This is a genomic window from Gardnerella vaginalis, assembly GCF_001563665.1.
Taxonomy (GTDB): Bacteria; Actinomycetota; Actinomycetes; order Actinomycetales; family Bifidobacteriaceae; genus Bifidobacterium; species Bifidobacterium vaginale_A.
Genome location: NZ_KQ961858.1, coordinates 36,406 through 81,967, shown reverse-complemented (window position 1 = coordinate 81,967; position 45,562 = coordinate 36,406). Strand labels below are relative to the sequence as shown.

The window sequence follows — 45,562 nt, the reverse complement described above, 5'->3', positions numbered from 1 at the left end:
CCTGTGAGGTAAGTAATTCCCACACCTCACAAACCCAAGAACACTGAAAACAAGCCAAAAACGTTGATATTTCAAGGGTTTTCAGCATGAAAAAAGGGCTTCTAACGATTTGCTAGAAACCCTATTCGCGGATGAGGCGAGATTCGAACTCGCGGTAGGTTTCCCTACAACGGTTTTCAAGACCGTCTCCTTAGACCGCTCGGACACCCATCCATTGGCGCATAGAGCACAAATAAATCTGCTCACAACGCACAAGTGGAAAGCATATCATCATGCATGGAACGAAACACTCGCAACGTTAGAATGAAACACTCCAAACACTCACAACGCGCGAAACGTTACACTCACGCTTCCCACTTAGTTGGCTCAATCACCTCTTTGCCACCCATATAAGGCTGCATAGCTTTAGGAATATCAATCGAGCCATCTTCGTGTTGATGATTCTCAAGAATAGCCACAAGCCAGCGCGTAGTAGCTAAAGTACCATTCAAAGTGCTCACTGGTCGAGTACCACCATCTTCCATGCGCTCACGCACATTCAAACGGCGAGCTTGATACTCAGTGCAATTAGACGTAGAAGTCAACTCACGGTAGCGTCCCTGAGTTGGAACCCATGCTTCGCAATCAAACTTACGAGCAGCAGAAGAACCAAGATCTCCTGCAGCTGTATCAATAATCCTGTAAGGAACTTCCACTTTAGCAAGCATTTCTTGTTCCATTCCAAGTAGCTTTTGATGCTCAGCGCGAGAATCTTCCTGCTTGCAATATACGAACATTTCAACTTTATCGAATTGATGCACGCGAATAATTCCAGATGTATCTTTACCAGCAGCGCCAGCTTCACGGCGATAGCAGCTAGACCATCCACAGTAACGCAAAGCACCGTTACTTAAGTCTAGGATTTCATCTTCATGCATGCCAGCCAAAGCAACCTCAGAAGTACCTACCAAATACTGATCGTCTGGTTCACGAAGGCGATAAATTTCATCTGCATGAGAATTTAAGAAACCAGTTCCGCGCATAACTTCTGGACGAACAAGAGTTGGCGTAATCGCAAGAGTAAAACCATGCTCTTCAGCTTGATCTACAGCCATTGTAAGCATTGCGATTTGCAAACGAGCAACAGAACCACGCAAGAAGTAGAAACGAGAGCCTGCAACTTTTACACCTCTGCGCATATCAATTCCTGCAACGCCTGTACCAAGAGTTAAATGATCTTTAGGCTCAAAACCTTCAGCTGCAAAATCGCGAGGTGTACCAACCTTCTTAACTACAACGTAGTCGTCTTCTCCGCCTTCTGGAGCTTCATCTTCAACAATGTTTGAAAGCTTCCACATAGCTGTTGTGTAGTCTGCAGTAGCTTTTTCGGATTCGGCTTTAAATTCAGCTACTTTCTGAGCTAATTCTTTAGTTTCTGCAATAAGAGCAGCTTTTTCAGATTCATTTGCAGATGCAACCTTTTTACCAATCGCCTTCTGCTGCGAGCGAGCTTCTTCAAACGCTTTTAATGACGTGCGGCGCAAATCATCGGCGCGCAATACTTCATCGACTAATTCAACAGACTCGCCACGTTTACGCTGCGATTCCTTTACAATGTCGGCATGTTCACGAATAAATTGGATATCAAGCATGTTTCCTAGAGTAATGCCGTAAGAAGACAGATGATTGAATAAGAGATAGTGTATACTTGCTTTTATTGATTGAATAAGAGATAGTGTATACTTGCTTTTATTGATTGAATTAAAATGTGTTAAGTTAGATTCAATGTTGAAAAACTAAAACTTAATACGATTTTGAAGATTAAACAAAATTGCAAACAAAATTGCAAACAAAATTTCATACAAACTAATATTAAGGAGTAAAAATGGCAGTTATACACGCAAAACAAGAAGATTTTAATTCGATTATCAACTCTAACGAAATTGTTTTCGTGGATTTTTGGGCGAAGTGGTGCGCTCCATGCCGAGCTTTTGGACCGATTTACGAGAAGGTTAGTGATAATCATCCAGAAATAACTTTTATTAAAATAGATATTGACGAAAATCAACAAATAGCTCAAGAAGCTGGGATCCGTTCAATTCCGACTATTAAAGTCATAAAAAATCGCTTAGAAATATGGGATCACAAAGGATCTATAAGCGAAAATGATTTAGAAATGGTTGTAAACGAAGCTAAGAAAGTCGTTGTGAAAGAAGAAGCCGAAAATAACGCAGAAGATGAAGATAACGCAGCTAATGCAGGTAACACTAACGAAAACTAACAGCAAAAGCAACAACAAAGAAGAGAAAACGAAAGCAAAAAGCGAAAAGCAGAAACGTTAAACAGGTAAACGAAAACGTTAAACAAAAAGTAAAAAACAAATAACGGAAAGTAAAAACATTAAAGCAAAAACAAATCTAACAGCAAACTAACAATATTAAACAGTGATTAAAATAAAAATCAATCAATCCTTGAAATACTGCCCTTCTCTTTACGTGATATTAGAATATAAACAGTTTGTATTTTCAGCTATTGATTGAAAACTAATCACAAAACTAGCTAAAGTTCATTCAAGAGTGGGAGGGATATGGCAAGTCACCGCAAGCATACAGTCACGCTTACATCGCTTAGTATTCGCCAATGGATTATGGTGATTTCAGCAATCACAAGCGTAGTAGCTCTAGTGGTACTTTGCGTTGTTTCTCGAAATTTTTACGAGTCAACAACCTCCCATACAACTGCCGTAACTTCTTATTCAGCAACAGAAGACTTTAATACTGTTTCCCGTGGAGCTACTCGTGATGTGCTTAACAGCAACACTTCATACGTTACTGTTGTTATAAACGGGCATAACCGCACTGTTTTAGGAACTAAATTCACTGACGTGCGTTCCGTGTTAAAAGCCGGAGATATCACTCTTGAACCTCATGATGTAGTAACTCCTTCGCTAGATACAAAAGTTAGTGAATCCACTGTTATTAACATTCAACGAACTGGCGCTAAACTCGAAACATCAGATGAGCCTATTGCATTTAACACTGTTAAGAAGGAAACCACTTCCCTTCCAAAAGGTACTGAGAAAGTACAACAAGAGGGTGCTAACGGTGTTATGGAAACAACGAAAATAGTTAGACATGCTGGAAATAAAGTTGTTTCGTCTAATATCTTTGCATCTTACGTTAAAAAAGCTCCAACAGATAAAGTAGTACTTGTGGGAACTGGTGGCTCTAGAGCGGATTCTGCAGAAGAATTTAGCATTGGCACAACTGTTCCGGCAGGAGAAATGCAAGAATGGGCGCATAATTGGCTTATTTCAAATGGATACAGTGAAGCAGATTTTACAGCTACAGTATTTATTATTACACATGAATCCGGCTGGCGCGTTAATGCTATGAATCCTTCTGGAGCATACGGTTTACCACAAGCTCTTCCCGGTAGGAAAATGTCTTCAGCAGGCGCTGATTGGGCAACCAACTATCAAACTCAGCTTAGATGGTTCTGGAATTATTGCAATGGAAGATACGGCTCAATTCAAGGCGCTTATAGCTATTGGATGAAACACCACAACTACTGATTAGCGCGTTAGAATTTACTTGAGCAAGATTTAGCTTGAGTAAGATTTAGATTCAAGCAAAATCTACTTGAGTTGGATTCACTTAAATCGGATTCACTTAAGTCTTTACTTGTCTTTGATATAAAAAGTTTTCGCTTAAGTTTTCGCTTTGCTTTTATACTTCGTTATAAGTCTTCTCTTAGAAGTAAAACAGAAGGCTTTTAAAAGACTGTCTATCTTATGAAAGGATTAAAACGTGACGTTATCATCATGGCTAAATAAAAAATCTTTGCACAATGCTGAATCGAGCCATGCTGAATCGAGCCATGCTGAATCTTCTAGTAATAAATCTAGCAATATTTCTATTGCAAACATTTCGCCTAACAGTAAAAAATCAACTAGAAATAAGCATAATAAAAATAAACTAAGCCACGCTTTAACAGGTGAAGAAGCATACAACAACAATCACTTAACTCGTCCTGCTTTAATCTCTTTAGCAATACTCACTTTCATAACGTTTATAGGCAACTTCGCTCAATTACAGCTAACAGCAGCACTACCGACTATTGTTCGAGAATTCAACATAAACGTCACAACCGGACAATGGCTTACATCAATCTTCCAGCTGATTATGGCAATTATGGTACCACTAACAGCATTCTTAACAAGAAGATTTTCAACTAGACAAATAGTAATAACATCTATGTGTTTATTCACAATAGGATCTATATTCGCTTGGCTCAGCAACGACTTCATTATGGCGCTAATCGGACGCACTCTAGAAGCAGTTGGAACAGGCGTTATGTGGCCAGTGTTACAAATCACAGTATTCTCCGTTTTCCCACTAACTAGAAGAGGAATGGCAATGGGAAGCGTTGGAATGGCAATGAGTATTGCGCCTGCAATTGGACCAACTATCGGAGGTTTACAAACAGATTTTAACGGTTGGCGTTCAATATTCTTCTCCTTAACAATCATAGGTATTATTTCTATAATTCTTTCTACATTCCTATTACATAATTTCGGCGAACAAGATAAAACAGCTAAAGCAGACTTCTTCTCCGTAAGCCTTTCAATTATCGGGTTTGGCGGAGTTATGTTTGGATTCACAAATATTGAAGCATACGGAATCACTCACCCAATGGCGTTTGCTCCTATGATAATCGGATCAATCGGAATCATATGGTTCGTAACAAGGCAATTACTCGAACAAAAACGTGGAAAACTCCCCCTCCTTGGCTTAAGTGTATTGAAAAATAAATACTTCACAATCGGAACTATTTGTGCTTGCTTAACATTCTTCGCTTTCAGCTCGATTATGGTACTTATACCGCTTTATATCCAAGACGATCGCGGATTTAGCGCAACTATGAGTGGTCTTATATTACTTCCGGGCGCATTTGGAATGGCAATTTCACAATTCGCAGGAGGTCGTATGCTTGACAGACTCGGCGTTAGACCTGTTGCAATGGCAGGATCTCTTATATTACTTTTCGGCACGGTTATGATGAGTCTTATAGATATGCACACATGGATTTGGTGGATTTCTATTTGGCAATTCACTAGGCAGATTGGCATGGGATTCTTGCTCATGCCTATAACAACATGGTCGCTAAATTGCTTACAGCACGAAGAACTTGGAGATGGATCTGCTGTAACTAATACAATGCGCCAACTTTGGGGCGCAATTGGCGCTCCTGTGCTAGTTGTAACAATGACTGCACTAACTACCTGGAAACATGCTTATGCAGGCTCAGGGCATGCTGCAGACGTAGCTGCAAGCATTTTTGGAGTACAGTGGACTCTTAGAATTAGCGCTATTATTACAGCGATTATGGCAGCAATCGTGATTTTTGGAATTAAAGGCGAAGGTGCAGGATCTGCTCACGCTCTGGCGCGAAGAGCGATTGCAAGAATGAAAGTATTGCATATTCCGCATGCTTCTGAAAATAAAGACGTGATGCACGATCACACTCACGCTCAATACTAGAGTTTTATTACTAAAGCTCTAACGTGCTAGTACTATGGTTCTATGGTTCTATAGTTCTATATTTCTAGAGTTCTAGAGTTCTATGGTTCTGTTGCTAAAGTGCTAAGTGCAAAGTTATATTACTAAAGCTCTAAAATATCAACGTTCTAAATCAAACTAAAATCAAACTAAAATCAAACTAAAATTTAAGGTTATTCCCCAAAATTTAACTAAAATCAAAACAAAATCAAAACAAAAAGCTCAGTTAAGTGAATCGCATTAACAATCCACTTAGCTGAGCTTAAATTTCAATCTTCAACTAATGTTTACAACTCATCGTTGTAATCACTCTGACCACCTTGATCGTCAAGGAAATCATCAGGGTTGAAATCATCGTTAAGACTCATGTCTCCGAAATCAATATTCGCGAAATCAACATCCGCCATATCTGTTTCACCAAAGTTAGACGGAGTGCTGTCTTGATTATTCAAACCGAAGTTTGGATACATCTTCTCACGAGCTTCACGAGTTGCGTCAACATTAGAATTACGGTAACGCGACAAACCTGTACCAGCAGGAATGAGCTTACCTATAATCACGTTCTCCTTCAAGCCCTTAAGATCATCTTCCTTCTGGCTCAAAGCAGCTTCAGTAAGAACTCGAGTAGTTTCCTGGAACGATGCAGCAGAAAGCCAAGAATCAGTAGCCAAAGAAGCCTTAGTGATACCCATAAGCTCTGGACGACCAGCAGCAGGCTTGCCACCATTCTTCACGGTTTCAAGGTTAATCTCACGGAACTTCGTCTGATCAATAAGCTCGCCTGGGAGCAAATTAGTATCTCCTGAATCAATCACAGTAATACGGCGAAGCATTTGATGAACAATAACCTCAATATGCTTATCGTGAATATCTACACCCTGAGAACGATACACATTGTGAACTTCCTCAACAATGTTGACTTGTGCAGCACGAGTACCAAGGATTCGCAAAATCTTCTTAGGATCAACAGAACCTTCAATAAATTGCGTACCAACCTCAACATGCTCATGATCTCTTACCAACATTGGAGCGCGGCGAGTTACAGGATACTCAATTGGCTCAACAGTAGAATCATCAGGAATCAACCTGACTACTCGGCCTTGACCTGGAGTATCTTGAATCTCAACAGTTCCAGAGAACTCTGCAATTGGAGCTTCACCCTTAGGAGTACGAGCTTCAAAAAGCTCCGTAACACGAGGAAGACCCTGAGTAATATCGGAAGCAGAAGCAACACCACCAGAGTGGAAGGAACGAAGAGTAAGCTGAGTACCAGGCTCGCCAATTGACTGTGCTGCAACAATACCAACAGCTTCACCAACATCTACTAGTCGGCTAGTAGCCAAAGACCATCCATAGCATTTTGCACAAACTCCACGCTTAGATTCGCAAGTAAGCACAGAACGAGCTTTAACTTCTTCTACGCCATGAGCAACCAAATCGCGCAGAACCTGCATAGAAAGCGCATCTCCACGCTTAGCTAAAACAGTTTCGCCATCTACAGGATCTATCACATCTGCAGCAAGCAAACGAGAATATGGTCCACCATCAGCAGCTTTAACAAGCGTCAAATTGCCATCAGCATCACGATCTGCAATCTTCATGTTAAGACCACGCTTAGTTCCGCAATCTTCTTCACGAACAATAACTTCCTGTGAAACATCAACAAGCTTACGAGTTAAGTAACCAGATTCTGCAGTACGCAAAGCGGTATCTGCCAAGCCCTTACGAGCACCGTGCTGAGAGATGAAGTACTCCAAGACTGAAAGGCCATCGCGGTAGTTAGACTTCACAGGACGAGGAATAATCTCACCCTTAGGATTAGCCACCAAACCACGCATACCCGCAATCTGACGAATCTGCATCCAGTTACCACGCGCTCCAGACTGAACCATGATGTTAACGTTGTTATCGTCATGGAAGTTTTCACGCATTGCTTCAGCAACTTTATCTGTGCACTCAGTCCACAAGTTAATCAATTCTTGACGGCGTTCCTCATCAGTTAAATCACCGATTGTTTCGTAACGCATGTTGATCTTAGCTGCCTGATTCTCATAATATTGAGCAATTTCCTCGCGATTTGGTGGGAGCACAATATCCGAGAACGCCATAGTTACTCCAGACCATGGAGCGCGAGTGAAGCCAAGATCCTTCAAAGCGTCCAAAGTAGCAGCAACTTGTGCAGTTGGATAGCGAGTAGCAATATCGTCAACAATCTTAGAAAGAACACCCTTAGGAACTTGCTCATTGACGAATGGATAATCAACTGGCAAAGTTTCGTTGAAAAGCACACGTCCATAAGACGTTGCAAACAAAACAGTTCCATCCTTGAAACGCTCTTCATGAACAACATCTGGGCTACCAGCTTCAGGCTCAATAACCTTCAAATCGCTCGGCTCCCAATTTTCAGGAAGAACGAAATCTTCAGGCATGCGAATCAAGACTTTAGCTTGCATATCAATCTCATGCTTATCAAGAGCCATTTGAGCTTCAGCAAGAGAAGAGAATACGCGGCCTTGACCCTTAGCGCCTTCAATTACTGTAGACAAGTAGTAAAGACCCAAAATCATATCCTGAGAAGGCATAGTCACAGTGTGACCATCTGCCGGCTTCAAGATATTATCTGATGCCATCATCAAAGTACGAGCTTCAGCTTGAGCTTCAGCAGAAAGAGGTAGATGCACTGCCATCTGATCACCATCGAAGTCAGCGTTAAATGCTGCACAAGCAAGTGGTGGCAGGTGGATTGCTTTACCTTCAACCAAAATTGGCTCAAATGCTTGAATACCCAAGCGGTGAAGAGTAGGAGCACGGTTAAGAAGTACTGGATGCTCGGAAATAACTTCTTCCAAAACGCTCCAAACTTCAGAATCACCGCGATCTACTAATCGCTTAGCGCTCTTCATATTCTGAGCAAATCCCTGATCTACCAAACGCTTAATAACGAATGGCTTAAAGAGTTCCAAAGCCATTGGCTTAGGCAAACCGCATTGATGCATGCGAAGGCTTGGACCAACAACAATTACAGAACGACCAGAGTAATCTACGCGCTTACCAAGCAAGTTTTGGCGGAATCGGCCTTGCTTACCTTTAAGCATATCTGAAAGTGACTTTAATGGACGATTAGATGCGCCAGTTACTGGGCGTCCACGGCGACCATTGTCGAACAGAGAATCAACTGCTTCCTGAAGCATGCGTTTTTCGTTATTAAGCATGATTTCAGGGGCACCAAGTTCAATCAGCCTCTTCAAACGATTGTTACGGTTGATTACACGGCGATACAAATCGTTCAAATCAGAAGTTGCGAAACGACCACCATCAAGCTGAACCATTGGTCGCAAGTCTGGTGGAATTACTGGAATAACATCCAATACCATAGCTTCTGGCTTATTACCAGTAGTTAAGAATGCGTTCACAACTTTCAAACGCTTCAAAGCGCGAGCTTTACGCTGTCCAGAACCACTATCAATTTCTTCACGAAGTTCGTCTGCAGCAGCCTGTAAATCAAAGTCTTGCAAACGCTTCTTAATAGCTTCAGCGCCCATGCAGCCTTGGAAATAATCGCCGTAACGATCTTCCATTTCACGCCACAAGTCCACATCGCCTTCCATATCTCCTGGACGAATTTCCTTAAAGCGGCTGAATACTGCATCCAAACGCTTAATTTGTTCGTCATAACGCTGGCGAATTGTGGACATTTCGCGCTCTGCACTTGCACGCAATTTAGCTTTGGTACCGCTCTTGGTATCGCCTGATTCCTCAAGCTCACGCAAGTCCTCTTCAACCTTTTTAGCGCGCAATTCAATCTCATTATCGCGGCGCTTTTCAAGATTTGAAATCTCGGTGTCAAATTCGTCTTGCAAGTCAGGCATATCCTGATGACGCTGCTCAACATCTACGCTTGTAACCATATAAGCTGCAAAGTAGATAACTTTCTCCAAATTCTTCGGAGCAATACCAAGTAAGTAACCTAAACGGCTTGGCACGCCTTTGAAGAACCAAATATGTGTCACAGGAGCTGCAAGCTCGATGTGACCCATGCGCTCACGGCGAACGCGGCTACGAGTAACCTCTACACCGCATCGTTCGCAAACAATTCCCTTAAAACGCACGCGCTTATATTTGCCGCATGCGCATTCCCAATCTCGAGTCGGTCCGAAAATCTGCTCACCGAACAGACCATCTTTCTCCGGCTTCAAGGTACGGTAGTTAATGGTTTCTGGCTTCTTTACTTCACCGTGGCTCCATCCGCGAATGTCGTCAGCGGTAGCCAGTCCAATCCTTAATTTGTCAAATGTGTTGACGTCCAGCACTCTTATTGTCCTGTCTGTGAAATTTTTAACGTTTTACTATCACATAAGTGCGGCTATAGCCGATCACTGATATTCCGGCTCAGAAATGATTTGATCTTCCTTGGCAGAAGAATCTGGTCTTGCGCCAATATTAAAGCCCAAATCATCCGAGGACGAAACAGGATCGTCTTCTTCATCCTTCATGTCAATTGCAACGCCATCAGCGTTTAACACTTCAACATTCAAGGAGAGCGACTGCATTTCCTTAAGAAGCACCTTGAAGGATTCAGGAATACCTGCAGGAGGCAAATTCTGACCCTTCACGATTGCACCATACACGCGCACACGACCCGAAACATCATCAGACTTAGTAGTCATCATTTCGTGCAATGTGTACGAAGCACCATAAGCCTCAAGCGCCCAAACTTCCATTTCTCCGAAGCGCTGGCCACCGAACTGAGCTTTACCGCCCAACGGCTGCTGAGTAATCATAGAGTAAGGACCAGTAGAACGAGCGTGAATCTTATCATCAACCAAATGATGCAACTTTAAGATATACATGTAACCAACAGAAATTGGCTTAGTGAAAGGCTCACCAGTACGTCCATCGTAAAGCACTGCTTTACCATCTGAACCAACAAGCTTATTTCCATCAGCATCCTTCAAAGTTGTGCTAAGCAATCCCTTCAAAGTATCTGGACGAACGCCATCAAACACTGGTGTTGCAACTGGAGTTCCAGGATCGCCATGCTCTGCTCCTTGCGGAACATACTTCTTCCAAGCTGCTTCTAGATCTGGATCCAAATTGATATCCCAACCAGCGTGAGCAATCCAACCTAAGTGAAGCTCAAGTACCTGACCCAAGTTCATTCGAGAAGGAACGCCCAACGGATTTAACATGATGTCAATTGGAGTACCATCAGCCAAGAATGGCATATCTTCTTCTGGCAAGATTCGAGAAATAACACCCTTGTTGCCGTGACGACCTGAAAGCTTATCTCCCTGCGTAATCTTACGATGCTGCGCAATATAAACGCGAATCATTTGATTTACGCCATTTGGAAGCTCATCGCCATCATCTTCAGCATCTTCACGAGTGATTTCTTTAACTGCAATAACAGTACCAGTTTCACCGTGTGGCACACGCAAAGAAGTATCACGAACTTCACGGCTCTTTTCGCCGAAGATTGCACGAAGCAAACGCTCTTCTGGAGTAAGCTCAGTTTCACCCTTAGGAGTTACCTTACCAACCAAAATATCGCCGGCTTCAACTTCAGCACCGATGCGAATAATGCCGCGCTCATCAAGATTTGCAATAGCATCTTCGCCAACATTTGGCAAATCGCGTGTAATCTCTTCAGAGCCAAGCTTTGTTTCGCGAGCATCAATCTCATATTCTTCAATATGAATTGATGAAAGCGTATCGTCTTGCACTAAACGCTGCGAAATAATAACAGCATCCTCGTAGTTGTAACCGTTCCAAGGCATGAATGCAACAAGCAAATTCTTACCCAGAGCAAGCTCACCCTTATCTGTTGCAGGACCATCAGCCAAAACTGTTCCTGCTTCAACGCGTTCGCCATCTTTAATAAGTGGAACTTGATTGTAGCAAGTAGTTTGATTAGAACGCTGGAACTTAGAAAGCTTGTAGCTTGATTGAGTTCCGTCATCGTTCATAACGCGAATAATATCTGCAGAAACATATGTAACAACACCCGGCTTTTCTGCCAAGATTACGTCACCAGAATCCACAGCTGCACGCCATTCAGAACCTGTACCTACAAGTGGTCGCTCAGACTTAATAAGCGGAACAGCCTGACGCTGCATGTTAGTACCCATCAAAGCACGGTGACCTTCATCATGCTCCAAGAATGGAATCAAAGAAGCACCCAAGGAAACCATCTGACGTGGAGAAACATCCATGTAGTCAACAGTGCTTACAGGAACATCGACTGCTTCTTCTTCGTCCACTCGAGCAAGTGCCTGAGTGCCTACGAAGTTACCGTTTTCATCAAGTTCCTGATTAGCTTGTGCAATAACGTGATCCGCTTCACGATCTGCAGTCATATATTCGACTTCATCAGTAACGTGACCGTTCACAACCTTGCGGTACGGAGTTTCAATGAAACCGAATGGATTGATGCGACCAAATGTTGCCAAAGAACCAATAAGACCAATGTTTGGACCTTCAGGAGATTCAATTGGGCACATACGTCCAAAGTGAGATGGGTGAACATCTCTAACTTCCATAGAAGCACGATCTGGAGAAAGACCACCAGGACCAAGCGCAGAAAGACGGCGCTTATTAGTAACGCCTGCTAATGGATTGTTTTGATCCATAAACTGACTTAACTTGGAAGTTCCGAAGAATTCTTTAATAGTCGCGTTTACTGGACGAATGTTAATCAACGACTGTGGAGTAATAGCTTCAGCATCTTGAGTAGTCATACGTTCTCGCACAACGCGTTCCATACGGCTTAAACCAGTACGAAGCTGATTTTGTACCAACTCGCCAACTTGACGAATACGGCGATTACCGAAGTGATCAATATCGTCAACTTCCACACGCAATTGCACGTCTTCGCCATTGCGCTTTCCTGGGAATGTCTGCTCACTTTGAGCCAAAGCAGCAGCTTTATCTGCAGGGTTAGTGGCTTTCAAAGCAGAACTCTTAGCAGTAGCATTAGCGTGCAAAGTAACTAAGTACTTAATAGTTGCAATGATGTCTTCGCGATTCAAGCTACGGTCATTGTAATCAGCTTCCAAACCAAGCTTACGGTTAATCTTATAACGGCCAACGCGAGCCAAATCGTAACGCTTAGTATTGAAATAGAAGGAGTCAAGCAAAGTATGACCAGCTTCTGGAGTTGCTGTATCTGCAGGACGAATCTTACGATACAAATCAGTTAATGCTTCATCCTGAGTTTCAATAACTTCCTTATCAAGCGCATCAAGCACCAAAGGATATCCCTTGAAAGCTTCAGCGATTTCAGGCTTAGTCATGCCGATTGCCATTAAGAATACGATTGCAGACTGCTTACGTTTGCGATCTACTCTAACTCCAAGGAAATCACGCTTATCTATCTCAAATTCCAACCATGCACCACGGCTTGGAATAATCTTCGCACCGTAAACATCTTTATCGGAAGCGCGATCTTGAGTGCAATCAAAATACACGCCTGGTGAACGGACCAATTGCGAAACAATCACACGCTCAGTACCACCAATAATGAAAGTACCGTGTGGAGTTTGCAATGGAAAATCACCCATGAAAACAGTCTGACTTTTAATTTCGCCAGTTTCACCGTTTTCAAATTCAGCATTCACATACAAAGGAGCAGAATAAGTGTAATCCTTCTCTTTGCACTCTAACACTGTATGACGTGGTTCTTCAAAATATGGATCTGAGAACGTTAAGCTCATAGTTTGAGCGAAGTTCTCAATAGGGGAAATTTCCTGGAATACTTCATCTAAACCAGAAATATGAGGCACTGTGTGAGTACCATTTGCTTCGTCTTCTTCAACGCGCTTCTTCCAGCGATCTGAACCGATCAACCAATCAAAGCTGTCGGTTTGCACACCAAGAAGGTATGGCACATCGATAGGCTCACAAATTGAGCCAAAATTCACACGATCTGACGCTTTATGCAACTTAATGTCGTGTTCGTCAGCACGCGCGATGACTTTAGTGGTGCTCGTCGTAGCTTGTTCAGCAGCCAATGGACGTTCCTTATCGTTCGCTATTACCTATGCATACACATGTAAGTGCATGCGTGAACTCTGAAAAGCCAAGAAGCAAAAGCGCAAAAACACGCCATAGAATTGATGTGCAACTGCGGGCGCTTCATCGACTTATTCAGTATGCCCGCTATATGACACACCGTATACAGACCTTCTATTTTATAGATACATTAAGACTATTTTCCAGTATTTTTAGCGGCGTGTCGGCATGCTATTTAACATTTACGACTAAAGAATCGCTATGTAATCCAGAAATATTTTTATGATAAAGTCTAACAAGATAAGATCCACGATCAACTTTTGGCATATTATCCTTTTCAGTGCAGCCAACACCTCGAGTTGCATTCGTATCCCATGTAAACTTTTCGTCAAAATGATCGCCTTGAGTCATAAGCAACGGCTTACTAGGCGCAACACAAACATCTGAACGCCATATATCATTTTTATTTTCTTCGTCAGAATTTTTATCAGAATTTTTAGATAAATCTTCAGAATTTTTATCGGAATTTTCAGTCGTCCCTTTGTCAGAATTATCTTCAGATTTGTCTTTTGAAGTATCGGACGAATTCGTATCGCTAATAGCCATAACAAGACTATTATTAGACGCATCAACTAAGCAAGAACCTTTACCTACGAAAATAATTCGAGCAGTAAAATCAAGACTTCCACCCATAGAAACATTTTGATTCTTAGAAGAAAGCTCTAAACGCAAATCTTGAGATGTACAATCACGTGTTAAACTTGCAGGCCGAGGATCAGGCACGCTTTTACGCGAAATATTTACTTCATGAAATGAAAAAAGCCCACCACTTAAATCTGAAATGCCCTTAGCGATGCTAAAGACACAAAAACACGCAATAACTAGCACAAACGATGCAATCACGCCAACAAAAATTCTACGGCGAACATACATAGCATGCTTTTCAGATTCGCTCATAACGCGTTTCTTAGTTCGTCTAGTATCTCTAGTAAATCGCTGCGATTGTTTGGTCATAATGTCCATTCTAGTGCATTGTAACGCATGAATTGAAATATAAATATCTTATAAAGCTTACTTCCCACCAGCAAAATTTAGCTGACGCCATGCTTCATAAACAGCAATAGATGCGCAATTAGCTAAATTCAAGCTCCTCAAAGCAGGTCGCATAGGCAAACGAACTTGCTGCGCAACATGAGGACCTGCCATAATATCCATAGGATCAGGAATATCTCCAGGCTCAGGACCAAAAAGCAAAATATCATTAGGCTTATATTCAATATCCGTATAAAGCTTAGTAGCATTTGCAGTAAACGCGATTATGCGCGAATTTGGCATAGATTCCACAAGATTATTGAAATCTGGATGAATCACAACATGAGCCATATCGTGATAATCTAATCCAGCGCGGCGCAATTTAGTATCGTGCAGATTAAACCCTAAAGGCTCAACCAAGTGCAAAATAGTGCCAGTTACAGCACATAAACGAATCGCTGAACCAGTATTTCCAGGAATCCTAGGAGAGTAAAAACACAAATGAGGAGTATGAGTTTCTTTACGCGCAGCATCATCAGCACTAAGCATAGCGTCAACAACACTAATAGGATTACCATGCGCATCTGTAACTAACTCATCTGGGCCATAATCCGATTTTCTATACCCATATTCATACATTTGTTGTACGCGAGATACACTATCTTGATTTTTCAACTGCTCAGAAGATGAATTACAAATATTGCAATCATTATTCTCATCTACATGCTGATTTTCAGATGTTTCACGCGTCATTATTACCTCTTATTGATTATTCTAAGTTTATTTAATTCTGTAGCTTTGCAAATCCACAAACCTAAGTATTAAGCCAAAACTAATTCTTAAAACTATGAACAGGAGCAGGAATACGTCCGCCACGATTAACAAACTCTTCGCAAGAAGCGTTATTAACAGGCATAATAGGCGCATACCCCATCAAACCGCCAAAGTTCGCCATATCTCCCACAGTTTTACCAATCACTGGAATAATACGAACTGCTGTAGTTTTCTGATTTATCATACCAATAGCAGATTCATCTGCAATCATTCCGGAAATTGTAGACGCACTAGTTTCTCCAGGAATCGCAATCATATCAAGCCCAACAGAGCATACACACGTCATAGCTTCAAGCTTTTCGATAGTTAAGCATCCAGACTTTGCAGCAGAAATCATATTCGCATCTTCAGAAACTGGTATAAAAGCTCCAGAAAGACCTCCAACATAACTACTTGCCATAATTCCGCCCTTCTTAACTTGATCGTTAAGCAGAGCTAGAGCAGCTGTAGTTCCAGGAGCACCAACCTGAGATAAACCAATTTTTTCTAGAACTTCACCAACAGAATCACCAACTGCAGGAGTTGGAGCAAGTGACAAATCAATTATTCCAAAAGGAACATTAAGACGATGCGAAGCTTCTTGAGCAACTAACTGTCCAACTCTAGTAATCTTAAAAGCTGTACGCTTAATAGTTTCACACAAAAATGCAAAATCTTTTCCACGCGCTTCATCTAAAGCTCTAGAAACAACTCCCGGCCCCGAAACGCCAACGTTAATAACAGCATCGCCTTCTGTAACTCCATGGAAACCACCAGCCATAAACGGATTATCGTCTGGAGCATTACAAAAAGCAACAAACTTAACGCATCCATAAGAATCATTGTCTTTTGTAGCTATTGCAATATCTCGAATCACTCGCCCAAGCAAATTAACGCAATTCATATCAATGCCTGTACGAGTAGAGCCAACGTTAGCAGAAGAACAAACAATATCCGTTTCACAAAGCGCTTTAGGTAATGATTCAATTAACATGCGATCTGCATTCGTCATTGATTTTGCAGGTAAAGCAGAATAACCACCTATTAAATCAACACCAACTTCTTTAGCAGCTTTATCTAATGCATGCGCAATTTTAACAAAATCTTCAGGAGTTTTGCACGCAGAAGATCCAACCAAAGATATAGGAGTTACAGTAATTCTCTTATTTACAATCGGTATACCATAATCGCGTTCTATAGCTTTACCAGTAGAAACAAGATCTTTAGCTAAAGTTGTGATTTTTTTATATACATTCTCGCAAACTTCATTCAAATTAGACGAAGCACAATCAAGAAGATTGATTCCCATAGTGATAGTGCGAACATCTAACTTTTCCTGCTCAATCATGGTGTTAGTTTCGCGAACTTCCATCATATTTAACATGGCAATTCCCCTTTAATAAAGATGTTCCTATCACACGCGATGCATGCTTGTAAAGATTTCTGTACGCTGGCAGCGTATACGCACTCCAAGATTTTCACCAAGAGAAGCCAAACTAGAAACAAGATCACCAAATTCAACGCTCATATTCGAAATATCAACAATCATCATCATATTGAAAAAGCCGTCTACTATTGTTTGAGATATTGTTAAAACATTCACTTTACGGTCAGCTAAATGAGTTGTAACCCCTGCAATAATGCCAACTGCGTCTTTGCCAACAACAGTTATAACAGCTTTGTTTTCACTAATAGGGGTATCTAATTGGGTATTCACGGGCGATTCCTCTCTTTTAAGGTTGCATAGCAGGTCCGTCAATGATTCTATACAATAATATGCACGAATGTGTAATACTCACGTAAAAATAGATAATTACAAACTAAACTTCAGATTTTAGATAAAAGAAAACCCCGCAAAAAGCGAGGTAAAATCTTTCAAAGCTAGACACGCTTAAAACGCGATCAACTAAAAACTTAAAAGCTTAGCGAGTTTCGCGATGAAGTGTGTGCTTACCACAACGTGGGCAGAACTTGCTCAACTCAAGACGATCAGGCGTATTACGACGATTCTTCGTCGTGATGTAATTACGCTCCTTGCACTCCGTGCATGCAAGCGTAATGCCTGGACGGATGTCTGCGCTCTTACTTGCCATTTCGTTCACCTCTAGAATATTGTATGTTGACCAACTCCTGCTGGCCATTGTAGCGAGGAAGAGACTCGAACTCTTGACCTTACGATTATGAGTCGTACGCTCTAGCCAGCTGAGCTACCCCGCCAGAGAGCCTCGAGTGAGAATCGGACTCACGACCTCTTCCTTACCAAGGAAGTGCTCTACCACTGAGCTATCGAGGCGTGGCGGGTAGTGGATTTGAACCACTGAAGCACGAAGCAACTGATTTACAGTCAGTCCCATTTGGCCGCTCTGGTAACCCGCCAACGTTATCGTAAGGAATAACTCCAAACGGCAACTTTGTTATTGTGCCACGAGAGCGAGACTAATGCAAGTTAAGACACGCCGATAACACTCAAAAACGTTCTATAAGATACGCCAAATTTTGCCAAAATAAACCAAAACACAGAATAAAAAACGTATTACTTTGTTTAAAATTATTTAGTTTTACGCTCATCAAGTGCATGCCACGCTTTTTCAGCTGCAGCCAATTGCGCTTTACGTTTACTTGATCCACTGCCCTCTGAAAGCAATTCATCTCCATCAGAATAAGGCAATACAGCGCGAGCTTCGAAAACTGGAGCAAAATCCGGACCAGAAACAGCCATACGATACTCAGGATCCGGCAATCCCATATCGTGAGCCTTAACAGTAAGCGATGTTTTCCAATCTAAAGCAGGTCCTTCAGTAAGAACTTCAGCTAAAGTGTCGTCAATCAAACGGTGTACAACTACTCTAGCTTCATCAATACCGTGTTCAACGAAAGTAGCGCCAATCAAAGCCTCAACAATATCGCATAAAATCGAGTCTTTATCACTACCACCCTGCTCCATCTCACCGCGACCAAGCAAAATATAAGGACCAACATGCAATTTTTCACGAGCAACAGCAGAAAGAGCCCACTCAGAAACAGCTTTAGCACGTAACTTTGCTAATTGCCCTTCGCTCATATCTGGGTGCTTAGAAAAAAGCGTTTCAGTAGAAACTAATTCCAAAACTGCATCGCCTAAAAATTCCAAACGCTCATAATTTCTCGTTCCAGGATGCTCATGAGAAAACGAACGATGAGTTAAAGCTTCTACTAACAGATCTGGAGAAATACTAGTCCCTAAAGCATCTAAAAGAGCCTTAGATGGATCGCCATCATGAGGTTCACCGTCATAATGCATTACACCGCTATTTTTTTTATTTTTATGGCTCATAATACTTTCACTATCCCGCTTATGGAAAATACCAACTAAAACACTAGTAAAACACTAACTAAAAAAAACTAACTAAAACACTAAAAAATAATTACTCACTCAAGCACTCACTCAAGCACTCACAATAAAGAAAAACCCTACCACCCGTCGATGGCAGGGTTTCATAAATACAACCTACTTGGTATGTGCCGAGCGGATAGCTTCGCGATACACGCGACCACGGAAGTTACCGCAATTCGGGCAAGCCATGTGAGACAATGCCTGCGAACCGCAATTCGAGCAAGTTACAGTCTGCACGGCAGACGCTTTCCAATTAGCGCGACGCGAATGCGTGTTAGCGCGCGAGGTCTTGTATTTTGGCAGTGCCATAATTTTTCCTCTATTTCGTTCAACCGATTGAGCTTAAGCGTTCTGTATATTACAGCATGCGCCATACATTTAATTAAAATACAGCTTTAAAACAATACTTTTACACATATCTTACTGGATTTTAATCTTAAGATTACTTAGAAAACAGCACAGATTGCAGAACAGAAAGTCACTTAGAGAATTGCCTAGAAAATCACTTAAGACATTCCCTTACTTAAGCTATTCTCATTTTCTCGCTTTCGCGTGCTTTCTGCTTACTTATCCTTATTTTCTAATTGCTCTTTCAATCCTTCTAAAGCAGCAAAACGAATATCACTAACATCATGATGATGCTCTGGATGTTCATTCAAATTTTCACCACATTGAGAACATAATCCTAAGCAATCAGGCTCACACAAAGGTTGCAAAGGCAATTCGCTTACCATAGTATCTCGAATCAATGCCTCAATATCTGCAAAATCTCCGCCAGCAACCAATGGATACGAGCATCCAGAATCATCGTTATCTTCCCATATTTGTGAATCATCTTCAATGCTATTCTTATTGGAACTCTTAGAATCCTTAACACCATTTTTTCTCGTAGAATTTAGCTTAGAAGATTGAACTTCTGTAATATCTTTATATGGAAAGAACACGCAAACATCAACTTTCCAATCGCGCTTTAAAGGCATTAAGCAACGCGTACATTCTGCATGAACAGTCGCAGTAATACTACCCTGAAACATAAGCCCATCTACAACAGAATCAAAATCTCCTGTAACTTGAACATCACTTCCAGGCTTTACACCAATAACACAATCGCCTATACCCTCTGGAGCAGGAAATGCGCGATCAATATGCATACTATGACCAGCACGAGCACCCATTTGTGCAACAGGTATAGCCCACAAGGATTGAGAGGGATGCGATGTCATTAGTTATTCCTTTCATCATAATCATCGCCAGAATCATCAAGACGAGCTTGAGCGCTAATTTCATCTTGAAGATGAGCAGCACCACGACAGCGCTCCTCTAAAACTCGCTGTCCTGCTTGAACATCTTGCTCAAGCTTATCTAATTGTTGTTTCAAGCCTTCCATAACAGTTGCACAATATTGATCTGCTCCATGAGTAAGCTTATCTGACTTAGCTTGAGCAACTTCCAAAATATTAGCAGCTTTACGGCGAGCTATAGCAGTCACATTTTCTTGACCAGCTAGGTATTGAGCACGTTCTTCAGCATCTGAAATAAGCTGTGCAGACTGAGATTGTGCAGTTGCAACAATCGAATTAGCTTGAGCCTGAGCAGTGCGCAAACGGCGTTCTGCTTCACGCATTAGCGCAGAAGCACGCTCTAACTGTACAGGTAACATATCTTTCAAACGAGAAAGATGATCCTCAAAATCTTCACGACTAATCTTCACCATTCCAGGAGAAAATAGAACACCTTTTGATTCAGAAAGAGTATCTTCCATCACATCTATAATGTCGTAAACAGTAGTAAATTCAGCACGACTTTTCGAACGAGCTTCATCACTTATTTTTACATCAATATGATCTGAATTCCCATCTTCTTCACTGTCAAAATCTGCAGCGCTATAATCATCACGCTCACGCAAATCAGGCATAGGGAATAAAGGCTTTACAGATGATTTTTCATAAGAATCCTCAGCAGATGAAGAGGCTTCAGAATCCTCACTAGATTCAGTATTATTTGCATCCTTAGCGGAATCAGAATTATCTTTAGAAACAGCTGAAATAGAATCTGTCAAAGAATCATCTGGGTTTATTGCAGGATTCAAAGGAAGATTTTGCTCAAGATTAGGAAGATTTTGCTCAAGATTACCAGAAACCTTGCGCTCCATAGTATCGTCCTGAATTTCGCTATTTTCACCAGTTACAACTGTTTGCGCTTCAGTATTATCATCTTCACTCATAATTTCAAACTCCTGTCTGTTCTTCTCAAATTTTCTCTGCAAACAACTTCTGTAATAAAGGTATTACGTTATCTGGAACCATGCCTGTAACATCGCCTCCATGACGCGCAACATCTTTAACAACAGAACTAGAAACATGCTCTAAAACCGGATCTGCAGGAAGAAACATAGTTTCTATGCCAGCAAGTTTTCGATTAACAAGCGCCATTCCAAGCTCTGCCTCATAATCGCCATTCTGACGCAAACCTTTAACAATTACTGTAGCACCAACTTTCTTACAATAATCCGTAACAAGACCGTCAGTTGATGCAACAACTAAATTCCCAACACTACTTTTACGATTCTGAATATTATCCCTACAACACTCGCGATTCTGGCAATCATCACGATTCTGAATATTATCCCTACAATCATCATTGTTCTTAGTAATATTCTTTACAGCATCGCAAATAATCTGAACTCGTTCACTCTCCGTAAACATAGGAGTTTTTGCCGAATTAACAGCAACAAGCACATGAACTTCATCAAAAAGCTTGGTACAACGTTGTATCACATCTAAATGTCCAGCTGTAACTGGGTCATAAGAACCGGGGCACACTGCTATAGTCATATGTTTAGATTATCACCGACCATGTCACTAATCTTCAGATTTTGGAATCCACAACGAACACAATATTGCTCCAACAAGTAATACAGCGCCAACAATCATAGAAGACACATAACTTGAACATGACGGAACTGATTTTACAACAGTTATTACATTTTGCACTGCATTTGAAGCAGCATTAGATGACGCACTTGCAGAAATAGAAGATGAAGATTGAATAGACAATTGCGTTATATTAACGTTAAACATTCCCATAATCGCGTAAATAATTGCGAAACTTAAACCTGCTCCAAGATTAAAAGCTCCAGCATTCATGCCAGGCAAATACCCAGGATTATCCTTAGGAGATAACACAATTCCCAACCCATTAAGCATAATATTGGCTACTCCTGCATAACTTATTCCAAGTAACACAGACAAAGCCGCTAACCCTGGAATACTAGGATTTTTCATAACAAATATTCCACACAATAATCCTATTATGCTTACTAAAATACCAGAGCGCAAAACACGTCTATAACCATATTTAGATGCCAAAAAACCAGAAATAGGACCGCATAAAAATCCAACAATCGCATACGGAGTAAGAGTCACAAATGGAACTAAAGCTTCTGAAAGTCCTATTCCAGATATTTTATCTTGAGCAAACTTAAGAACAACGCCATTCATAATTGCAAAAACACCAGTCATCGTCAATAACGTAGTGCTTAACAATCCCCAAGTACGCCTATGTTTCATATAATTCGTTGAAACCATAGGATTACTAATATGTTTTTCGATTTGCCAAAAAATTATGAAAAATACTATTGAAACACATACAAGCAAAAAGATAATCCAAAAGCGCGCATTTAGAAGTTTTTGTGATTCGTCAATCGCAATATACATTGATAAAAATGCAATTGATAATGTAATAACGCCAAACCAATCCATTTTCGCATTATTGACAGCCTTAGATTCTTCTGTTGTGTATATAACCAAGAACACAGCGAAAACTGCAATAAGCGCCATAATCCAAAAAATCGATCTAAATCCACACGCGCTTGACATCCACCCACCAACTAAAGCATCTATTCCAGCAATACCACCATTTACGGAAGTGAGAATAGCCATCAAACGCGCATAACGCTTACCATCTTTAACACGCTCTCGAAGCATAATCAAACACAATGGCATCATAGGTCCAGAAGAACCTTGCATAATGCGTCCAATAGAAAGAATCACAATATTCGAAGTAATAGCAGATATAAAACTTCCTATAACTGTTGCTGTAAGAATACCAAGCAATACTTTTTTACGACCAATATGATCTGCAAGTCGCGGCAAAAATAACGAAAATAATGCAGCTGACGTGAAAAATACAGTTTGTATCAATCCAACTTGCACTTGTGAAATATGTAATTCGTATTCCATAGAAGCAAGAGCTGGAGAAAGCATAGAAATATTAAGCTGAAAAGAAAAGATTGACACAAATAATGCAATCATTAAAGCAATAATAGAATAATTCTTACTTTTTTTTACAGGATTTTCTGAATTACTTTCTTTTACAGCTCTCGCAAAATTATGGTTTACACCATTTTCTGCATCACGCTTAGAATCACGCTTTACGCCATTTTCTGCATCACGCGCGCTCATGAATCTTTTCCATATAAGACAACACTAAATCAGCATCTAAGGATTCGTGAACAGCTTCCATAGATTCAGTATTCAGCACAGCAGCAGCAACAGCAAATCTACTAGCTTTCTTATCGTCAAAACCAGCATAACGTGCGTAAATTAAAGCAGCAGTAGCAGTATCGCTAGATCCGTTATCGTTTCCAACTGCTTTTACTCCACCACGTCCACCATCATGCGTAAGCATCATTCGCTGAACGCGCTTAACTGAAACAGGATAGAAAACAACATCTTCGCAATTACCGTAAGCAACACCTTCGCGCCCAACATTAACGAACACATGCTTGACTCCTCGCTTTAACAACACTGTTGCACAGCGCACAGCAGAACGCTCATCAATTGCACTAATTCCTGTAAGAGCCTGAGATTCAGCTGTATCAAGCACTAAGGTATCTATACGATTAAGCCTAGAAAGCACACGCGGAGCTTTTGCATCTGTTATAGCTCTGACAATAATAGGACGATTATAATGATCACATACCCATTCCAAAGATTTTTGCGGAATATTCGTATCCATAATAACCATATCTGCATTCTCAATAATCGAGAATCTCTCGCGCAAAAAGTCCGGAGTCATGTGATTATAAATACTCATATCGTCAAGAGCAAGCAAACGCTGACCAGAAGCATCTCCCACATACATATAAGATGCTGTCATTAAATCAGACAATTGCTTTGAATATCCAATATCTAAACCGTTAGCAGAAGCATCTATCTTAAAAAGCTCACCATTATGATCTCCACCATAAACAGAAACCATGCTAGTTCGCACATTCAATCTTTCAAGCGCAACTGCTATATTTCTTCCAACTCCGCCCAACATATAACGCACACGAGCTTCGTTAGAAGTGTAATCCATTAAATCTCCGCGAGCAACACCCAAAACATCCATGCTAATTCCGCCAATTACTGTCACGTAACTAGGAGGAGTAACAATGTATCCTTTACCACGAAGATAACCTTTACGTATTAAATTAGAAATATGCGCTGCAACACCGGAGCGCGTAATTCCTGCAAGATTAGCAAGTTCTTGCTGACTAATCATTGGATTTTGTTGAATCCAAGCCAATATTTGTTGTTCTCTCTCAGTCATCATTGCCTCGTCTCTATACGACTACAACTAGAACTAATAACCACTACTTTCTAGGATATTCACAATAGTCAAATCACACAATAATTAAATCTAAAAATCAATTACTAATAATCGATCCAATTCGAGTAAAGTCCAATACAGCACCACGCAAATATTGCATTTCATTAAGCTCAGACTCATTTGCAATCAACTCACTAGCGTCTTTTCTAGCGGATGCAATAATCGATGCGTCTTGTATAACACGCAATAATTTAAGACTAGATTTTCCTCCAGATTGCCTATCTCCCAGCACATCGCCAACATTTCGCAATCGCAAATCTTCTTGCGCTATAACTGCTCCATCGCACGAATTTTCAACTACTTGCAAACGCTTACTAGCTAAACTACCATCTTCAGCGCAAGATACAAGAAAAGCCCATGATTGCAAATTACTACGTCCAATTCTTCCACGCAATTGATGAAGCTGAGCTAGACCAAAACGATCCGCGTCAAAAATCACCATGCAAGTGGCATTCTTCACATCAACACCAACTTCAATTACAGTAGTAGAAACCAATATTGGAGCAACACCTGAAATAAATTTACGCATTATTTCTTGCTTTTCTTCATCACTATTTCTACCAGTAAGCGCAATCAAACGAATGTTATTAAATTGCTCAATAGACGATAATCTTTTAAGAATATTTGTAACAGTATGCAGCTTTCTTACTTGTTTAGACTCAATATTCTCGTCCTCTTCTATAAAAGACTCATTATCAAAAGCTTTGTTATCGTCAGCAAGATTACTTATAGATTTAGATTTAGAATCAATCTCAGAGCCAATCTCCAAGCTAAACTTAGAGCCAATCTTAGAATCAATCTCAGAATCAATCTCCAAATCTTCAATATGAGGACATACTATATACGCTCGCTCACCACAATCAATCCTAGATCGAATGTGCTTGAACATAGCAGCCATAGTATAAGAATCGCTTTCTTTCACGATAATAGTTCGAATAGGTTTGCGCTCTGCAGGCAATTGCGTAAGATACGATGCATCTAAATCTCCAAACCATGTCATAGCAGCAGATCTAGGAATAGGAGTAGCAGTCATAACTAACAGATGAGGAACAGTAGGAGGAACAGTAGATTCACTACCAAAAGACCGCATAAGCGAATTACGTTGTTCAACTCCAAATCTATGTTGCTCATCAATAACAACCAAAGCTAAATTAGTTGGATTAAAACTAGAAGAAAAAGCAGCGTGAGTTGCAACTATAATTGCCGGCTCACCACTAGCAACACTTGCCAAAGCTTTACGACGCTCACTAAGTTTCATGCCTCCTGTAACAACAATTAACTTAACAGGAAGCCCAGCTTTATGAATCATATTCCGCAAATTATCAGCATGTTGTAAAGCTAAAACATGAGTAGGAGCAACTAAAACAGCTTGTTTACAAGAGCCAATCGCTTGTAGCATAGCACTCATAGCAACTACTGTTTTGCCACTTCCAACTTCTCCTTGCAAAAGCCTTCTCATAGGCTTATTGCTACACATATCTTTAAGTATTTCACCAATAACTTCATTCTGACCTTTTGTAAGTTCAAAAGGAAGAGAATTTATAAAAGAATTGCGCATATCATTACAAGCACATTTTTGAGCTACAGCAGAATAAGAGCTATTTCTTGAAGATAATATTGCAATTTGAGATACAAGCGCTTCCTCATATCTTAAAGTTTCTAAAGCTTTCTTAAAATCATCAATAGATTGTGGATTGTGAATTTGAAAAAAAGCATCTTTTCTATGCAATAAATTATGTGCTTTTCGCATAGATTCTGGAATTATATCTGGAATATTTTCTTCAATAGAATCCATAGCTAACAAAATAACATCGTGAATATGCTCACTAGATATTCGAGAATTAGCGTGATACATAGGCATAGGAGAACTTAGCTTTTTAAGACAATATTCCACGCTATTAGAATTATTCAAATCATTATTATCATTATTATTGCAATTTTTTTCATCACAAACGTTCATGATATTTGGATGAGTGAATTGCAATCTACTGTTAAATTCACTTGCAACTCCGCAAACAACGATTTTCTCACCTTTGTGGAATTTAGAAAGCATCCAATCAATATAAGGTTTCTTTTGCGAAAAATAGATAAGAGAAGCACAGGATACGCTTGAGGAATCTTGAAAATCATTCACAACATTTTGCAAAGGCTCACAAACATTAACTTCCAAACGAAATCCATGACGCGAGTTCATCGGCACAACGCAAACAGAATCAACAACACATACGAAAACAGACGAATCTCCAGAGCGTATGTCTTTAAGCTGCATAACTTTCATAGGTTTGCAAACGCGAAAAGGGTAATACGTAAGTGCATCTTTTATATTTAATACACCTAATGATTTCAAAGCTGAAATACGACGCTTATTGCTCACAATAGAAGCGAGCGAAGTTTCAAGCGTTACAGACATATGACTTACGCCTTCCGCAATTAACTAATTTAGTATTCTTATAACTAATTAGATTCTAGCTAAACAAACCAACCTAAAAACAAAAACTCGATAATCTTAATTCACTATTTCGCGACTATTTAACAACTTTTCACAACTATTTAAAACAAAAGTAAATGCGGCACACCGTATTTACTTTATCTTTGCTATGTGTTACCCTGTTTAAGTTGTTTGCCGAACGGACTTCGATTGGCATTCGACTTGGAGAATTCGCCTAGTGGTCTATGGCGCACGCTTGGAAAGCGTGTTGGTGTAACAGCCTCACGAGTTCGAATCTCGTATTCTCCGCGCCTAGGGTTTCTAGCCAATCGCTAGAAGCCCTTTTTTCATGCCAAAAACCCTTGAAACATCCCAGCACTCATCTAAAATCAGTGCCCAGATTTAGCATAATGATTTTCAACTATATTTTTATAGCTATTCCACATATCAAAATGTGAAGCATACCAGTTGATTGTATCTTGTATTCCAATGTTTATACTCGAATGCTTAGGCTCCCATTCAAGTTGACTGCGAATCTTACTAGAGTCAAGAGCATAACGTTTATCTTCACCTAACCGCGGATTCACGTACTCTATATTTGATTCTGGAACTCCCATAATACGTAAAATAATCTTAAGCATATCAATATTACTTAGCTCGCATTGAGTTCCAACAACATATGTTTCACCAATTGTTCCACGAGTCAGCACACGCCATATCGCATCGCAATGATCTTCAACATGTATCCACTCACGTACAGAATCACCTTTGCCATATAACTTAGCTGGAATTCCACTCATAATATTCGTAATCTGCCTAGGAATAAACTTCTCAATATGCTGACGAGGGCCATAATTATTACCGCAATTAGATATAGTTGCTCTAACTCCATAAGTCTTATACCAAGCGCGAACCAAATGATCGCTCGATGCTTTAGAAGCAGCATACGGACTAGACGGATTATATGGGCTTTCCTCATTAAAACGCATTTCACTACCTATTGGCAATCCACCATATACCTCATCAGTGCTTATGTGATGAAAACGAATGTTATATTTCCTAGCAGCATTAAGTAACACGTACGTACCATAAACATTCGTAGTAATAAACGGATCAGCACATTCGATTGCGTTATCGTTATGAGATTCAGAAGCGAAATGAACAATTGCATCAATTGCTGGCAAAGTTAAGCCAGTTGCAGTTTTATGTTGAGCAAAAGGATTTAGAATCGAATCAACTAAATCAGAATCACGCACATCACCTTTTATGAATGAATACTTATTATTAAAAAATTCAGTAGGCAATTCATACAAATTCGCAATATTACCTGCATAAGTTAGCGAATCTAAAACTGTAATAGCAACACTAGGGTAATGTTCAGCAACATAGTGTACAAAATTTGACCCTATAAAACCAGCACCGCCAGTAACAAGTAAATGTAATGGCATATCAACAGAATCATTTTGCATGAAACTTGCGCTCAAAACTAATCACTTCCCTAAAAGAGGTGAAACTTGAGATTCATACGCACGCAAAGCCATATCAATCACATTGTGCATATCGTAATAACTGTAAGTACCTAAACGTCCGCCAAAAACAGTTCTAGGCTCTTGAGCAGCAAGCTCAGCATAACGAGCATACAAAGCTTTATCTGCATCAGTATTCACAGGGTAATATGGCTCATCATCGCGAGTTGCAGAACGAGAATATTCTTGCCACACAACAGTTTCACAAGCCTTAACAGTTTTACCTGGCTCAAAACTTGCAGAATCATCAACTTCTTGACGCTCAGGATTAAAGTTCTTAAACTCAATCGCGCGAGTAAAAGGAACGTCAGAATCTGAATAATTCATAACAGGGCAACCAAAATGATCACTCTCACGATACCTAACTTCCTTAAAGTCAACAGTACGCCACTTCAACTCGCCAAGCTTGTAGTCAAAATAACGATCCACTGGACCTGTGTAAACAACAGGAATTCCAGCTTGAGCCAAAGAACGCTTATTGAACGGTTGAGATTCATCAAAGAAGTCAACTCCAAGAGAAACGTGAATAAGAGGATTGTCAATCATACGTTGCATCCAAGCAGTATAACCGTCCTTAGGCAAACCCTCCCAAGTATCCTTAAAATAACGATTATTATAATTAAAACGCACAGGCAAACGCTTAATAATTCCAGCAGGCAACTCAGAAGGATCAGTCTGCCATTGCTTTGCTGTGTAATTTTTAATAAACGCTTCATAAAGTGGACGGCCAATTAAGCTAATGCCTTTATCGTTTAAATTCTGAGGATCTTTTCCAGCAAGCTCTCCTGCTTGACTTTCAATCAAAGCTTTTGCTTCTTCAGGCGTGTAATGCGCATGGAAGAATTGATTGATTGTACCTAAGTTGATTGGCAATGGGTAAACTTCCCCATCGTGCGTTGCATACACGCGATGCACATAATTAGTAAAACTTGTGAAACGATTCACATAATCCCACACACGCTTATTACTTGTATGGAAAAGGTGCGCTCCATATTTATGAATTTCAATTCCTGTACGCTCATCAAAATAAGAGTAAGCGTTTCCGCCAATATGATTGCGCACATCAATAATTTCAACGCGAGCGCCTGCTTTTTCCGCCGCCTGCTGAGCTACAGTTAAACCAAATAAACCTGCTCCAACAACAACTAAATCTGGGTAAGCTGCTGATTCCATCATAATATTACCTTTCATGCGTACAGTTCTTAGCGGCACTCAAAATCATGAATCCAACTCAATTCATTCAAGCACAATACACTTTAAGAATAGGCTTAAGCGTATATATAATAGTCACTATGACTAGTGCAGAACGTGCAGATATGAAAGATAATAAAAAAGAATACGAAAATAAAGAACAAAATGAGCAAGATGAGAATACTTTTTGGGAAGTAGTAAATCGAGTAGTTTATCCAATAAAAGACGCAGAAATCACGATGCCACTGTACGTAATACCTTGGCATCGTTCATATTTACAACGTAATGTGCTTGATCCAAGAATAAATTTGCAATCTCTAAATTTATCTAAATTAAATATATCTGAACTTAAAAAATTATTAGCAGATACAAGCAGTCATTTACCTAATGTTGAAACACACGATGTTTGTGACATTATAGATCACAAAACGCTCAGTGTTAAAGCTGGAAAACACGTATCTTTATGCACTTTCTTCAATGCTTTCCCTGCAAGTTATTGGCAACATTGGACAGATGTAAAAACAGTAAAATTTAATGCAAAAGTTAAAGGTCAAGGTTCACTTCTTTTAATTAAATCTACAGGCAGAGGTCTTACGTATCCTATAAAAGAATTTTCTTTGAAATCTAATAATGAAACCGAAATTAGTTATGAAATACCTATGCAAGGCGTTTCAGATGGAGGCTATTTTTGGTTTGAAGCTAAAGCAAGCGACTCAACTTCTTTAAATATAAGCAATGCAACATGGAGCGTTCCTAAAGAAAACAAACAAAATAAAGGAAACAAAGGCAACAATAAAAGCAGCGCAAACAAACAAAGCTGCGAAAACAGGCAAAACAGCACTTTCTCTATTGCTATAACAACTTTCAATCGCCCTTCTTATTGCCATAATCAATTAAAAGCGATTGCGTCAAATAAAGCATTACGAGAACGTCTTGACACAATTTATTGCACAGATCAAGGCACTGATTTAGTTAAAAATCAACCTGATTTTGAAAAAACTCGCGAAGAACTAAAAGATCAACTCACATACATACAACAAGCTAATTTAGGAGGATCAGGCGGATTCTCTCGAGGAATGTTTGAAACACTTAAAGCTGGAAAAAGTAGCTACACAATGCTACTTGATGATGACGCGATTAGTGAAACTGAATGCATTCTTCGCGCGCTGCAATTTGCAGACTATACGCTAAAACCTGCAATTATTGGCGGAGGAATGCTTCATCTTGACAATCGAACTGTACTTTACACTCAAGGTGAACGTTTTACGCGAGATAATGTGTGGATGAAATCATCCCATAACTTAGATTACAATCACGATTTCGCTGCTATCACTTTGCAAGATTGCCCGGAGAGACATCAAAGAATTGACACTGATTACAACGGATGGTGGATGAGTCTTATTCCGACTGAAATTATGAAAGAAATCGGACTTTCACTTCCAGTTTTCATTAAATTTGACGATACAGAATACTCGATTAGAGCACTTGAACACGGATACCATACGATTTGTTTGCCAGGAGTTGCCGTTTGGCATCAAGCTTGGCACGATAAAGATCCTTCGCGAACTTGGGAAGAATACTTCTTCCAACGCAATCGTTGGATTTGCGGACTTTTACATTGCACTCGCCCAAGCTTACGTTTTGCGATTGAAATGCTTAGAAGCGACTTAGCTTGCGGAATGAAACTCGTGTATTCAGCTATGCACTTGCATCACATGGGATTACAAGATATTCTCATGGGGCCGCAATACATAATAGAAACAATGCCAACAAAGCTTAACGAAGTAAGAAAAGCAAGACAAAACTTTACAGACACTCAGCCAATAAGTGATGTAAATTTGAGAAATAATGTTTTAAGAGAGCACGTAACACCTTTCACTGCACATAATGCTAAAGCTTTACGAAAGCTACAAATTAAAGCGATAAAACAAGCATTATTCTCTAATGAAAAACGAAGTAAAGAAAAACAAAGTAAAGATTTTATTCCAGAAGTAGCAATTCCAGCTCAAGACGTTTCTTGGCCTTCATTCATAGGCGTTAATAATGCGATTGTTACATCACCAGATGGAAATACAGTTAATCTTTTCCAAAGAGATAGCAAGCTATTTCGTAAAATGTTGCGTAAAGACGTATTTTTATCTCTAAAAATGATTAGACGATGGAAAAAACTATCTAAAGCGTACCGCTCTTATGATATGGCTAGCGTAAATACATGGGAGAAAATCTTTAGAAACACTAACAAGTGAAACTCTACTTTTATAAAAAACGAGTAGCTTAATCGTATATTATTCTCGCATATTATGCACTGCAAAAGCAAAAGACCACGCTAGCGCGAAAAAGCTAAAAACAAGCGATATTACACTCACGAAATTTGCTTAATCGTCATAGCTCTGTCACTTAAAAGCGCATAATCACGATTACGACTATCTCGAATCACAAATGTGCAAGCGTTTGCGTCAACTGCAACAGCTAGTAAATCTGTGCTTGAATCATCAGTTTTACTTGGAGTTCTTAAGGATGTAAATAACGTAAATTCACCATTGTTAAACAAGTTTAAAGGCATCTCAAAATGCAAAATTTGATGCCCACGCTTTTCCATCTTCAAAACTTTCGAACCAGTATCATAAGTGATTCCACCTCTGCGAATATCGTGTAGAGCAATAGCCAAATAAAAATCTCCAGGCTCATCATATTGATATTCAACTGCAAAGCGGAAAACCTCATCGCTTCTATAAATCTTGTCTTCTAAAGCATACGTTCTTAATAATGGACACTTTTCATTCAAACCTTGCGGATACTGCCCATGAGCAGCTTTCTCATTATATTTTTCCTGCTTTTTTCTCTCAGCTTCAATATTTGCTAAAGTATATTTATCTGCTACGGTTTCAGTATTCCCAATTGCGCAAACTTCACCATCGCTAATCATCATCGCTCGAGTACAATATCTCTTAACAGCATTCATATCATGAGTAACTAAAATGACTGTTTTAGTAGGATCTTTGCGAATATCACTAAAGAACGCATCGCATTTACGCTGAAATGCTTCATCCCCTACTGCTAGAACTTCATCAAGCACAAGAATATCTCCTTGCGCTTTAATAGCAACAGAAAACGCTAAACGAACTTGCATGCCCGAAGAATAATTCTTTAGCTTTTGATCCATAAAATCTTCAAGCTCAGCAAATTCAACGATATCGTCATACATTTCATCGATTTGCGCGCGAGTAAAACCTAATAAAGCTCCATTAAGATACACGTTTTCGCGTCCAGTAAGCTCCGGATTAAAACCAACACCAAGCTCAATAAATGGCACAAGCTTACCTTTTACTTCAACACTTCCAGTATTTGGATAGTAAATTTGCGAAATAATTTTCAATAGCGTTGATTTTCCGCCACCATTTCTACCAACAATACCGAAAAACTCACCACGATGAACATCAAAAGATATATCTTTAAGCACGTGCTGCATCCTATATCCTTTAATGCCTTTAGTAAGATTTATAAAAGCTTGTTTTAATCCAGTCGCCTGCTCAGTTGGTAGCTTAAAATATTTACCCACATGATTAACGGATAAAACTATATCATCGTCAGAATTACCATTATTTTTACTCGTGATAACTTCATTATTTTCACTCATAACAACTTCATTATTTTCACTCAACTGACTCATAATATGCGGTTCTCCAAAACTTTCTAAAACTAAATAAATCACATAACTTCAACGAAAGCGCGACTATTTTTCTTAAAGACATAAATACCAAGCCACAAAATAAGCACTGTTAGAACAATAGGAATCAAAGAAATCCAGGAGAAGCCAAATTCATTCCACACAGTAGGCTGCGTTTGCGGAGCAAGAAGATTATGCCTCATATCTTGAATACATTGCGCAATAGGATTTAGTAATTCAAGCTTTGCAAGAACAGCAAAAATACCGCCCTTGTTAATCACATAGCTTAACGGATAAATAATAGGCATACCATAAAACAGTAGCTGCTGTACAACTTCCCAAATATGCATAACATCACGGAAATACACATACATAGTAGACATTAAAAGAGCAATGCCAATAGCAATCATATAAAGCTGAACCAAACTAATTGGCAATAACACTACTCTCCATGTGAATTGAACACCGCCAAATATGGCAAAAATAAGTACGACTACTAAGTTAATTAAGAAACTTATTAAAGATCCAACAGTTGCAGAAACCACTACAATGTAGTTAGGAAAATGAATCTTACGAAGTAAGTCACCACGATCAACTAAAGAACGCAATCCAATAGACGTAGATTCTTGAACAAATTGCCATGCGCTAATACCTAAAAGAAGCACAACCGGATAAGTAGGAGTGCCATCAGTCATACGCAAAAACTTGCCAAAAATAAGATACATTACACAAAACATCAATAACGGTTTCAAAGCAGACCAAGCTACACCTAAGAAAGATCCTTGATAGCGCAACTTAAAATCAGTTTTCACTAAACCGCGAAGAACAATGTTAGCGTAAGAGTATTTTTTACGACAATGATCTATTAGATTTTTCACGATACTCATATTATCAGCTAGATTGTAATTGAACGCTTGAGACTAGAATGTAAGTGAATACTCAATTGTAAATGAAGACTCGCAACTAGAATGCAAACAAATACTTGCGACTACATTGTAAGTGAATACTCAAATATAAATTTACAAATTTACACATAAAGCACATATGCTAACATCATGTGTATGCCAAAAGTATCAATTATTGTTCCTATATATAACGTTGAAGCATTTTTACAACAATGCTTAGAGTCTATTCAAAATCAAACTTTCACTGATTGGGAATGCCTTATGTTCTCTGATGGGAGCAAAGACGGATCTATAGATATAATGAAATCTTTTGCGCAAAAAGATAGCAGATTCGTAGTAATCGAAAAATCTAATGAAGGATACGGAGCTACTTGTAACAGAGGCTTAGAAAAAGCTAAAGGCGAATGGATTAGCATTATTGAGCCTGATGATTTTATTGACCCACACATGTATGAAAGATTATTAAGCAACACTCAACTTTCACACGAAAAAATTGACGTCATCAAAGGCGGATATTGGCTTTTTTACGATGGAAAAGATGGATATAAAGACGCTGTAGAAACGCCTAATTTGTGCTATTTCATGCCTAAAAATAGAGTAATCTTCAATCTGAATGAATTTGCTGAACCTTTCTATCATCATCCTTCTATATGGTCAGCAATTTATAGAAAAGACTTTCTTAATGGAGATAATAAAGACAACAAAGTAATACGCTTTAAGCCAATTCCTGGAGCAGGTTGGACAGACAATCCTTTCTTTGCTCAAACTTTAGTTCTAGCAAATAAGATTTGTTGGAATCCTGGAAAGTACTACTACTACAGGCAAACTAATCCTAATGCTTCAAGCTTGTTAAAAGATTTCCATCTGCCATTCGACAGATTGCGGGACATGCGAGAATTCCTTAACACGCAAAAACTTTCACGAGGAGTTTTACAAGCATTCTATTCTAGAGAATTTGATTACGTAAACTCGCTTATTACAGAATTTGGCTTTGACGATAAAAATCCTGAAATTCGTAATCTAATCCATGAAGTTTTTAGCTCTATGGATTCAAAAGAAGTATTCCTTATGGCTTTCCGTTTACAGCCAAAATTCATGGATTATTACATGGATTTCTTAGGATCGTCATATGAAGTAAAGAAACAAAAAGCACAAGATAAACCTAAACTTTCTATAATAATATTTACGCATAATGCTCATTCTTGGATTGTTGACTCACTAAAAGCTTGCGAATCAATACAAGATATTCCTTGCGAATTTATTATTGTTGACAATAATTCAAACGACAGCACAATCGCTATTGCTAAAAAATTCACTGAAAACAATAAACGTTTCACTATTCAGCAACATGAAGATAATGAAAATATAAATGATATTCTTAAGCAAGCAATTGAACGCGCTAATGGAAAATATACGATTTTCATGCCATCGAGTTATATCATCAATGAAATCGTTCTAAATCAAGCTTTAGAGAATATTGAAAAGTGCTCGGGTGACAACAATAAGCCAATAGATTTAGCGTTCTTCAATAATACGAATTTACACACAGATTATTTGATTGATTGCACATTCAAGCAAGATACTAAGAAAAACATTGAGCTTTCTAGAGAAAACTTCATTAAGCCAATCGACAATGAAAACACTGTAAAAGATACGTCTTATGGACCTTATAATCCTAAAGACATTGCAGATCTTGTTATAAATAGTTGCTACAGCTACGGTTGGCAGAAAATTTGGAGAACTGAATTTTTGAAGCATGCACACATAGAAGCTGGAATAAACGATGAACCTTCAACACTTATGACTTTCAGCTCTAGAGCAGCAATAGACGCACAAAATATTATGTATTGCGATTTAGCTAAAGCATACGAAAATGCATATGGAAGATTTAGCGTAGGAGCAGCAGAAGGTTTCGAGAATCTTCACAATAAACAAATTCCACGAAATTTCTGGCTTTCAATTGAAAAAAATATTTCTATAGATGAATTCCCTCTTGACGTTGATTCCGTTATTGAAACAGGTAAATGGCTAGAGAGTAAAGGTTTGCTCAAAACATACGAACAAGGCTATGCAAACGCTTTGATGACAAGTTTCATACGCGATTGTCATATGCGTCAAACGCCTGAATCTTTGGAAAAGTTCATTGAAGAAAAATTACAGGTTGTAGCAAATATTGTAAGCAATTGCGAAAAAGACAATTTACCTACATATTTCTACAATGAAGAAGCATATAACGAATTCCAGAAGATTCGATTGAATAAAGATTCTAGAATTTTATGGCTTAAAGAGCGCATGTTTGACTTTGAACGCGCAAGCGAAAATTATAAACATGAAATTTCCGATATACGCACTTCTGCACGTTACTTAGTCGGAGAAAAAATCGTAAAAACAGCAAAGAAGATAGCTTTCCCATCTCTTATTGCTAAATTACAGAAAAAAATGCGCCTTATGAAACGAGATAACAAATAATAATTTTTAACATATAGATAGATGTAAATGTAAATGTAAATGTAAATGTAGCGTTTGGTGAAAATCAAGCGCTACATCTATATTCACGCACGCCTAAAACTAAAATTCCTAGATGCTTAACTTAAAGATTTTTAAGCTACTTCACTTTTATAAGGATTTGCTGCAATATCTTTCTCGATCGCATCAACAATACGCTTGTTTTCGAGTAGTTCTCTGCTAACGTGTTGCAAATGAGAAACCATATCTGATGGAAGTTGATAAATATCTCCATAATAACTAAACAGAATTTTTTCTGCTTTACACGGAATCGAAATACTAGATTTTTCAAATTCTGATTGCTTCAATGGGAATATATCGTCATATCGCGCAGTGTATATTTTGTCAGCATCAACGTTATCTAATCCATATATAATGTTGCAATCTTCGTTAGGGCTTTCTCGCGAAATAATATTTTCACTTTTAGCTAAATTTTGATATTTAGTAAAAACGTCTTCTATTTGACTACTAAATTCGCAGCCATCTTCTAAATATCCATGTTCAAGCCATTTAGCGTAAAAAGTCTGTGAGCGCAAATCATCTTGTAAAGCTTTACGCATTTCAATGAATCTCTGTTTATTATGCTCGTCATATTTAGGCATGTAATCATAGAAGAAAATATCAATAAAACTTGGATTTTCAGGATTCGCATAACGCAATCGCAACTGTCTACATAGAACATAAGGATCGAAAACAAGAACAGCGCGATAACGTTTAGATAATTCCTTATCTGTTTTAAGCAATTCTATGAGCTTGTCAACATCACTTCTCATCATGCCTAAATCAGTATCGTCATCCCATGGAATAAATCCACGATGACGAATAGTTCCTAGTAAAGTACCGAAATCAGCCCAATACTTCAAATTATGTTCTTTAGAAAAATGCGCAAATTCACTAAGCAATGTAGCGCATCCGCGTTGTATAAGTCTAACTGAGCCTGTTGCTTGAGGAAGATTATAATAGAAGCGCTTATGAGCATCGAAATCATTTTCATTTTCACGGCGATAATTTGCCCAAGCAAGTAAAGATTCATGTTCTCGATTCGTGAGTGTATCAATACGCATATTGCGTTGATTTTCAAGAATGTTTTGCAACTTACCATCTAGCAAAGATTGCAAGTTTTCGACTCTCAAGTTTAAATCATTAACCTGCTGCCTCAAATCTCTTATTGAACGTTTAGAAGAAGGTAAATGGTCAATAATTTTACGCATCGCTTTGCGAAATATAGATACCATAAGTTCACACCCTTCACCTTATTCTCATTATTTGCAATAAGACATACATCAGCTAATTATAATACGTTTTCACATCTTAACACTTGCTTATTTATATTACGTAGCATTACGTAGAAGATCTAAGACTTTCGAATATGAAAATGCATGCGTTTGTAAATATTAAGAAACGAAAACAAATGCGAGCGCAAAAGCCTACTCGTTCAAATAAAAAATTTACTAGATAATTTTGAACAAATCATTGTATAATTATTTTATTGCTAGAAAGAGGAAGATATTATGCGAATTAAAGAAGAACAACCCAAACAAACTCAACAATTAAATCAAGAAAAACAACTTAATCACAATGAATTCAAATTGCTTACAGCACTTTTAAGCATAAAAAATACAACACAAAACAATGAAATTATAAGCCAAAGAAGTCTTGCAGAACACACTGAATTATCTCTAGGAAGTATAAATAGCGCAATTAAAAGTGCAAAGAATAAGAATCTTATTGCACTAACAAACGGATTGCACATCACAAAACAAGGAATGCAATCACTTGAACCATATAAAGTACACAATGCGATTATTATGGCTGCAGGTTTTTCATCGAGATTCTCACCAATATCTTATGAAAAACCTAAAGGTCTTATTAAAGTACGCGGAGAAGTACTTATTGAAAGACAAATCAAACAACTACATGAAGCAGGAATCAACAATATAACAGTTGTAGTTGGATATAAACAAGAACAATTTTTCTACTTAGAAGATTCTTTTAACGTAAAAATTAAAACTAACAGCGAATATAGCACGCGTAACAACAACAGCTCTATAAAAGCTGTTTCAAATCAATTATCTAACACTTATATCTGTTCATCAGATAATTATTTTGACAAAAACCCATTTGAACAATACGTTTGGAAAGCTTATTATTCAGCTCAATATCACACAGGACACACTAAAGAATGGTGCATATCTTATGGAGCGCACAATCGCATTACGAAAGTTACTATTGGCGGTAGCGACTCTTGGTACATGATTGGTCATGTATATTTTGACAAAGAGTTTTCTAAGCGCTTCATGCAAATTCTTAATGAAGAATACGATTTAGTGCAAACAGCAGGAAAACTTTGGGAAGATATTTTTATTGAGCATATTGATGAATTAGACATGCAAATACGAAAATATAATCCTCCAATCATTCACGAATTTGATTCTATTGACGAATTAAGAGAATTCGATCCACTATTCTTAGAAAATATTGATAGTAAAATTTTTGATAATATTACTAAAACACTTAACTGCAAAAAGTCTGATATTCATAATGTTTATCCGCTTAAAAAAGGTCTTACTAATTTATCTTGCCATTTTTCAGTTGGGAATAATGAATACGTTTACAGGCATCCTGGAATAGGCACAGACATACTTATTAACAGAAAAGCAGAAACAGAAGCTTTGAAGAAAGCCCAAAAACTCGGCTTAGACGGTACGTTTATTGACGCAAACGCAAATGAAGGATGGAAAATTTCACGATTCTTACCAGATTGCAAAACAGCTGATATGCACGATTACAATCAACTACAAGAATGTTTAAAATTAGTACAAGCTTTACATAAAAGCGGAGAAATATTGAATCGTAAATTTGACTTTTACGAAGAATCTAAGCGTTACATGAAAGAACTTAAAGATAGAAACGCATCGATACCTCAAGAAATTATCGATTTAAAAACTATTGTAGAAAGTCTTCATAATTATCTAACAAATGAAGAAAATACGAATATTTGTATTTGTCACAACGACATACTAGGGGCAAATATTTTAATAGACAAGCAGAATCGCTATCATCTAATTGATTGGGAATATGCAGGAATGTCTGATTACGCTCAAGACTTTGCTACATTATGCGTATCTGAAGCATTTAATGAAAACGAGATCGAAAAAGCGATTCCACTATACTTATCACACACTGCAAGCATGGAAGAAAAACGTCACTTACTAGCTTATATAGGATTAGCAGGATGGTGTTGGCACTTGTGGTCGTTACTTAAAGAAGATGAAGGAGAAAATATAGGAACTTGTATGTACACATACTACAAGTACGCAAAACAATATGTCACTAAAGCTTTGCAACTTTATACGAATAACTAAAGCGTAAAATCAAAGCTTTGCAACTAGATAAAAAGAGTGGTTATAAGTCAAGAAGTTGAAAACAAGACCAGAAAAAGAAAAACCAGAAACCAGAGCAAACTCATAAAATAATAGAACCTAAACAAGTAACAAAATCAACAAAATCAACAAAATCAACAAAACATTCAAATAGCACAAGTAGGTTTTTATGAAATATTCATTTCTCAGCGGACTTTTATGGGGCATTGACACTGTACTTTTGGCTGTTTTAACTACATTGTTCACGCTCGCAGGATCAAATGCACACGAAAATAGTATTTCACTTGTGATATTAACAGGAATTATTGGAGCATTACTTCACGATATTATATGCGCAATTTTCATGTGGATTTACATAAGCACACGAAAAAAATTGCATAAAACTTTTGAAATATTAAAAAATCCAAAGATTTTCATAATAATTATCGTAAGTTCTTTACTTGGCGGCCCTCTTGGAATGAGCGGATACGTTTTAGCAGCAAACACTATAGGCGCAGGATACGCTGCAGCAATATCCGCACTATATCCTGCTTTTGGAGCTGTTCTTTCAGCAGTCGTATTACGAGAACGATTAAGCGCAAAAAAATATATAGCTTTCTCCTTAGCTCTTATAGCAGTAGGAATACTTGGATACTACTCTTGTAACGATGCTCAAAACACTGTAAGTTCTACAAATATCCTCAACGTATTATTAGGCTTATCTGGAGCACTTTTAAGCGTAATAGGCTGGGGCAGCGAAGCTGTTGTATGCGCTTGGGCAACTAGAAAACAAAGCATAGACGATGAAACAATCTTGCACATTCGAGAAACAACATCAGCTATTTCATACACAATAATAGCGTCAATATTATGCTTTGCATCACACATTGAAATAAGTAAAATATTCGAATCATTGAACTTAACTACATTACCTATAATAATCGCAATAGGATTATTAGGAACAGGCTCATACTTAAGCTATTATCGCGGAATTGCACAAGTAGGAGCATCTCGTGCTATGGCAGCAAACGTCACATATGCAGTATGGGCAATGGTCGCAGCTTCGCTAATTTACCAAACAATGCCATCAATTATTGCTTGGATATGCTGCTTTACTATTATGTGCACTACGATTTTCGTAGCAAGACAATAACATGTCGAATCCACGAGCAGCATAAGGAATAATAAGCAAATAAGCAGGCAAAATATATTGCGCTTGAGCTTCCCACATAAGATACAAAACTAACATTCCGCATACAATAACGAATGAAGTTAAGTATTCACACGGAATATCACTAAGCTTTCCAAGAAGACCATTAGAAGAATCTTTTTCAAACTCAAGTCCACAAATATCTTTTTTAGAAAGCATCTTACGCTTACGCAACATAACACACAAAAATACAGCAACAAACGCTGCAAGCATAAATTGAAGAGCATCTAAGAAAGTAAATACAACAACACCTAACTTACCTTCATAAATAGAACGCAAATAACGATTCATCTTGCGACTCAATAAAGCTTGCCCACTTGTACCCCTCCACCTCCAGCTACTTGCAAGCAAAGATTCATAAGTAGGCTCTAACCACTCACTTGCGAGTTTTTTAGTAAAGAAACTCAAAGCATCAGAAGGATTATTTACAAAATGCTTAATATTATTAGCTAATCGCGTAGTAGAATCCTTCTTAATATTTTCCTTGTTATACGTTTTAACATCAAAACTAGCAGGATATCCACTATACCAACCAGGATTATTAGGGCCGATCTTTCTTACAGGATCCGTTCCCATTGCAATCCAAACAGTAGAAGGAAGACCATTTTTAGCGTTTTGATTGAAAGAGCCAGAAATAGCACTAACAGCAATATTATTGCTCATGAAACATGCAAGCGCGATCAGCACGCAAACAGCATGCTTAAATTTTTTAGATTTCAAAGCGGATATAATCCAAACAACTATCATTGCAAGAAGGCAATAAGCCATAGTTGACTTCAAAAGCATTGCAAAAAACATGCATAGCATAGATGCTATAGCTTGCCACCATAATCCAGTGCGAATATTCTTTGCATGTAATATAAGTGCTCCAAATACAAATGGCAAACAAAGAGTGTTACCATACGCAAATGTTGTATAAAAAATCATTGGCAAAAACAGCGCATACAACAATAAAGACAGTAAAGTTACAGACTTATTTTTAAACAATATATTTGCGTAATATGCAATAAGAACTCCTGTAACAGCAGAGCACACAATATTCAAAACTTCAAAAATAAAATATGCGTTAGAACCAAAAGCTGCAATAAGCAATTTAATAAGAAAAGCAAGAGGCATTTGGAACGGGAATCTAGTTAGATAACCCCCCGGGCAAATAATAAAAGCCAATTGAGAAGTATCAACAGCACAATTTACAGGTGTTTGATTAGGATCCAAATAATACTTTGCTGCAGTAAACAAAAAAGCAGAATCCCATTCAGGCCATACGTTAGTAATAAGAATCCAAACAAATCCAGAAATAATCATATACGCAAAAACTACTATTGCAACAATTCGAAGATTTATCTTATCAACAATATTTTTGCGGCGAGCGTAATAAATTAAAGCAAATATTAAAACGCTTATAATTAGCACAAAAGGAGATTGAAACCACCAAAACTCCAACTCATACTGCCCTGGAATAAGATGAGCTGAAAGAATTAAGCTTGTAACAGCTAGAGCGCTGAAAAATATTGCAGAACACCACACAACAGCATTACTAAAAAAGCGTCCGAGCATAACGCTCATATGTTGCAAACGCTCAATCATAATTTTAAACCCCTTTTATAAAGATTGCTCAATATAGTAGCGCGGACGATGTTTAGATTCTAAATAAATTTTGCCAATATAACTTCCAAGAATACCCATAGAAATCATAAGAAAACCGCCAATAAACCATATTGAACACATTAACGATGACCATCCTACAGCAATATGATTAGAAAACAGCGACACAATTACATAAACAAACATTGCTAAGCCAATAAGAATAGAAACAGAACCCATATAAGTTACTAACTTAAGAGGCTTAACAGAGAATGAAGTTATACCTTCTAAAGCAAAAGAAATCATCTTTTTCAAAGGATACTTCGAAACTCCAGCAGTTCGCTCACCGCGCTCATAATAAACTTTCCCAGTTTTAAAACCAATCATAGGAACTATTCCGCGCAAGAACAAATTCACTTCGCTATATTCTGAAAGAGCATCTAAAGCAACAGCACTCATCAAACGATAATCAGCATGATTAGGCACAACTTCTGCGCCCATTGAAGCAAAAACCTTATAAAAAGCTAAAGCTGTGTTTCTCTTAAACCAAGTATCTTTTTTACGTGAAGAACGAACGCCATAAACAATCTCACAGCCTTCTTGCACAAATTTCTTAACCATTTCGTCAACAGCATTAACATCATCTTGCAAATCTGAATCCATAGAAATAGCAGCATCACAACCCTGCTCGCGCGCATACATAAGACCTGCATATAAAGCATTTTGATGACCACGATTATGAGCTAACTTAACACCGCCAAAAAGCGAAGGATTTTCGCTATTAAATGAGGCGATTAGATTCCAAGTTGAATCTTTAGAACCATCGTCTACAAAAATCACGCGACTTGAGGAACTAATAAGCTCGCAAGACACAAGATTATTGATTTTATTTTTAAGAACTTCTGCAGTTTTACTAAGACCTTCTTGTTCATTAAAACAAGGTACAACAATGTACAAAATTGGCATACTTTCTCGCGCACCGTTTAACGAAGTATTCATAATCTAGCAATCTCCAGAAACTGTATTTACAAGTAAACAGTATAGTCTAGTACAAGAATCTAAAGCCACGTAGAGAAATAAAAAACAACATTTCTGTTGATTTTGCGCCAATTTTATGGTGCTGTTGCTACTGTAGTAGCGTAAAAACACGTAAAGCATAAGTCTGGAGGACTCGTGGAACAGATTATTATACGTGTGCTTGTAGGTTTAGTTTCAATTTCTACTGTTTTTAGCATGAATATGATTGGAGCTAACAAGTCAATAAATTCAAGCATTTCTAATACTACATCTGTTGATAACGTTGGCAATGCTGATGGTATTTCTAGTTTAGAATCCAACTTAAATCAGCATAATTCATCTTCTATTACAAGTAATAATGTAGAACTTCCTAAGAAAATAAGCGCTTCTATTCCAGAAGACGCTGAAGTTATTTCTTCGAAATATGCATTTACTAAAGATGGGAAATTAAAGTCTTTAGCAACTGGAAAGACTATAACAGACAAGCGCATTATTGGTACTAAAGATCATCCTGCTGATCCGTTGAATATAACCAATGGAGAGCATTTTGAGCCTGTGAAAGTTTCTGAACTTCGTAAAACTATTGCGAAGTCTGAAAAGTCTAAGAATTCTAAAAACAATAATGTTGCGCGTGATTCTGTAAGTGATTTTGCGCAAAATTCTGTAAAAAATTCTGTGTTGCGCTCTCCTTTGCTTAAGTCTAGAAGAAATACGAATAGTACTTTAGCTAGTAATGCTGTTCTAAAGAATGGTTTCAATACTACTCATACAAATCCTTCAGGCATAGTTCGTTACATAAGCGATGTTTATAATGTTGACATTTACGGTAACTCTGAAGGTGCTTATTGGGATAAGGATTCATCTGGTAATGCAACTTTCAATGAAGCTGATGGAACTGTGTTTGCTCGCAATGCTGCAGCTGTAATTGATGTTTCTAAGCATCAAAAAACTATCGATTGGGATAAAGTTTATACTTCTGGCGTTGATGGAGCTATTATTCGAGTAGGTTATGGATGGGATAATGGTGTTGACCCTGAAGCTCAGCGAAATATTGACGCTTGTAAACGTCTTGGTATTCCATTCGGAGTTTATCTTTATTCTTATGCACAAGATGCTCAGGATGGAGCTAATGAAGGCCGTGATTTAGTAAGGAAATTGAGAAGTTTGGGTGTAAGCCCAGATGATTTGACTTATCCTGTGTATTACGATTTGGAAAATTGGACTTGGTCTGGTCACTCTCGTCCAACTTCTCCTTCAGAGTATCAAGATATTGTGGCTTCATGGTGGAATCAATTGATTGACGCTGGATACCATAATCTTGGTGTTTACTCGTATAGGAACTATTTGCTTAATGAATTGAATTCTAAGTTTATTCATGATCGTACAAGTTGGGTTGCAAGTTATAGTTCTCGTGTTGGATTCTCTATGTCTACAAGACTTAGAGGATGGCAATACACTTCTCATGGCCACGTTGACGGTGTAGAAGGTAATGCTGATTTGAGTGCGTTCGGATTGGATGATGGAAGTCCTATTACGAGTGGGCCTTTGACGTATTTTGATAGGGTTGATGATTCTCCTGCTCAAGATTACAATGGCTGGAACGTAAGCAGATACGGTAGGCGTGAAAAGTGGAGTAGATACGGTGAGAAATTTACTTTGCAATATGAATTGCGCGATTGTTATTACAAGCATGGCGGATTCGGTCGTCTAGGCGCTCCTGTTGCTGAAGAAGAGAATATGGGCG

The 45,562-nt window shown here is 38.5% G+C and carries 31 protein-coding genes and 5 tRNA genes; 9 read left to right on the top strand and 27 right to left on the bottom strand.

The window, feature by feature from the left end; translation table 11 throughout:
* Positions 1-128 precede the first annotated feature (128 nt).
* Positions 129-213, bottom strand: a tRNA-Ser gene (locus tag HMPREF3230_RS03150).
* Between the two features lie 131 nt (positions 214-344).
* Complete coding sequence (serS, locus tag HMPREF3230_RS03145) at positions 345-1,631, bottom strand: serine--tRNA ligase (RefSeq protein ID WP_075523509.1); 1,287 nt, start codon at positions 1,629-1,631, stop codon at positions 345-347.
* A gap of 233 nt (positions 1,632-1,864) precedes the next feature.
* Here serS and HMPREF3230_RS03140 point away from each other — a divergent pair, with 233 nt between their 5' ends.
* The 3 genes from HMPREF3230_RS03140 to HMPREF3230_RS03130 all read left to right on the top strand — a co-directional run bounded on the left by HMPREF3230_RS03140 (position 1,865) and on the right by HMPREF3230_RS03130 (position 5,522).
* Positions 1,865-2,260: a thioredoxin family protein gene (locus HMPREF3230_RS03140; RefSeq protein ID WP_075523508.1), complete on the top strand. Its 396-nt coding sequence runs from the start codon at positions 1,865-1,867 to the stop codon at positions 2,258-2,260.
* A gap of 306 nt (positions 2,261-2,566) precedes the next feature.
* Positions 2,567-3,553 carry an aggregation-promoting factor C-terminal-like domain-containing protein gene (locus tag HMPREF3230_RS03135; protein WP_075523507.1) on the top strand — a complete coding sequence of 329 codons (987 nt, stop codon included), beginning with the start codon at positions 2,567-2,569 and terminating at the stop codon, positions 3,551-3,553.
* Between the two features lie 343 nt (positions 3,554-3,896).
* The gene (locus tag HMPREF3230_RS03130; protein ID WP_075523518.1) at positions 3,897-5,522 is read left to right on the top strand and encodes an MDR family MFS transporter; all 1,626 of its coding nucleotides are present in this window, start codon (positions 3,897-3,899) and stop codon (positions 5,520-5,522) included.
* A gap of 305 nt (positions 5,523-5,827) precedes the next feature.
* Here HMPREF3230_RS03130 and HMPREF3230_RS03125 read toward each other — a convergent pair whose 3' ends face one another.
* From HMPREF3230_RS03125 to HMPREF3230_RS03040, 18 genes are all read right to left on the bottom strand, one after another.
* Positions 5,828-9,850 carry a DNA-directed RNA polymerase subunit beta' gene (locus tag HMPREF3230_RS03125; RefSeq protein ID WP_075523506.1) on the bottom strand — a complete coding sequence of 1,341 codons (4,023 nt, stop codon included), beginning with the start codon at positions 9,848-9,850 and terminating at the stop codon, positions 5,828-5,830.
* Positions 9,851-9,913: 63 nt separating this feature from the next.
* On the bottom strand, positions 9,914-13,549 hold the full coding sequence (gene rpoB / locus HMPREF3230_RS03120; protein ID WP_075523505.1) for a DNA-directed RNA polymerase subunit beta: 3,636 nt from the start codon (positions 13,547-13,549) through the stop codon (positions 9,914-9,916).
* Positions 13,550-13,781: 232 nt separating this feature from the next.
* On the bottom strand, positions 13,782-14,564 hold the full coding sequence (locus HMPREF3230_RS03115; protein ID WP_155642887.1) for a peptide ABC transporter permease: 783 nt from the start codon (positions 14,562-14,564) through the stop codon (positions 13,782-13,784).
* Positions 14,565-14,621: 57 nt separating this feature from the next.
* On the bottom strand, positions 14,622-15,335 hold the full coding sequence (locus HMPREF3230_RS03110) for a tRNA (cytidine(34)-2'-O)-methyltransferase (protein WP_230955905.1): 714 nt from the start codon (positions 15,333-15,335) through the stop codon (positions 14,622-14,624).
* Positions 15,336-15,414: 79 nt separating this feature from the next.
* Complete coding sequence (locus HMPREF3230_RS03105) at positions 15,415-16,779, bottom strand: PFL family protein (RefSeq protein WP_075523503.1); 1,365 nt, start codon at positions 16,777-16,779, stop codon at positions 15,415-15,417.
* A 30-nt stretch (positions 16,780-16,809) separates the two neighbouring features.
* A complete protein-coding gene (locus HMPREF3230_RS03100) occupies positions 16,810-17,112 on the bottom strand; it encodes an ACT domain-containing protein (RefSeq protein ID WP_075523502.1) in 303 nt (100 codons plus the stop codon).
* 205 nt (positions 17,113-17,317) lie between these two features.
* Positions 17,318-17,488, bottom strand: coding sequence for a 50S ribosomal protein L33 (rpmG, locus tag HMPREF3230_RS03095; RefSeq protein ID WP_004114322.1), 171 nt, complete (start codon positions 17,486-17,488; stop codon positions 17,318-17,320).
* 50 nt (positions 17,489-17,538) lie between these two features.
* Positions 17,539-17,612, bottom strand: a tRNA-Met gene (locus HMPREF3230_RS03090).
* 4 nt (positions 17,613-17,616) lie between these two features.
* Positions 17,617-17,688, bottom strand: a tRNA-Thr gene (locus tag HMPREF3230_RS03085).
* A 1-nt stretch (position 17,689) separates the two neighbouring features.
* Positions 17,690-17,771: transfer RNA gene (locus HMPREF3230_RS03080), tRNA-Tyr, on the bottom strand.
* A 172-nt stretch (positions 17,772-17,943) separates the two neighbouring features.
* Positions 17,944-18,708, bottom strand: a complete 765-nt coding sequence (gene rnc / locus HMPREF3230_RS03075; RefSeq protein ID WP_075523501.1) for a ribonuclease III — start codon at positions 18,706-18,708, stop codon at positions 17,944-17,946.
* Between the two features lie 174 nt (positions 18,709-18,882).
* Positions 18,883-19,077: a 50S ribosomal protein L32 gene (gene rpmF / locus HMPREF3230_RS03070; RefSeq protein ID WP_075523500.1), complete on the bottom strand. Its 195-nt coding sequence runs from the start codon at positions 19,075-19,077 to the stop codon at positions 18,883-18,885.
* Positions 19,078-19,331: 254 nt separating this feature from the next.
* A complete protein-coding gene (locus HMPREF3230_RS03065) occupies positions 19,332-19,991 on the bottom strand; it encodes a YceD family protein (protein WP_075523499.1) in 660 nt (219 codons plus the stop codon).
* Positions 19,991-20,992, bottom strand: coding sequence for a hypothetical protein (locus HMPREF3230_RS03060; RefSeq protein WP_075523498.1), 1,002 nt, complete (start codon positions 20,990-20,992; stop codon positions 19,991-19,993). The genes HMPREF3230_RS03065 and HMPREF3230_RS03060 overlap by 1 nt, the downstream gene beginning before the upstream one ends.
* Before the next feature lie 25 nt (positions 20,993-21,017).
* On the bottom strand, positions 21,018-21,602 hold the full coding sequence (locus tag HMPREF3230_RS03055; protein WP_075523497.1) for a pantetheine-phosphate adenylyltransferase: 585 nt from the start codon (positions 21,600-21,602) through the stop codon (positions 21,018-21,020).
* 27 nt (positions 21,603-21,629) lie between these two features.
* Positions 21,630-23,081, bottom strand: a complete 1,452-nt coding sequence (locus HMPREF3230_RS03050; RefSeq protein ID WP_230955907.1) for an MFS transporter — start codon at positions 23,079-23,081, stop codon at positions 21,630-21,632.
* A gap of 136 nt (positions 23,082-23,217) precedes the next feature.
* The gene (locus HMPREF3230_RS03045; RefSeq protein WP_075523496.1) at positions 23,218-24,363 is read right to left on the bottom strand and encodes a PfkB family carbohydrate kinase; all 1,146 of its coding nucleotides are present in this window, start codon (positions 24,361-24,363) and stop codon (positions 23,218-23,220) included.
* Positions 24,364-24,460: 97 nt separating this feature from the next.
* Positions 24,461-26,833, bottom strand: coding sequence for an ATP-dependent DNA helicase RecG (locus HMPREF3230_RS03040; RefSeq protein WP_075523495.1), 2,373 nt, complete (start codon positions 26,831-26,833; stop codon positions 24,461-24,463).
* Between the two features lie 242 nt (positions 26,834-27,075).
* Here HMPREF3230_RS03040 and HMPREF3230_RS03035 point away from each other — a divergent pair.
* Positions 27,076-27,160: transfer RNA gene (locus tag HMPREF3230_RS03035), tRNA-Ser, on the top strand.
* 80 nt (positions 27,161-27,240) lie between these two features.
* Here the strand turns inward: HMPREF3230_RS03035 and rfbB are convergent.
* Positions 27,241-28,320, bottom strand: a complete 1,080-nt coding sequence (rfbB, locus tag HMPREF3230_RS03030) for a dTDP-glucose 4,6-dehydratase (RefSeq protein ID WP_196489642.1) — start codon at positions 28,318-28,320, stop codon at positions 27,241-27,243.
* Positions 28,321-28,341: 21 nt separating this feature from the next.
* Entirely contained in the window at positions 28,342-29,553 is a 1,212-nt protein-coding gene (gene glf / locus HMPREF3230_RS03025) for a UDP-galactopyranose mutase (protein ID WP_196489640.1), read from the bottom strand.
* A gap of 116 nt (positions 29,554-29,669) precedes the next feature.
* Here glf and HMPREF3230_RS03020 point away from each other — a divergent pair, with 116 nt between their 5' ends.
* The gene (locus HMPREF3230_RS03020) at positions 29,670-31,814 is read left to right on the top strand and encodes a glycosyltransferase (RefSeq protein WP_075523493.1); all 2,145 of its coding nucleotides are present in this window, start codon (positions 29,670-29,672) and stop codon (positions 31,812-31,814) included.
* Positions 31,815-31,930: 116 nt separating this feature from the next.
* Here HMPREF3230_RS03020 and HMPREF3230_RS03015 read toward each other — a convergent pair whose 3' ends face one another.
* Together HMPREF3230_RS03015 and HMPREF3230_RS03010 are read right to left on the bottom strand one after the other, a co-directional pair.
* Complete coding sequence (locus tag HMPREF3230_RS03015; protein ID WP_075523514.1) at positions 31,931-33,205, bottom strand: ABC transporter ATP-binding protein; 1,275 nt, start codon at positions 33,203-33,205, stop codon at positions 31,931-31,933.
* A gap of 71 nt (positions 33,206-33,276) precedes the next feature.
* A complete protein-coding gene (locus HMPREF3230_RS03010; RefSeq protein WP_196489639.1) occupies positions 33,277-34,122 on the bottom strand; it encodes an ABC transporter permease in 846 nt (281 codons plus the stop codon).
* Positions 34,123-34,296: 174 nt separating this feature from the next.
* Between HMPREF3230_RS03010 and HMPREF3230_RS03005 the strand changes: the two genes are divergently transcribed.
* Positions 34,297-36,609, top strand: coding sequence for a glycosyltransferase family 2 protein (locus tag HMPREF3230_RS03005; RefSeq protein WP_082266258.1), 2,313 nt, complete (start codon positions 34,297-34,299; stop codon positions 36,607-36,609).
* A 131-nt stretch (positions 36,610-36,740) separates the two neighbouring features.
* Here HMPREF3230_RS03005 and HMPREF3230_RS03000 read toward each other — a convergent pair whose 3' ends face one another.
* Positions 36,741-37,880, bottom strand: a complete 1,140-nt coding sequence (locus HMPREF3230_RS03000; protein WP_075523491.1) for a LicD family protein — start codon at positions 37,878-37,880, stop codon at positions 36,741-36,743.
* A gap of 276 nt (positions 37,881-38,156) precedes the next feature.
* Between HMPREF3230_RS03000 and HMPREF3230_RS02995 the strand changes: the two genes are divergently transcribed.
* Positions 38,157-40,010: a phosphotransferase gene (locus HMPREF3230_RS02995; protein ID WP_075523490.1), complete on the top strand. Its 1,854-nt coding sequence runs from the start codon at positions 38,157-38,159 to the stop codon at positions 40,008-40,010.
* Positions 40,011-40,197: 187 nt separating this feature from the next.
* A complete protein-coding gene (locus tag HMPREF3230_RS02990) occupies positions 40,198-41,160 on the top strand; it encodes a DMT family transporter (protein ID WP_075523489.1) in 963 nt (320 codons plus the stop codon).
* Here the strand turns inward: HMPREF3230_RS02990 and HMPREF3230_RS02985 are convergent.
* Positions 41,095-42,804, bottom strand: coding sequence for a glycosyltransferase family 39 protein (locus HMPREF3230_RS02985; RefSeq protein WP_075523488.1), 1,710 nt, complete (start codon positions 42,802-42,804; stop codon positions 41,095-41,097). The two genes, HMPREF3230_RS02990 and HMPREF3230_RS02985, sit on opposite strands and share 66 nt — an antisense overlap.
* Positions 42,805-42,819: 15 nt before the next feature.
* Positions 42,820-43,800 carry a glycosyltransferase family 2 protein gene (locus HMPREF3230_RS02980; protein ID WP_075523487.1) on the bottom strand — a complete coding sequence of 327 codons (981 nt, stop codon included), beginning with the start codon at positions 43,798-43,800 and terminating at the stop codon, positions 42,820-42,822.
* 174 nt (positions 43,801-43,974) lie between these two features.
* On the opposite strand from HMPREF3230_RS02980, the gene HMPREF3230_RS02975 reads away from it, so the two are divergent.
* Positions 43,975-45,562, top strand: a 1,588-nt coding sequence (locus HMPREF3230_RS02975; RefSeq protein WP_230955903.1) for a glycoside hydrolase family 25 protein, incomplete at its 3' end; no start/stop codon positions are given.

Coding starts and splice junctions, on each gene's coding strand:
- HMPREF3230_RS03045 (WP_075523496.1), bottom strand. CDS start 24,363: ATGACTGAGAGAGAACAACAAATATTGGCTTGGATTCAACAAAATCCA.
- HMPREF3230_RS03000 (WP_075523491.1), bottom strand. CDS start 37,880: ATGGTATCTATATTTCGCAAAGCGATGCGTAAAATTATTGACCATTTA.
- HMPREF3230_RS03060 (WP_075523498.1), bottom strand. CDS start 20,992: ATGAGTGAAGATGATAATACTGAAGCGCAAACAGTTGTAACTGGTGAA.
- HMPREF3230_RS02985 (WP_075523488.1), bottom strand. CDS start 42,804: ATGATTGAGCGTTTGCAACATATGAGCGTTATGCTCGGACGCTTTTTT.
- serS (WP_075523509.1), bottom strand. CDS start 1,631: ATGCTTGATATCCAATTTATTCGTGAACATGCCGACATTGTAAAGGAA.
- HMPREF3230_RS02995 (WP_075523490.1), top strand. CDS start 38,157: ATGCGAATTAAAGAAGAACAACCCAAACAAACTCAACAATTAAATCAA.
- HMPREF3230_RS03005 (WP_082266258.1), top strand. CDS start 34,297: ATGCCAAAAGTATCAATTATTGTTCCTATATATAACGTTGAAGCATTT.
- rfbB (WP_196489642.1), bottom strand. CDS start 28,320: ATGCAAAATGATTCTGTTGATATGCCATTACATTTACTTGTTACTGGC.
- HMPREF3230_RS03065 (WP_075523499.1), bottom strand. CDS start 19,991: ATGACATCGCATCCCTCTCAATCCTTGTGGGCTATACCTGTTGCACAA.
- HMPREF3230_RS02980 (WP_075523487.1), bottom strand. CDS start 43,800: ATGAATACTTCGTTAAACGGTGCGCGAGAAAGTATGCCAATTTTGTAC.
- HMPREF3230_RS02990 (WP_075523489.1), top strand. CDS start 40,198: ATGAAATATTCATTTCTCAGCGGACTTTTATGGGGCATTGACACTGTA.
- glf (WP_196489640.1), bottom strand. CDS start 29,553: ATGATGGAATCAGCAGCTTACCCAGATTTAGTTGTTGTTGGAGCAGGT.
- HMPREF3230_RS03040 (WP_075523495.1), bottom strand. CDS start 26,833: ATGTCTGTAACGCTTGAAACTTCGCTCGCTTCTATTGTGAGCAATAAG.
- HMPREF3230_RS03140 (WP_075523508.1), top strand. CDS start 1,865: ATGGCAGTTATACACGCAAAACAAGAAGATTTTAATTCGATTATCAAC.
- HMPREF3230_RS03050 (WP_230955907.1), bottom strand. CDS start 23,081: ATGATTGCATTATTTGTGTCAATCTTTTCTTTTCAGCTTAATATTTCT.
- HMPREF3230_RS03010 (WP_196489639.1), bottom strand. CDS start 34,122: ATGAGTATCGTGAAAAATCTAATAGATCATTGTCGTAAAAAATACTCT.
- HMPREF3230_RS03110 (WP_230955905.1), bottom strand. CDS start 15,335: ATGACGCGTGAAACATCTGAAAATCAGCATGTAGATGAGAATAATGAT.
- HMPREF3230_RS03020 (WP_075523493.1), top strand. CDS start 29,670: ATGACTAGTGCAGAACGTGCAGATATGAAAGATAATAAAAAAGAATAC.
- rpmG (WP_004114322.1), bottom strand. CDS start 17,488: ATGGCAAGTAAGAGCGCAGACATCCGTCCAGGCATTACGCTTGCATGC.
- HMPREF3230_RS03105 (WP_075523503.1), bottom strand. CDS start 16,779: ATGTTAAATATGATGGAAGTTCGCGAAACTAACACCATGATTGAGCAG.
- HMPREF3230_RS03115 (WP_155642887.1), bottom strand. CDS start 14,564: ATGACCAAACAATCGCAGCGATTTACTAGAGATACTAGACGAACTAAG.
- HMPREF3230_RS03055 (WP_075523497.1), bottom strand. CDS start 21,602: ATGACTATAGCAGTGTGCCCCGGTTCTTATGACCCAGTTACAGCTGGA.
- HMPREF3230_RS03135 (WP_075523507.1), top strand. CDS start 2,567: ATGGCAAGTCACCGCAAGCATACAGTCACGCTTACATCGCTTAGTATT.
- HMPREF3230_RS03015 (WP_075523514.1), bottom strand. CDS start 33,205: ATGAGTGAAAATAATGAAGTTATCACGAGTAAAAATAATGGTAATTCT.
- rpmF (WP_075523500.1), bottom strand. CDS start 19,077: ATGGCACTGCCAAAATACAAGACCTCGCGCGCTAACACGCATTCGCGT.
- rnc (WP_075523501.1), bottom strand. CDS start 18,708: ATGAGCCATAAAAATAAAAAAAATAGCGGTGTAATGCATTATGACGGT.